Annotated in this window: 51 protein-coding genes and 2 pseudogenes (1 of these 53 running past the window's edge); 41 read left to right on the forward strand and 12 right to left on the reverse strand. The window is 40.2% G+C overall.

Annotation, left to right across the window (positions count from 1 at the left end; genetic code table 11):
- Positions 1-97 precede the first annotated feature (97 nt).
- The 3 genes from ASC42_RS07300 to ASC42_RS07310 all read left to right on the forward strand — a co-directional run bounded on the left by ASC42_RS07300 (position 98) and on the right by ASC42_RS07310 (position 4,333).
- Positions 98-1,471 (forward strand): IS1380 family transposase, encoded by a 1,374-nt coding sequence (locus ASC42_RS07300; RefSeq protein WP_055441199.1) that lies wholly within the window; start codon positions 98-100, stop codon positions 1,469-1,471.
- A gap of 173 nt (positions 1,472-1,644) precedes the next feature.
- Positions 1,645-3,102 (forward strand): SUMF1/EgtB/PvdO family nonheme iron enzyme, encoded by a 1,458-nt coding sequence (locus ASC42_RS07305; protein WP_055441200.1) that lies wholly within the window; start codon positions 1,645-1,647, stop codon positions 3,100-3,102.
- Positions 3,103-3,109: 7 nt separating this feature from the next.
- The gene (locus ASC42_RS07310; RefSeq protein WP_244374876.1) at positions 3,110-4,333 is read left to right on the forward strand and encodes an MFS transporter; all 1,224 of its coding nucleotides are present in this window, start codon (positions 3,110-3,112) and stop codon (positions 4,331-4,333) included.
- Between the two features lie 173 nt (positions 4,334-4,506).
- On the opposite strand, the pseudogene ASC42_RS13685 reads toward ASC42_RS07310, so the two are convergent.
- Positions 4,507-4,782: pseudogene (locus ASC42_RS13685) on the reverse strand (IS4 family transposase); the annotation flags it as partial.
- A 538-nt stretch (positions 4,783-5,320) separates the two neighbouring features.
- Between ASC42_RS13685 and ASC42_RS07315 the strand changes: the two are divergent.
- Positions 5,321-5,518: a hypothetical protein gene (locus tag ASC42_RS07315; RefSeq protein ID WP_055441201.1), complete on the forward strand. Its 198-nt coding sequence runs from the start codon at positions 5,321-5,323 to the stop codon at positions 5,516-5,518.
- 101 nt (positions 5,519-5,619) lie between these two features.
- Positions 5,620-6,453 (forward strand): 5'-3' exonuclease, encoded by an 834-nt coding sequence (locus ASC42_RS07320; protein WP_055441202.1) that lies wholly within the window; start codon positions 5,620-5,622, stop codon positions 6,451-6,453.
- 36 nt (positions 6,454-6,489) lie between these two features.
- On the opposite strand, the gene ASC42_RS07325 is transcribed toward ASC42_RS07320, so the two are convergent.
- The 3 genes from ASC42_RS07325 to ASC42_RS07335 form a co-directional block, all read right to left on the reverse strand.
- On the reverse strand, positions 6,490-7,731 hold the full coding sequence (locus ASC42_RS07325; protein ID WP_055441203.1) for a glutamate-5-semialdehyde dehydrogenase: 1,242 nt from the start codon (positions 7,729-7,731) through the stop codon (positions 6,490-6,492).
- A gap of 20 nt (positions 7,732-7,751) precedes the next feature.
- Positions 7,752-8,873: a glutamate 5-kinase gene (gene proB, locus ASC42_RS07330; protein WP_055441323.1), complete on the reverse strand. Its 1,122-nt coding sequence runs from the start codon at positions 8,871-8,873 to the stop codon at positions 7,752-7,754.
- Positions 8,874-9,184: 311 nt separating this feature from the next.
- Complete coding sequence (locus ASC42_RS07335) at positions 9,185-9,784, reverse strand: hypothetical protein (protein WP_055441204.1); 600 nt, start codon at positions 9,782-9,784, stop codon at positions 9,185-9,187.
- A 156-nt stretch (positions 9,785-9,940) separates the two neighbouring features.
- Between ASC42_RS07335 and ASC42_RS07340 the strand changes: the two genes are divergently transcribed.
- Together ASC42_RS07340 and ASC42_RS07345 are read left to right on the forward strand one after the other, a co-directional pair.
- Positions 9,941-10,843: an ABC transporter ATP-binding protein gene (locus tag ASC42_RS07340; protein WP_055441205.1), complete on the forward strand. Its 903-nt coding sequence runs from the start codon at positions 9,941-9,943 to the stop codon at positions 10,841-10,843.
- A complete protein-coding gene (locus ASC42_RS07345; RefSeq protein ID WP_055441206.1) occupies positions 10,833-12,062 on the forward strand; it encodes an ABC transporter permease in 1,230 nt (409 codons plus the stop codon). The genes ASC42_RS07340 and ASC42_RS07345 overlap by 11 nt, the downstream gene beginning before the upstream one ends.
- A 25-nt stretch (positions 12,063-12,087) precedes the next feature.
- On the opposite strand, the gene ASC42_RS07350 is transcribed toward ASC42_RS07345, so the two are convergent.
- Positions 12,088-12,558 (reverse strand): PCYCGC motif-containing (lipo)protein, encoded by a 471-nt coding sequence (locus ASC42_RS07350; RefSeq protein ID WP_055441207.1) that lies wholly within the window; start codon positions 12,556-12,558, stop codon positions 12,088-12,090.
- 117 nt (positions 12,559-12,675) lie between these two features.
- Between ASC42_RS07350 and ASC42_RS07355 the strand changes: the two genes are divergently transcribed.
- The 5 genes from ASC42_RS07355 (at position 12,676) to ASC42_RS07375 (ending at position 20,367) form a co-directional block, all read left to right on the forward strand.
- Complete coding sequence (locus tag ASC42_RS07355; RefSeq protein WP_055441208.1) at positions 12,676-14,598, forward strand: FapA family protein; 1,923 nt, start codon at positions 12,676-12,678, stop codon at positions 14,596-14,598.
- A 115-nt stretch (positions 14,599-14,713) separates the two neighbouring features.
- On the forward strand, positions 14,714-16,690 hold the full coding sequence (locus ASC42_RS07360) for an acetoacetate--CoA ligase (RefSeq protein WP_055441209.1): 1,977 nt from the start codon (positions 14,714-14,716) through the stop codon (positions 16,688-16,690).
- A 116-nt stretch (positions 16,691-16,806) separates the two neighbouring features.
- Entirely contained in the window at positions 16,807-17,193 is a 387-nt protein-coding gene (locus tag ASC42_RS07365; protein WP_055441210.1) for a MerR family transcriptional regulator, read from the forward strand.
- A complete protein-coding gene (locus ASC42_RS07370; protein ID WP_055441211.1) occupies positions 17,190-18,719 on the forward strand; it encodes a class I adenylate-forming enzyme family protein in 1,530 nt (509 codons plus the stop codon). Before ASC42_RS07365 ends, ASC42_RS07370 begins: the two co-directional genes overlap by 4 nt.
- Positions 18,697-20,367: an acyl-CoA dehydrogenase family protein gene (locus ASC42_RS07375; protein ID WP_055441212.1), complete on the forward strand. Its 1,671-nt coding sequence runs from the start codon at positions 18,697-18,699 to the stop codon at positions 20,365-20,367. The genes ASC42_RS07370 and ASC42_RS07375 overlap by 23 nt, the downstream gene beginning before the upstream one ends.
- Before the next feature lie 32 nt (positions 20,368-20,399).
- Here ASC42_RS07375 and trhA read toward each other — a convergent pair whose 3' ends face one another.
- Positions 20,400-21,035 carry a PAQR family membrane homeostasis protein TrhA gene (gene trhA, locus ASC42_RS07380; RefSeq protein WP_055441324.1) on the reverse strand — a complete coding sequence of 212 codons (636 nt, stop codon included), beginning with the start codon at positions 21,033-21,035 and terminating at the stop codon, positions 20,400-20,402.
- A 122-nt stretch (positions 21,036-21,157) separates the two neighbouring features.
- Between trhA and ASC42_RS07385 the strand changes: the two genes are divergently transcribed.
- Positions 21,158-22,084 (forward strand): alpha/beta hydrolase, encoded by a 927-nt coding sequence (locus ASC42_RS07385; RefSeq protein WP_055441213.1) that lies wholly within the window; start codon positions 21,158-21,160, stop codon positions 22,082-22,084.
- 79 nt (positions 22,085-22,163) lie between these two features.
- A complete protein-coding gene (gene trpB, locus ASC42_RS07390; protein ID WP_055441214.1) occupies positions 22,164-23,327 on the forward strand; it encodes a tryptophan synthase subunit beta in 1,164 nt (387 codons plus the stop codon).
- A gap of 45 nt (positions 23,328-23,372) precedes the next feature.
- On the opposite strand, the pseudogene ASC42_RS07395 reads toward trpB, so the two are convergent.
- The 3 genes and pseudogenes from ASC42_RS07395 to ASC42_RS07405 form a co-directional block, all read right to left on the reverse strand.
- Positions 23,373-23,735, reverse strand: a pseudogene (locus ASC42_RS07395) (hypothetical protein).
- A gap of 135 nt (positions 23,736-23,870) precedes the next feature.
- Positions 23,871-24,467 carry a nucleotidyl cyclase domain-containing protein gene (locus ASC42_RS07400; protein WP_055441215.1) on the reverse strand — a complete coding sequence of 199 codons (597 nt, stop codon included), beginning with the start codon at positions 24,465-24,467 and terminating at the stop codon, positions 23,871-23,873.
- A 96-nt stretch (positions 24,468-24,563) separates the two neighbouring features.
- The gene (locus ASC42_RS07405) at positions 24,564-25,928 is read right to left on the reverse strand and encodes a YjiH family protein (RefSeq protein ID WP_055441216.1); all 1,365 of its coding nucleotides are present in this window, start codon (positions 25,926-25,928) and stop codon (positions 24,564-24,566) included.
- A gap of 360 nt (positions 25,929-26,288) precedes the next feature.
- Between ASC42_RS07405 and ASC42_RS07410 the strand changes: the two genes are divergently transcribed.
- Positions 26,289-27,257: a YbgA family protein gene (locus ASC42_RS07410; RefSeq protein ID WP_055441217.1), complete on the forward strand. Its 969-nt coding sequence runs from the start codon at positions 26,289-26,291 to the stop codon at positions 27,255-27,257.
- Between the two features lie 15 nt (positions 27,258-27,272).
- Here ASC42_RS07410 and ASC42_RS07415 read toward each other — a convergent pair whose 3' ends face one another.
- Positions 27,273-28,583 (reverse strand): APC family permease, encoded by a 1,311-nt coding sequence (locus ASC42_RS07415; protein WP_055441218.1) that lies wholly within the window; start codon positions 28,581-28,583, stop codon positions 27,273-27,275.
- Positions 28,584-28,885: 302 nt separating this feature from the next.
- Between ASC42_RS07415 and ASC42_RS07420 the strand changes: the two genes are divergently transcribed.
- The 4 genes from ASC42_RS07420 to ASC42_RS07435 are packed head-to-tail and all read left to right on the forward strand — an operon-like array spanning position 28,886 to position 32,307.
- Entirely contained in the window at positions 28,886-29,791 is a 906-nt protein-coding gene (locus ASC42_RS07420; protein WP_055441219.1) for a metal ABC transporter solute-binding protein, Zn/Mn family, read from the forward strand.
- 2 nt (positions 29,792-29,793) lie between these two features.
- A complete protein-coding gene (locus ASC42_RS07425; RefSeq protein ID WP_055441220.1) occupies positions 29,794-30,534 on the forward strand; it encodes a metal ABC transporter ATP-binding protein in 741 nt (246 codons plus the stop codon).
- A 7-nt stretch (positions 30,535-30,541) separates the two neighbouring features.
- Entirely contained in the window at positions 30,542-31,441 is a 900-nt protein-coding gene (locus tag ASC42_RS07430; RefSeq protein ID WP_055441221.1) for a metal ABC transporter permease, read from the forward strand.
- Entirely contained in the window at positions 31,438-32,307 is an 870-nt protein-coding gene (locus ASC42_RS07435) for a metal ABC transporter permease (RefSeq protein WP_055441222.1), read from the forward strand. The genes ASC42_RS07430 and ASC42_RS07435 overlap by 4 nt, the downstream gene beginning before the upstream one ends.
- 9 nt (positions 32,308-32,316) lie before the next feature.
- Here the strand turns inward: ASC42_RS07435 and ASC42_RS14345 are convergent, their stop codons facing one another.
- The gene (locus tag ASC42_RS14345; RefSeq protein ID WP_006323191.1) at positions 32,317-32,445 is read right to left on the reverse strand and encodes a hypothetical protein; all 129 of its coding nucleotides are present in this window, start codon (positions 32,443-32,445) and stop codon (positions 32,317-32,319) included.
- 126 nt (positions 32,446-32,571) lie between these two features.
- Between ASC42_RS14345 and ASC42_RS07440 the strand changes: the two genes are divergently transcribed.
- The 9 genes from ASC42_RS07440 to ASC42_RS07480 all read left to right on the forward strand — a co-directional run bounded on the left by ASC42_RS07440 (position 32,572) and on the right by ASC42_RS07480 (position 40,758).
- Positions 32,572-33,813, forward strand: coding sequence for an MDR family MFS transporter (locus ASC42_RS07440; RefSeq protein WP_055441223.1), 1,242 nt, complete (start codon positions 32,572-32,574; stop codon positions 33,811-33,813).
- Positions 33,810-34,370, forward strand: a complete 561-nt coding sequence (locus tag ASC42_RS07445; protein WP_055441224.1) for a histidine phosphatase family protein — start codon at positions 33,810-33,812, stop codon at positions 34,368-34,370. Before ASC42_RS07440 ends, ASC42_RS07445 begins: the two co-directional genes overlap by 4 nt.
- A 100-nt stretch (positions 34,371-34,470) precedes the next feature.
- A complete protein-coding gene (locus ASC42_RS07450; RefSeq protein WP_055441225.1) occupies positions 34,471-35,100 on the forward strand; it encodes a PEGA domain-containing protein in 630 nt (209 codons plus the stop codon).
- A 136-nt stretch (positions 35,101-35,236) separates the two neighbouring features.
- Positions 35,237-35,890 (forward strand): 5-bromo-4-chloroindolyl phosphate hydrolysis family protein, encoded by a 654-nt coding sequence (locus ASC42_RS07455; RefSeq protein WP_055441226.1) that lies wholly within the window; start codon positions 35,237-35,239, stop codon positions 35,888-35,890.
- Positions 35,874-37,022, forward strand: a complete 1,149-nt coding sequence (locus tag ASC42_RS07460) for a toxic anion resistance protein (RefSeq protein WP_055441227.1) — start codon at positions 35,874-35,876, stop codon at positions 37,020-37,022. The genes ASC42_RS07455 and ASC42_RS07460 overlap by 17 nt, the downstream gene beginning before the upstream one ends.
- 70 nt (positions 37,023-37,092) lie before the next feature.
- Positions 37,093-37,446, forward strand: a complete 354-nt coding sequence (locus ASC42_RS07465; protein ID WP_055441228.1) for a rhodanese-like domain-containing protein — start codon at positions 37,093-37,095, stop codon at positions 37,444-37,446.
- 72 nt (positions 37,447-37,518) lie between these two features.
- Positions 37,519-39,159 carry a CoA-disulfide reductase gene (gene cdr, locus ASC42_RS07470; protein WP_055441229.1) on the forward strand — a complete coding sequence of 547 codons (1,641 nt, stop codon included), beginning with the start codon at positions 37,519-37,521 and terminating at the stop codon, positions 39,157-39,159.
- Between the two features lie 11 nt (positions 39,160-39,170).
- Positions 39,171-39,467 carry a rhodanese-like domain-containing protein gene (locus ASC42_RS07475; RefSeq protein ID WP_032101849.1) on the forward strand — a complete coding sequence of 99 codons (297 nt, stop codon included), beginning with the start codon at positions 39,171-39,173 and terminating at the stop codon, positions 39,465-39,467.
- A gap of 97 nt (positions 39,468-39,564) precedes the next feature.
- Entirely contained in the window at positions 39,565-40,758 is a 1,194-nt protein-coding gene (locus ASC42_RS07480) for an MFS transporter (protein ID WP_055441230.1), read from the forward strand.
- An 11-nt stretch (positions 40,759-40,769) separates the two neighbouring features.
- Here ASC42_RS07480 and ASC42_RS07485 read toward each other — a convergent pair whose 3' ends face one another.
- Complete coding sequence (locus ASC42_RS07485; RefSeq protein ID WP_055441231.1) at positions 40,770-42,113, reverse strand: TrkH family potassium uptake protein; 1,344 nt, start codon at positions 42,111-42,113, stop codon at positions 40,770-40,772.
- Between the two features lie 160 nt (positions 42,114-42,273).
- Between ASC42_RS07485 and ASC42_RS07490 the strand changes: the two genes are divergently transcribed.
- The 13 genes from ASC42_RS07490 to ASC42_RS07550 all read left to right on the forward strand — a co-directional run.
- On the forward strand, positions 42,274-43,173 hold the full coding sequence (locus tag ASC42_RS07490) for a DMT family transporter (RefSeq protein ID WP_055441232.1): 900 nt from the start codon (positions 42,274-42,276) through the stop codon (positions 43,171-43,173).
- A 72-nt stretch (positions 43,174-43,245) separates the two neighbouring features.
- Positions 43,246-44,931 carry a methyl-accepting chemotaxis protein gene (locus tag ASC42_RS07495; RefSeq protein ID WP_245191157.1) on the forward strand — a complete coding sequence of 562 codons (1,686 nt, stop codon included), beginning with the start codon at positions 43,246-43,248 and terminating at the stop codon, positions 44,929-44,931.
- 78 nt (positions 44,932-45,009) lie between these two features.
- Positions 45,010-45,996 carry a sugar-binding protein gene (locus tag ASC42_RS07500; protein ID WP_055441234.1) on the forward strand — a complete coding sequence of 329 codons (987 nt, stop codon included), beginning with the start codon at positions 45,010-45,012 and terminating at the stop codon, positions 45,994-45,996.
- Positions 45,993-47,435, forward strand: coding sequence for a sensor histidine kinase (locus ASC42_RS07505; RefSeq protein ID WP_055441235.1), 1,443 nt, complete (start codon positions 45,993-45,995; stop codon positions 47,433-47,435). The genes ASC42_RS07500 and ASC42_RS07505 overlap by 4 nt, the downstream gene beginning before the upstream one ends.
- On the forward strand, positions 47,410-48,642 hold the full coding sequence (locus ASC42_RS07510) for a helix-turn-helix domain-containing protein (RefSeq protein WP_055441236.1): 1,233 nt from the start codon (positions 47,410-47,412) through the stop codon (positions 48,640-48,642). Before ASC42_RS07505 ends, ASC42_RS07510 begins: the two co-directional genes overlap by 26 nt.
- Before the next feature lie 179 nt (positions 48,643-48,821).
- Positions 48,822-49,904: a D-xylose ABC transporter substrate-binding protein gene (gene xylF / locus ASC42_RS07515; protein WP_035046949.1), complete on the forward strand. Its 1,083-nt coding sequence runs from the start codon at positions 48,822-48,824 to the stop codon at positions 49,902-49,904.
- Between the two features lie 60 nt (positions 49,905-49,964).
- Positions 49,965-51,473: a xylose ABC transporter ATP-binding protein gene (locus tag ASC42_RS07520; protein WP_055441325.1), complete on the forward strand. Its 1,509-nt coding sequence runs from the start codon at positions 49,965-49,967 to the stop codon at positions 51,471-51,473.
- Positions 51,474-51,476: 3 nt separating this feature from the next.
- Positions 51,477-52,646 (forward strand): sugar ABC transporter permease, encoded by a 1,170-nt coding sequence (locus ASC42_RS07525; RefSeq protein ID WP_003395963.1) that lies wholly within the window; start codon positions 51,477-51,479, stop codon positions 52,644-52,646.
- Between the two features lie 311 nt (positions 52,647-52,957).
- Positions 52,958-54,163 (forward strand): branched-chain amino acid ABC transporter substrate-binding protein, encoded by a 1,206-nt coding sequence (locus tag ASC42_RS07530; protein ID WP_055441237.1) that lies wholly within the window; start codon positions 52,958-52,960, stop codon positions 54,161-54,163.
- Between the two features lie 127 nt (positions 54,164-54,290).
- Complete coding sequence (locus tag ASC42_RS07535) at positions 54,291-55,277, forward strand: branched-chain amino acid ABC transporter permease (RefSeq protein WP_055441238.1); 987 nt, start codon at positions 54,291-54,293, stop codon at positions 55,275-55,277.
- 9 nt (positions 55,278-55,286) lie between these two features.
- Positions 55,287-56,573 carry a branched-chain amino acid ABC transporter permease gene (locus ASC42_RS07540; protein ID WP_055441239.1) on the forward strand — a complete coding sequence of 429 codons (1,287 nt, stop codon included), beginning with the start codon at positions 55,287-55,289 and terminating at the stop codon, positions 56,571-56,573.
- Positions 56,554-57,330, forward strand: coding sequence for an ABC transporter ATP-binding protein (locus tag ASC42_RS07545; protein ID WP_055441240.1), 777 nt, complete (start codon positions 56,554-56,556; stop codon positions 57,328-57,330). Before ASC42_RS07540 ends, ASC42_RS07545 begins: the two co-directional genes overlap by 20 nt.
- A 13-nt stretch (positions 57,331-57,343) precedes the next feature.
- Positions 57,344-57,671, forward strand: partial view of an ABC transporter ATP-binding protein gene (locus ASC42_RS07550; protein WP_055441241.1) — the 5' portion only. The gene runs 380 nt beyond the window's last position; only the first 328 of its 708 coding nucleotides appear in the window; the start codon lies at positions 57,344-57,346; its stop codon lies beyond the right edge, outside the window.

Below are 57,671 nucleotides of genomic sequence, written 5' to 3' on the forward strand. Positions count from 1 at the left end.
CCTGAATCCGTGACAAAACATCTTTACAATGATCACAAACCGTTGGTACGATAAGGGAAAACGAGGTTAACGACTTTTCATCAAATGGGTGAATGTCATGAAAGATTTTCCGATTCGGTTTGTGTTGACAGATGAAGCGATGACTCCAAGTGCTGGTCTTGCTCTCGTGGGCTACTTACTACACCAAACGAAACTGGATAAACGACTAAACGCGCTTCGGCTTCCAACCGTTCGTCGAGAAGTGCACATTTCCCATAGCGACGTCATTCGCTCGATGATCGGCTTGCTTGCCACAGGAAAAACGGATTTTGATCATATCGAAGCGTATCGTCAGGACGATATCTTTTCGACATCGATGGGGATTCAGCACGTGCCTTCCTCCCCAACCTTGCGACAGCGACTCGATCAGCTCGCTTGTCTTCCGATGACCGAAACGATTCTTTGGGAGGAGTCCATGCGTCTGTTGATTCAACGGCATGCCACCTTGTCCCCTTGTTGGACCAAAGGAAAGACGACATGGCTTCCCCTTGATATAGATGGCTCCCCATTTGACAACTCCGATACGAAAAAAGAAGGAGTGAGTCGAACGTATAAAGGATTTGACGGTTTTACGCCGTTGTTTGCGTATGCAGGGAAGGAAGGCTATATCGTTCATGCCGAGCTACGTCCAGGGAAACAACATGTACAAGACAACATGCCTTCGTTTTTAACTACCGCCATCCGTCGAGCTCGTCCACTGACCTCGTCTCGTCTGCTCATTCGCATGGATGCAGGAAACGATGCGGAAGCGAATGTGCATGTATGTCTAAAGGAAGACGTAGACTTTGTCATCAAGCGAAACTTACGCCGAGAATCGAAAGCGCTTTGGTTCCAGATCGCTTCGCAAAAGGGCAGACGCATCGATGATGGACAAACCGAAGGAGTACAAACGTATGAGCTATGTCTTCCGCAGAAGGCAGCGATCGATGGAAACACGTATACGTACGTTCAAGTCACCCAAGTGACGGAACGTACGATGGAACACAACGGACAGCTGATGCTCGTTCCTGATTACGAAGTCGAAAGCTACTGGGTGCGCCTCGAAGGATACGAGCATGTTCGAATGAGCGATGTGCTCGCGTTGTATCACGATCATGCGACATGCGAACAGTTTCATAGCGAACTAAAGAGCGACTTAGATTTAGAGCGACTTCCATCTGGGAAAATGAAAACAAATGCGCTCGTGTTGGTCATGGGAGCCTTCGTGTACAACCTTCTTCGCCTGATTGGACAAGATCTATTAAGCGATCCGAGACATCCGTTGCACCACAAAGTGAAACGCCGTCGCATCAAGACGATTATTCAGACGGTGATCACGATGGCAGGGCGACTCGTTCGTCGATCGCGGCAACTATGGATGAAGTTGACGCGAAGGAGTGGCTATAGCGAGCCCCTTCTGAACATGTACCTAAGATGGAGAGAAGGAGTATAACGAACGATTGTTCGTGATTCTGTACTCATCCTACCCCTCTGTCCTTTTTTGTTTTTTTCTTTGGTTTACATAACCAAAAAATATATTTGTTTCATTTCTGAGAGTGAAGATGACATCTGTTTTAAACATAAAAAGGGGAGTCTGGATCACAAATCCATAAAGCCAGCAACCAAATCAAAATCGATGTCAACCCATCACGGATTCAGGATAAAGACATAGATATATTAAGTGAAGTAGAACAACTAATGGAGCAGACTTCGCCTAAGTGTGCGGAGGAATTTAGAGATTTGATTGGTCATAAAATTTTACCTTTACTACATAAAGTTGAACATCCAGTAGCGGCCGAAAACATTTTTGGAATGTGTATGTCCCACCCGATAGCATATGTTAGATATAAACTTATTGAAGTAGTTGAAAATTGGATCCCTTACTTTTCTGCGGTAGAAACCATAGTTAATCTTACTCTTGATCCAGATGACTTAGTTTCATTTAGGGCAATGGAGGTCTGTGGAAAATACAGAATTGAAGAAGCTATACCAAACCTTTCAAAAATAATTGGTGATGTAACAGAGAAGTTGCATTTTCCAAACAAACCGGTGGGGTTAGGTGCTCAAAAGGTTTTAGAAACATTTCTGGATATTTTTGGAACGAAAAATGAAGAGGAACTTCGAATGTTAAAACATTATTTTCAAACATATGGTGTGTTACCGGGAAACTATGACTTTGAAGAAAAAATTCCGACTGAATTGTTAGAAGAGTTCGAGAGAATTGAAGAGGAAGGAATGGTTTTTATTCCTGGTGGTTTTTTTGAATACGGATTAAATGAAAATGAAGTTCCTTACAAAACATTTAATTGGAATGATAGTGTTCCAAAAATGAAAGTTTGGCTTCCTCCATTTTTTATCGATAAGTATCCCGTTACTAATAAAGAATATGATGAGTTTACCGATTTCATTGAAGAAAATGGACATATTTTTTGTCATCCTAATGAACCAGAGGGTAAAGAGCATAGACGTAATACTTACTGGGATCCGCGTTACAAACCTGACCATCCTGTGACTGGTATTGATTTTTATGATGCATTTGCTTTTGCGCGTTGGAAAGGGAAGGAGCTTCCTACTGAATTTCAATGGGAAAAAGCTGCTCGAGGACCCGAGGGATTAATATGGCCATGGGGTAATTCGTTTGATCCTACAAAGGTTAGATATTCGGGAAGTTTGTATGGTACAAACATTGATTCCTTGGACGAGTGGCGAAAAACGATATTAAAAGCTCATCAAGACACCTCACTTGATAGCTATACAATCTCATTAAAAAATCCAACGAACATAAGTTTTTATGGTGTTGTAGATATGGTTGGGAACACTTGGGAGTGGACCAGAAGTGATTTTAAAACTCGTAGAATGTTTCATCCTGTATGGGAAAGTACTCAAACGAAAGCCAACGCATTCGCAGTGCTCAAAGGGGGATCGTTTTACTCTCATCCAGGTTTAATGTTTCCATCGTATAGAGCCAAAGATATCCCATTTTGCCGACACAATGAAATGGGAATAAGATGTGTGAAAAATATTCCTGTTTATTTGATACAGAGAGCATTAAAAAAACCTATAACTAATAAAGCAATATATTAAGGTGTTGGTGATACTATTGACTTTGAATTTTTATAAGTTGGCATTTGGAAATGTTATTACAAATATTTCTGGTATTCTATATACAATTGTAGCAACATCTTTTATTTACGAATATACAAAATCTGCAACTCTTGCAGCAATTGTCGCATTGGTTAGAACTATAGCTAAAATTATTAGTGGGTTGCAACTTCCTTTTTATACAGAAAGATTTGACATTACTAGACTAATTTCTTCTTTTTATTTATTTCAAGTGCTATTACTAAGTTTTTTTATAGTCTATTTTAAACTAATAGAATTAAACACATTCACAACAACATTTATATATTTATTTGTATTTTTTATTAGTTATATTGAAGGTATCATCTTGCCATGCCGTAATTCATTAGTTCCTAAGGTTGTGACACATACGCAATTATTTAGGGCAAATAATATTATTTCCTTCTTAGAACAAACAGTTAGCTTGTTATCTTGGGGGATGGGCGGGTTACTGGTAGTATACTTTGATAAACTTTGGATCTTAGTTGGTATAACTTTTTCCTATCTGTTTCCAGCCCTCCTCTTTAAATCAATGAATATAAAAATTGATAAGATGAAACATAAAAAGAAGAAAATATTTAGATTAGATGGTTGGAGAGTTGTAAAAAGCAATCCTTTTCTTCTGAAAATGCTGATAGTCGATATTATTGAAGGTATTGCTAGTGGTATATGGATTGGTGGTATTACTCTTGCTTTTGTTAGAGAGGTCTTGCATAAAGGAGAAAATTGGTGGGGATATATTAATACAAGCTATTACCTTGGTACTATTTTGAGTTCCAGTGTTTTAATTATAATTTCTTCTATTATAAGAAGAAAATTGGTTATTAGTATGTCCTTAGGCTCATTAGGAGTTAGCGTATTTGTTTTTATATTTGGACTTAACAAAATTCCATTAATGTCTCTGATTTTGGTTTTTGTGTTAGGGTTGTTTTATCAATTAAGAGATTCGGCTCAAAGAACTTTACTACAGCTTCACGTAAAAGATGATGACTTAACCGCATTTTATGGTTTTTATAGTTCAATAAATAGCGTGGTCTTTGGCTTTTCTATTTTCTTGATGGGAACAATATCGGATTTACTGGGTCCTCAAAATATTTATTTACTTGCGTCACTTATGACCTTAGTTAGCTCAATATTAATCTTTGTTGCATTAAAGAATCTAAAAATAGAGTTTAATGTAAACAAAACTATTTAGTTTCCTACACCTCTCTGTTTTTAGAGTTCCTTTATTGATGGTATCCGATATAGAGTGAATCAAAATCCTCATATCATTAATGGTTATATGCAAATATTTGTATTAATTATACAGTTACTTGGGCTAATCCACTTCCATTTTACTTAAATACGATGAAAAACCACGGCTGTTGATTATCCAAAATTAGGCATACTCTTCCCGTATATTCGGGCATACTCAAATAAGACAGCTGCCATCTCGGATTTCCATTCGAGAGGAAGTTGTCCAGAGAAAAAACGACGAACAAACGAAAGAAAGGTAAGGGACGAGGTTGTCCGTTTTTCCGTGCGATGATATAGCCATCTCAGTAGCACATAAGCGATAAATGCCGCAAAAAGCTGGTTGTATACCGCATGCTCGTTGGTGCCAAATAAGGTCGGAACGTTTAGGTATTGCTTGATCCATCGGAAAGATGTCGTTGTGCCTGTCACCTGTCGAACGATGAGACATGAATCCCCTTGTGAGTAGTTGAGGCACATCTATTCTAACCAAGGAATCGGGTTCATGTCTTCTTTTTTGTTTGTAAATTTATGTTAGAAAATTTGCTCATCTACCGTTATTTAGTGTAAATAGTTGCACTGAACTTGACGGTGAGCGTAATCCTTTAGGGATAAAAAGTTTTTACTCCACTTGACAAATACTGTATCATTCATTGTGTTATTTCACATGTTGAAAAAACTGATAGATTTGTTGAAATGATATGGTATCATCCACATGGAGAAGCAGTTTTTAGGATTAAGATAGAACTTGACCGAAAAAAAACGATACAAAAAGTATTTTCAATTGTGGATTTTTCTTTTTTTCTTCATTTGGATAAACCAGATGGTATTTGGAAAATTCGTATCATGCCCTTCAATCTAGAGTACGATTTAGAAATAAAAACATTTGGTTTTCGAGTTAACGATGTTTTATCTACTTATGACTTCAGAGTGTGAAAGAGGAAATAACATGAAAAAAAGTTACATTGCTTTCTTTGCATTTCTTATGTGTCTTTTGTATATGAGTTGGTCTAAAGAAGGTTGGAAAGGCATTTTACTTCTTTTATTAAGAGGTATTGTTATTTTTGTCGTTGTTTACGGTGTCGTATTTATTATTGTATGGTTGATTATGAAGTTAGTTCGTTTTTTAAAAAGACGTTTGCAATAAATGATACGTTGCACAAAATATTTTTCGAACGATTCCACCATCCCATATGGGGTGGTTTTTTGTTATACTTGTTGCATCGATACATAGAAAGGACAACGAAGATGGAACGAGGACATTTGTTATTAATTGATGGAATGGCGTTATTGTTTCGGTCGTTTTATGCGACAGCACCACGTTGGATGATGAATAGCCGTGGGGTGCCGACGAATGCGGTATATGGGGTAGTGAAACAAATCGAAGCGGCGACAAATGCGCTCCAACCGACGCATGTCGTTTGTTGTTGGGATATGGGAAGTACGACGTTTCGCACGGAATGGTTTCCAGACTATAAAGCGAATCGTGGGGAGCCGCCGTGTGAATTAGTTCCGCAATTTGATTTAGCGAAAGAAGCGGTTGCGATACTAGGTATTCCGAATATCGGCGTACTTGGTGCCGAAGCGGACGATTGCATCGGCTCGCTTGTAAAGCAATATCGTGATGGGATGAGCATTTCGATTGTAACCGGGGATCGTGATTTATTTCAACTTCTTTCAAAACATGTCACAGTCTACTTACTGGCGAAAGGCATCGGCAACTACGAGGCGTATACGCTTGAACGCTTTATTGAAGAAAAACGGATTCAACCACAGCAGCTCGTCGATGTGAAAGCGCTCATGGGCGATGCAAGCGACAATTACCCAGGCGTGCGCGGCATCGGCGAAAAACAAGCGTTTAAACTCATTCAACAATACGGCTCGATTGAAGGAATCTTGGAAAACTTAGCGAACTTAACAAACGCACAGCAACAAAAAATAACTGAACATCTCGACTTGCTTCATTTGTCGCGAAAACTTGCGACTATCCATTGCGATATTCCGATTTCCTTACGATTGGAAGAAGCGAAATGGGATGGAGAGCCTAGGCGATTTAGGGAAGTGTTAGAAGCGATTCGGTAAGGGATGAGAAAACCAGCCCCACATAGAGGCTGGTGTTTATGTTCGCACTTGCCCATTTCCATACACGAGCGTTTTTGTTGTCGTGATGGCGCACAAACCCATTGGACCGCGGGCGTGCAGTTTTTGCGTGCTAATGCCGATTTCCGCGCCGTATCCGAACTGTTCGCCGTCGGTGAAGCGAGTGGAGGCGTTATGGTACAATACGGCGGCATCGACGCGAGCGAAAAATTGTTTCACGTGTTCCTTGCATTCGGAAATAATCGCTTCCGAATGTTTCGTACCGTAGCGTTCAATATGCTCAATGGCTTCATCGACCGTTTCGACGAGCTTCACTGCTAAAATTGGAGCTAAAAATTCAGTCGCCCAATCTTCTTCTGTCGCTTCACGAACGAACGGATATGTAGCCGCAAGCTGGTTGTCGCCGCGCAGTTCGATCCCTTTTTCATGCAACGTTTCAAGCAATTCTTTTGTATATGGCCACTTTTCGTGAATCAATACTGTTTCGACCGCGTTGCATACGGACGGGCGTTGCAGTTTGGCGTTTATGACAATATCGATCGCCATTTCTTTTTCAGCAGAGTCATCAATAAAAATATGGCAATTGCCGACGCCTGTTTCTAATACCGGGATCGTCGCGTTTTCGACGACCGATTGAATAAGACCAGCGCCGCCGCGCGGAATGAGAACGTCCAAATATTCTTTTAAACGAAACATATGTTGTGCCGTTTCGCGACTCGTATCTTCCAATAGTTGAATCGCATCGATTGGAATGGCAGACCGATTTAACGCTGCTTGTATGACCGAAACGAGCGCTTTGTTCGAGTGAATGGCGGAAGAACTGCCGCGCAACAAGACAGCATTTCCTGTTTTTAAGCAAAGACTAGCTGCATCGACTGTCACATTTGGCCGCGCTTCGTACACCATGCCGACAACACCAAGCGGTACGCGAATTTGTTTCAATCGTAGTCCGTTTGGTCGCGTCCATTGTTCGATCGTTTCGCCGATTGGATCTGGTAGGTGAATAACTTGGCGAACGCCATCGGCGATTTGATGGATGCGTTCTTCGGTAAGTTGCAGCCGATCAAGCAAGGAAGGGGAGAGCCCGTTTTCTTTTCCGATCGCCATATCTTTTTCATTTTCGTGTAAAAGATATGGCATTTGAGCAATCAACGCTTCTGCGATCATCGCAAGCGCTTCGTTTTTTTCTTCCGTCGATAAAATCGCTAAACGTTTCGCGGCTTGTTTCAACTTTTTTGCTTTTGTTAGTAATTCACTCATCCGTTTTCGCTCCTTTCGTTTTAACGGACAGGCGTCCGTTTTTTTAAACATACTAAGTTGTCGCGATGAATGACTTCTGGGCGGTGATGGAAAGAATATTGTTTTGCGTGTTCACTTGCCATTCCTTTTACTTTTTGTAAGTCATCCGCCGCATAATATACTTGCCCTCTAGCAATCACGTCGCCTTTTTGATTGACGACGTTGACGACATCGAGCGCTTGAAACGAACCGAACACATTGGTCACCCCGGCAGGTAACAAACTTTTCCCTTTATGCAAAAGGGCGCTTTCTGCTCCTTCATCAATTTCAATTGCTCCTGTGACTTCGGAATGGTACGCGATCCATTGTTTTCGCATTTGCATATGTTCTTGAAAAGGGGAGCCGATATACGTTCCGTCGCCTTTTCCTTCTAAAATATGTTTGAGCTTTTCTTTTCCTTTCCCGGTGCCGATAAAGACGCTGACGCCGAAAGAAAGTGCCTTTTGGGCGGCAAGCAGCTTCGATTTCATGCCTCCTGTTCCAACCGTTGACCCGCTTCCGCCTGCTTGTTCCATCAGTTCGTCAGTAATTTCGGAGAGAAAATGATATTTTTTTGCTTCTGGGTGGCTCGGGTGTTGGTCATATAGCCCGTTAATGTCCGTTAAAATGATTAAGGCATCGGCATGTAAAAAACCGCTCACCAAGGCGGATAATAAATCATTATCCCCAAATGTTAACTCATCGACAGAGACAGAGTCGTTTTCATTAATAATCGGAAGCACTCCGCGGTCAAGCAGCGTAGAAATTGTTGTAAACAAATTGCGAAATCGCTCGCGGTCGTAAAAATCTGCGCGTGTTAACAACAATTGTCCGGTAACGATATCAAACGAACGAAAGGCGGAAATGTAGCTTTGCATCAGCATTCCTTGCCCGACAGCTGCGGCTGCTTGCTTTCCAGCGATTGTTTTTGGTCGCGAACGATACCCGAGCAACCCAAACCCAGCGGCGACCGCCCCAGAAGAAATGAGAATGATATCGTGGCCAAGTTGTTTCATATACGCAAGTGCTTCAACATGTTCACGTAGTTTTTGTTCCGAAAGCGTTCCGTTTTTTTCAGTTAACGAGCTGCTGCCAATTTTGATGACGATTCGCTTTTTTTTCACCATTTCACTCCTTTCTCCAAAATAAAAAACGCTTTTTCGCCCTTATGGAAAAGGACGGAAAAGCGTTGTTTCCGCGGTACCACCTTTTTTGGCGCAATGCACCCACCCCTTACCCTGTAACGTAGGGGAGACGGCTTATGTTTGCATAAGCGGCCGTAATAGGGTAGGTTCAACCGACTTTCCGTGAGGAACCTTCCAGCCTATGGGTTCCATTCTCTGGCACATTCCATCGGTTTACTCGTCCCGTACCTCGTTTCATATACACCTTTTTTCAGAATTATGAAACAAAAAAACGAAGATGTCAACAGATTTTACGACTGTTTGGACAAAAGGCGGAGTTTACGCTCATGTTGAAGTGTTTTAGAAGAAAGCAAATCGACAGTTTCTTGCGTGTCGGTTAGTTCATCGCGTAGTTGATCAACTTTTTCGTTTAGCTGCTCGAGCTGTTCTCTCATTTCTTGTTTAAGGGTATCGATTTTCGCTTCTAATTTGCTTTCTACACCACGGATTTCTGTTCGAAGCTGTTGCCCCATTTCTTGCATTTCTGTTCGAAGCTGTTGTCCCATTTCTTGCATTTCCGTTCGAAGCTGTTGCCCCATTTCTTGCATTTCTGTTCGAAGCTGTTGTCCCATTTCTTGCATTTCTGTTCGAAGCTGTTGCCCCATTTCTTGCATTTCTGTTCGAAGCTGTTGTCCCATTTCTTGCATTTCCGAGCGAAGCTGTTGCCCCATTTCCTGCATTTCCGAGCGAAGCTGTTGCCCCATTTCCTGCATTTCAGTACGGAGTTGATTGCCCATTTCCTGCATTTCAGTACGGAGTTGATTGCTCATTTCCTGCATTCCGTGATGAATGTTGTCCGAGAATAGCTCGAGCGCTTTCACAATTTCTTTTACAATTGTTTCTTTCTCCACTTCGATTCACCTCCCCTCTACTTGCCATTATAAATGAATGATGTACAAGAAAGAAATATGTTTCTCATCATTTTTTGAACATAAAAAAGTAAATGTATGAAACTTTTACCTGTATTTATACGTTATAATGGAATAAAAGAGAAAGGAGTGGAAAACATGGGGTTAGTGTTACAGCATGTAACAAAACAGTTTGGTTCGTTTACAGCAGTAGATGATGTGACATTATGTATTCCAGAACAGCACATGTTCGGATTTCTCGGGGCGAATGGAGCGGGAAAGACGACGACGTTTCGAATGATTTTAGGGTTGCTTGAACCAACGAAAGGTGAGATTACGTGGAACGGTGAGCGCATCACATATAAGCATAGTCATCTTATTGGGTATTTGCCGGAAGAAAGGGGATTGTATCCAAAACTAAAAGTAAAAGAACAGCTCATTTATTTAGGGAGATTGCGAGGATTACATAAAGAAGAGATTGTAAAAGAAATGCGCTATTGGCTCGAGCGTTTTAAAATACCACAATATGAAAATCAAAAAGTAGAGCAATTATCAAAGGGAAACCAACAAAAAATTCAATTTATCGCCGCGGTGTTACATCATCCGCAATTGCTTATTTTAGACGAACCGTTTAGCGGATTAGATCCGGTAAATGTCGAAATGTTGAAAGAGGCAGTCATTGATTTGCAACGAAAAGGAACGACGATTGTTTTTTCAAGTCATCGAATGGAACATGTCGAGCAACTATGTGAACATATATGTATTATGCATAAAGGGAAACCAATTGTTCATGGATCGATAAAAGAACTCAAGCGATCTTTTGGCAAGAAAAATGTTATTATTCACGGGGAACTTCCGTTTGAAACGTTAACAGACATTCCCGGCGTATTAAAAGTCGAGAAGATGGTTGAAGGGGTTCGCTTACAAGTAGCAGATGAAAGTGTATCGCAACGCATCCTTGAACATATTTATGCAAAAGGATTTATTCGTACGTTTTCATTAGAAGAACCATCGCTGAATGACATTTTCATTGAGAAAGTAGGTGCAACGTATGAACAATAAATTTTGGATCGTTTTTCTTCATACGTATGTAACGAAATTAAAATCAAAGTCCTTTTTCATTTCAACGATCATTACCGCTTTTATTGTATTTGGTATTAGTCAGTTAGATCGCATTATAGAAGCATTTAGTGATGGCGGTGAAAAGACAATTGGTGTTATTGATGAAACGAACGGATGGTATGAATCATTGCAAGCGCAATTACAATCGAATAAAGAAATAAAACTTGTTCGTCATGATAAAAGTGAAGAACAGGCGAAAAAACTTGTCCAAACAGAACAGTGGTATGCGTATATCGTGCTCCATATACAACACGGGAAACCGAAAGTGACATATTATGCGAAAAATATTGCAGATACCGATGTCACCCATGAGATTGAGCAAGCATTGCAACACGTTAAAATCGCAATGATGGCAAAACAAATTGGATTAACGTATGATCAAATTAATGCGTTATATGCGCCAATCGCTATGGAGAAAGTAGCGCTTGAGGAACATGCAAAAACAGAAGAACAATTAAATCAGGCAAGAGCGATCGTATATGTGCTATTGTTTGCGATGTATATGTTCGTTTTAATGTATGGAAGTATGATTATGATGGAAGTGGCAATAGAAAAATCATCACGCATTATGGAAATTTTAATTTCAAGTATCTCACCTATTCAACAATTGTTCGGAAAAATTTTAGGAATTGCTTTGTTAAGTTTAACGCAGTTTGTCATTATTTTTTCAGTTGGTTATGCATCGATGAAAAATAGTGATATGTTACGTCAGTTGCTAGGCATGAACGAACTACCACTTTCTTTGATGATATATGGCATTATCTTTTTCTTGCTCGGTTATTTGTTGTATGCGATGTTATTTGCAGTGCTTGGTTCGATCGTTAGCCGGGTGGAGGAAGTGCAACAAATGGCAGGACCTGTCACGATGCTTGTTGTTGCGGCGTTTATTATGTCAATGTTTGGTTTGAATGCACCAGAATCTCCGTTTATTACAGCCATGTCGTTTATTCCGTTTTTTGCTCCAATGATTATGTTTTTAAGAATTGGAATGTTGCACGTTCCGGCTTGGGAAATTGCCTTTAGTATTGTTTTACTCGTCGGGACAATTGCCTTTTTATTTGTGTTTGGTTCAAAGATATATCGCGGTGGCGTGCTTATGTATAATCAAGCATCTTCATGGAAAGATCTCAAGCGGGCATGGCAATTAACGAAAAAATAAAAAGCCGAGCGGAATGCTCGGTTTTTTACATCGGTTTTGTCGGTGTCGGTTTGGCATAGCCTTCTTTATATGTTTCATCGATAAGTCGGCGAATATCTTTTACAGGCATACCTTTTTCATATTGCTCAATCGAAATAGCTGCAATTTCTAAACAAACTCCACATTTTGTCGCATGATCGTCCCAAACGACTGCCCCATCGTTTTTATTTTCATATACAAAACAATCATAATTGTTTTCGTGACCGACTGACTCTCCACATCCACAATAACAAGGAATGTTTTCTAGCAATTTTTGATGTGTCGCAGCCTGTTCGTATAAATGAGCCATAGATTCGTTATGTTTAGTTAAAAAAGAAGGCAAACGATGAATGGAACCTGTTTCTTCACGTATATCGTTTATTTGATGTTCCTGAGCATGATCATTTTCTTTTTGTGCACATCCACTAAACAATAAACTGACAGAGAGCATCGTGCTAAACATCAATCGTTTTTTCATCTCAACCATCCTTTTTCTAAAATGATAAAGGGTTCCGACTTTTTTCACTATTTCTTTTATCCTTTTACTATTATAATAAAAACAACAGTAAATGATAAGGAAAAAGGCGGGAAAAGGATGGAGTACATTGAAGTAAAAGGACAAACGGTAGAAGAGGCCATTGAAGATGGGCTAAAACAGCTTCAAGCAACGCGCGAAGAAGTAGTTATTGAAATCATACAACAAGAACGTAAAAAGTTGTTCGGTATCGTTTCACAACCGGCCGTTGTCCGACTAACGAAAAAGCAGCAAATAAAACAAGTTGTTCAACAGAAAGAGGGAAAAGTATGGATCGAAAATGGCGTGTTGTATTACGAATGTTTGGACGTTAGCCCAACGATTGTGATTGGTGAAGGTGTCATTTGTTTACATAATGGAGAAGTAATCGAAGGGACAATCACGTTACAAGAAGGAGACGATGTTCGCATTTATCCAAAAGAAGAAAGTATTGCACAATCAGTCTGGAAAATTGACATAGATGCTAGAAAGTTAGAGGCCACATTGACGTTTGCCCCCGGTATACGACGCCGATATGTACTCGAAGATCAGCAACCATCTAATAAATTGCATATACAAGCGAAAATGGAGAATGAGCTCATTTATGATGTGTCATATGACCAAGTGATGGCGAAACTGCAAGAGTTAGAAATTGTTTATGGAATAAATGAAGAAGCAATTCGTCAAGCACTGCAGTCAGAGAAAAAAATAACGGCTGTGATCGCAAAAGGAATTGAACCGATCGAGGGAACAGACGGTTGGGTAGAAGTAAAAGTAGGAGAAGGAAGAAAAAAACCAAAAGTTCGTGAGGATGGAACGGTTGATTATCGTGAAATGGAAACGATCGCAACGGTCGGTGAGGGAGACTTAATCGCGATTGTTCATCCTCCGCAACCTGGAAAGCCGGGATTAACGGTGACGAATGAAGTGATTCCTGTTCGTGAAGTGCACCCAGTCATGATTAAGCTTGGTAAAGGGGTAACGATGGATGACAATCGCATTTTAGCAATGACAGGCGGACGACCACAAATTGCGAAAAAAGGAAAGACAGTCGTTGTTTCCATTATTCCGAAGCTCGTCCATCAAGGTGATGTCGATTTATCGGTAGGAAACATTCATTTTAAAGGCGATGTTGAAATTACAGGCAATGTTCAAGACGAGATGGTCGTTGAGGCACTCGGTAGTATTATGATTTTACAAAATGTCAATCGAGCAAAAATTCGTGCGCAACAATCTATTTTTATTCAACAAAACGTCATTAGCGGTACAGTCACATCAGGGGAAAATAAAATGCTCGTTACACAACTTATCGGTTTATTACAACAAATTCGCCAATCGCTTGAACGAATGATTGTTGCCATTCAACAATTGATGGTCATGTCTAAAATTCGTGAACAAGATATTTATCCGCTGACAAAGAGATTACTTGAAAGCAAGTTTCAAACGATGATGGAAGCGATGAAACAGTATAAAACGATGTGCGAACAAAAGCGTGAACAAATTGGTGAACAGTGGTTCGACATTGGTTCGCAGTTAGACGGCTGTTTGCTTGCAGATGGTCCAAATCATTTTCACTGTTTAGAAGGCATGGCAAATTTGCTTCGTGAACTTAATACATTTATCGGACAATACGATCGCGAAGAAAACGATGCGATTGAACTTTCGTATGCTTTAAATAGCGTCATTCATGGAAGTGGCGATGTAATTATAACAGGGAAAGGTTGTTATAATTGTAATATTTACGCCGGAGGAACATTGACTGTTCACGGAGTATTACGTGGTGGTGAAGCGTATGCGCAAAAAGGAATGAAAATTAAAGAGGTCGGATCTTCCCTCGGCATTAAGACGGTGTTAGCTGTGCCAAAAGGGGAGATAATTTATATTGAACACGCGTGGGAAGGAACAGTTGTTCAATTTGGTAAAAAAATGTATACGTTTTATGAAGAAAAAAAATATGTTGAAATGAAATGGGACGACGAACGCCAAGAGATTGTATTTGGATAAAAAAGACGCATGGCCAACAAAGCCGATGCGTCTTTTTTATATATTTTTCGGATGATCATATAGTGTATAATGTAAATGTTCTTAATTTTCTTTCTTTTCAAAAGGAGGTCAGAAGATGAAAGCGATTGCAGAAGGAGATATTTTATGGGCTCCAACGAAAGAGCAAATCGAACAATCAAGCGTGAAAAAGTATATGGATTGGCTACAGAAGAGAAAAGGACTTTCATTTGATTCGCATGCGGCGCTATGGAAATGGTCGGTCGAGAACCTTGAGCAATTTTGGGAAACGGTGTGGGAGTATTGTGACGTTCAGTCGTCTGCATCGTATACGTGTGTGTTAGAAGAGCGAAAAATGCCGCGGGCAAACTGGTTTCCGGGGGCACGGTTAAATTATGCGGAACATATTTTTCGTAACATACAGGAAAAACCAGCAATTTTATTTCGTTCCGAGCGCGTTTCGCTTCGTGAAGTGACGTGGGAAGAACTAAAACAACAAACAGCATCGGTCGCTTCGGCACTGAAAAAACTTGGCGTCAAACAAGGAGACCGCGTCGTTGCTTATATGCCGAATATTCCAGAAACCGTCGTAGCATTTTTGGCGTGCGCGAGCATTGGCGCCATTTGGTCAAGTTGTTCACCAGATTTTGGTGCCAATAGCGTCATTGATCGCTTCCAACAAATTGAGCCGACCGTTTTATTTGCGGTGGACGGTTGCCAATATAACGGGAAAACGTTTGATAAAGTGCCTGTTGTGAAAGAGTTGCAAGAAAAACTTCCATCGTTAAAAAAGACGATCGTTGTTCCGTATTTGCGTGACGATATAAGCGCATGGGACGTTTCTGTTTTATTATGGATGGACATATTGCAAGAAGAAGGCGAGCTTGTGTATGAGCAGGTACCGTTTGCTCACCCGCTTTGGATTTTATATTCTTCCGGGACGACCGGACTGCCAAAGCCAATCGTGCAAGGGCATGGGGGCATTTTACTAGAACATTTAAAAATTTTATCGATTGAATATCATATTGGACGGGATAGCACATTTTTTTGGTTTACAACGACCGGTTGGATGATGTGGAACTTTTTAATTGGCGGGCTATTAGTCGGGGCAACGGTTGTGTTATATGACGGGAGCCCAACGTTTCCAGATGTAAACGTTTTATGGGAGCTTGCCGAAAAGGCAAAAATTACGCATTTTGGCACAAGCGCAGCGTTTATTAACGTTTGCATGAAGCAAGGTATTCAACCGAAAGAAACTTACGATTTTTCGCCATTGCAAGCGGTTTTGTCGACAGGATCGCCGCTGACGACCGAAGGGTTTCTTTGGGTGTATGAACATGTGAAAGATGTTTGGCTTGTCTCATGTAGTGGTGGAACAGATATATGCACCGCGTTTGTCGGTGGGTCGCCAATTTTGCCGGTTCGTGCAGGCATGCTGCAATGCCGTTCGCTTGGGGCGAATGTGCAAGCGTTTGATGAACATGGACGTTCGCTGATCAACGAAGTTGGGGAACTAGTCATCACGGAGCCAATGCCGTCGATGCCACTCTTTTTCTGGAACGACGAAAACGACCGCCGCTATCTCGAAAGCTATTTTGATACGTACCCAGGCGTATGGAAACATGGGGATTGGATTAAAATTGACGACGAAGGAAGCTGCGTCATTTACGGCCGTTCCGATTCGACGATTAACCGTGCGGGTGTGCGAATGGGCACGAGCGAAATTTATCGTGCGGTTGAAACGGTTGATGGCATTCTCGACAGCTTAGTTATCGACTTAGAAGTGATGGGGCGGAAATCGTTTATGCCGTTGTTTGTCGTCCTTCAGCCAGGAGCAGAGCTAGATGATACATTAAAACAACGAGTGAAAGAAGCCATTAAAGCACATGTATCGCCGCGCTTTATTCCGGATGCGATTTACCAAGTCGATCAAATCCCAAAAACGTTAAACGGAAAGAAAATGGAAATCCCGATTCGCAAAATTTTATTAGGTTTCCCGCTCGAAAAAGCGGTGAACGTTGGCTCAATGGCAAACCCTGAATCACTTTCTTTCTTTATCGAACTCGCGAAACAATGGGAACATTCGAACGTATAAGCAAGGCTGTTGCCGTTTGGTAACAGCCTTAAAGGCGTGCGCCTCTTTTTTGATTGACTTTTACGTAAACGTAAATTAAAATAAAATTCATAAAATTGAAAACAAAGGTGAAAAAGATGAACTATTATACGATCTCCCAACTGGCCGAGCAGTTTGATATTAGCACGCGAACAATCCGATATTATGAGGAACGTGGGCTCATTTCACCCATTCGCACCGAGTCGGGCCAGCGATTGTATACGAAAAAAGACCGAGCGGTTCTAAAGCTCATTTTACGCGGGAAACGGTTCGGCTTTTCGTTAGAAGAAATTCATGAGATGATTAGTTTATTCGACAACGATCGCACCGGTCGAAAACAACTGAAAAAAACAATTGTATACGGTGAGCAAAAGTTAAAGGAGGTGACGGAGCGGATTGAGGACTTAATGCAGTTAAAACAAGAAATGGAGTCAATTTTGGAAGATTTTCGTGAACGATTACAAAAATTGGAGGGGATCGAATGAACATTTCTGAGTTGTTAGCGCGTAATGCGCGAAAGTTTCCGAACAAAGTAGCACTAATTGATGGTGACGTGTCGCTTTCTTATCAAGAAGTAGACGATACAGTCAATCGGCTCGCTTCTTCGCTTGCTTCACTTGGCATCAAACGAGGCGATAAAGTCGTATTATATATGCCAAATACGAAAGAATTTGTATATGCGTATTTTGCCGTCTTGCGCCTTGGTGCCATCATCGTACCAATTAATGCGCGGCTAACTGCCCAAGAAGTGCAATATATTATTGATCATAGCGAAGCAAAAGCAGTCATCGCCCACGATTGGATTTATCAAGAACTTGCCTCGATTGTCCATACGGCTAACGTCATTTGGGTGAAAACAGGGGAAGCGGCAGACGGTTGGCGTTCGCTCACGCAACTCATTGCAAACGGTGATGCCTCCCCAATCGTTTGTCCGCTGAACGAAGATGATGAAGCGACAATTTTATACACATCCGGAACGACCGGTAAACCAAAAGGAGTATTGTTCACAGCGCGCAATATTTTCGCTGTCGCAACAATGATGGCGCTAGAAACGAAAATGGATAAGCATAGCCGACTGTTGCATATGATGCCACTTAGCCATTCCGCGCCGCTTCATTTATTTTTTGTCGGCGGTATGTACGTCGGGGCCACCCATGTGTTATCACCAACGTTTTCCCCAGAAGCATTGTTACAGCTAGTCACGAAACATAAAATTACCCACTTTTTCGGAGCACCAGTCGCCTATTTACTCACCGCAAAACATCCACGACTTCACGAATACGATTTATCGTCTGTCCAATATTGGACGTATGGCGGGGCACCATTATCAGCAAATGAAGTCAAATTTGTCGCCGAACAGTTTCGCACGAATCGACTCATGTGTTTGTACGGACTAACGGAAGCCGGTCCGAACGGAACGTATTTATCGCCGGAAGAACATGCGACAAAGGCAGGGAGCATAGGCAAAGATGCCGCCCTTCATTGTGAAGTGAAAATTGTCGATGAACACGGCAAAGAAGTTCCACTTGGCGAAATCGGTGAAGTCATCTTAGCTGGAGAAGGAACAATGAAAGGCTATTATAAAGATGAAGAAAAAACAGCGGAAACGGTAAAGAACGGCTGGCTATACACTAGCGATTTAGCGCGCCGTGACGAAGATGGGTACATTTGGATCGTCGATCGAAAAAAAGATATGATCATTTCTGGAGGGGTGAATGTTTACCCGAAAGAAGTGGAAGATGCGTTAAAGCTACATCCGGCCATTGTGGATGTGGCAGTGGTTGGTGTGCCGCATCGAGAATGGGGCGAAACGGTAAAAGCGTTTGTCGTCACAAAAGAGCCGATCGAGCAGCTTGCAGAAGAATGTAAACGTTTTCTTTCTGATAAACTTGCAGACTATAAAATTCCAAAGCTATACGAAGCCATTCCTGAACTGCCGCACAATGCGACAGGAAAAATATTGAAACAAGTATTGAGAGGGATGCATAATGAAACAGCTACGAGAAGTTGATCCGAACTTACTTGCCAACTTAAAAAAATATTTAGACGAAGAATTTTTTGTGTACGCAGAAGAAGAGTTAGAGAAGTTTTGGCAACGCTGCATGACCGATATCGACCGGCGCGCGGTACATACGGACCGCGAAGGACAGCCGCGGCTCATCAAATATGACCGTTTTGGTAACGACATTTCCGAAATATGGGTGAACGAAGGATATAAACAAACAGTGAAGGAAACGTATGAAACAGGCATTGTCGGCTATGTCCATAAATCGATTCCTGCGCTTGGTCGTGTTGGCAATTACATTTATTCGTATGCTCAAGGCTATTTGCTATCGCAAGTCGAACCAGGATTTTATTGCCCGGTGACGTTAACAATGGCGACTGCATACGTATTAGAGCATTTTGCGGATGAACGAATCAAAGCAAAATATTTGCCGCACGTCATTTCTACTGGCGAAGTCGAGCTGTATGAAGGCGCGACGTTTTTAACCGAGCGGCAAGGCGGTTCGGACGTCGGTGCCAATGAAGTGCGCGCTGTTTTATGCGGGGATCATTATGAAATTTACGGAGAAAAATATTTTGCGAGCAACGCTGGCATGTGCGGAGTTGCGTTAGTGCTTGCGCGCATCGACGGAAGCGAGCCGGGGACGAAAGGGCTGAGTTTATTTTTAGTACCGTGGCGCAACGACGATGGCGCGTTAAACGGCATTCACATTCGGCGTTTAAAAGATAAACTTGGTGTTCGCGCTGTGCCGTCAGCGGAAGTCGTATTTGAAGGGGCAAAAGCTTATTTAATTGGCGATGAGAAAAAAGGGTTTTACTATATGATGGAAGCGCTCAATTTATCGCGCGTCTGCAACGCTGTCGCTTCGATTGGCATTATGAAACGAGCGCTAGAAGAGGCAAAGCAATACGCAGTCAATCGTCAAGCGTTTGGACATACACTTACATCATATCCGATGGTGAAAGAAACATTGGCGAACTTAACGGCGCGTCAAGAAGTGCAAACGAGCGCTTGTTTTGAGCTCATTTCCTTTTTTGACCGTGTGATGCGCACGCCAGAGCAAGCATCTGAACAAGAGAAAGCATGGAACCGCTTGTTAATTGCGCTTTTAAAAATGCGAACAGCAGAAGAAGCGATTGCATTTGCCCATGAAGCGATTGAAATGCACGGCGGAAACGGCTACATTGAAGACTTTGTCACCCCGCGCCTGCTTCGCGATGCACAAGTATTGACGGTGTGGGAAGGAACAGCAAACATTTTAGGGCTTGAAGTGCTACGCCTCATTCGTAAATATCGTGTCCATGAAACGTTTATTCAAACAATAAGCGAGCAACTCGCTGCACTCCCTCACGAAATACGCGCATTTGCTACATCGGTCGAAAGCGGGCTGCACGAACTCATACAGTCGCTAAAACAATTGCACGGACAACGAGAAGACGTGCAAACGTATCACGCCAAAAAAATTGCCAATCGCCTTTGCGACTTGTATTTGAGCGTCATCGCGTTAAAAGAAGCGGGAGAAAGCGAACGAAAACAAATCATCGCCCGCCTCTTTTTACAACATATTTGGGGAAGTAGTTTATTCGATCAAGAAATGCTGGCTGTCCAGTATTTTGATGTAGTCATGAACGAAACGAAAGAAGTGGGAGTATAGAAAAGGGCAAGGGACCAAGTCGGTTCCTTGCCTTATATTAATACAAACACCGCTAAAAAATGAGCAACAGATCCCCCTAATACAAACAAGTGCCAAACCGCATGGTGAAATTTAAACCCGCGCCAAACGTAAAAAACCGCGCCGATCGTGTATAAAATACCGCCAATGACTAAGTAGACAACTCCTTCTAACGAAAGACTAGAAACGAGCGGTTTCCATGCAAATACAATCAGCCAACCCATTACCACATAAATGATTGTCGATGTATATAAAAAGCGATTGACGAAAAAGCATTTAAATACGGTACCCACAAGCGCAAGTCCCCAGACGATGCCAAATAGCGTCCAACCGATTGCGCCCTTCACCGCTAAAAATAAAAACGGCGTATATGTGCCTGCGATAAAAAAGTAAATCGCGGAGTGGTCGAAAATTTCAAACAACCGTTTCCAGCGTCCTTCCGGCAACGCGTGCACAATTGTCGACGATAAATACAAGAGAAGCATCGTGCTCCCAAATAATGAGACGCTTACGACGTGCCATGCATTTCCGTACATCGCAGCCGTGACCGTCAAAATAACAAGCGCTGCGATGCTAAACAACGCACCAACGCCATGCGTAATCGCATGAACGATTTCTTCTTCTTTTGTAAATGTATGTGTAAAAGCCAATGGTTTCATTCCTTTCGTGAAAGACATTTTGTTTATTCTACCACATATACATACATATCGTACATTTTTATTCATTATTGTTTTTGCTCGCGATATAATGGGAAAAAAGAGAGGTGAGGACGATGCAAATACAGGTAGAAAGGCAACGTAAGACAAAAAAGTGGCTTGTACCGTCGTTTATTGGTGTGTTGTTACTTGCGGCGATTGCGTGTGTTGCCATTTCGATTTACGTCGGCTGGAATTTGACGCATAAAGAGCGAAAAGCGGTCGTAGGAACGCCAGCAGCTTACGGTATGACTTATGACAATGTTACGTTTATAAGCAAAGATGGCGGATTGAAACTGAAAGGTTGGGTGATTGAGCCGACAAAACAAGCGAAAATGACCGTTATTTTTTCGCACGGTTATGGCGGCAATCGCTACGAGCCGAACGTGCCGTTTTTGCCAATTGCTAAAGCACTAACAGACGAAGGATATCGCGTCATTATGTTTGATTTTCGCGCCAGCGGCGAATCGGAAGGAGACATGACAACGATTGGTGCAAAAGAAAAGTATGATTTGCTTGGCGTCATTGATTATGCAAAACAACACTATTCCGAACCGATTGTTCTGTATGGAGTGTCCATGGGAGCAGCAACGTCGATTTTAGCCGCGGGAATGGATAAAGATGTGAAGGCGGTTATTGCGGACAGTCCGTTTAGCGATTTAGAAGGATATTTGCGGACATATATGCCTGTATGGACAAACTTGCCGAACGTGCCGTTTACGTATTTAATCATTACCCTTATTCCGATGATTACCGATTTAGACCCAGCGGAGTCGGTGCCGATCAAAGCGGTCGATGCAATTGCTCCACGCCCGATTTTATTTATTCATAGTAAAGCCGATCCGTCCATTCCATACAAAGAAAGTGTAAACATGTACAACAAACATCCGGACGTATTTGAACTTTGGCTCACCGAAAAAGCGAAACATGTGAAAAGTTTTGACATGTATAAAGAGGAATATATTCACAAAATGTTAGCATTTTTAGAAAAGGTACGAAAATAAAATTCTGAATATTCATTGACTTTCAACAAAAAGATGAGTATGCTTGTAGTAAATTTGAAAAATAGAGAGGGGAAAGAAGATGAGTGTAGTTGAGCAGAGAAGAGGGTATTTTGGAGAGTTTGGCGGAAGTTTCGTACCGCCGGCGTTGCAGGAAGCGTTAGACTATTTAGAGGCACAGTTTTTAAGATACAAGGATGATCCTACATTCCATGAGGAATTTGCGTTTTATTTAAAAGAGTACGTCGGACGAGAAAATCCGCTCACCTTTGCCTCAAGGTTAACTGAAAAACTTGGCGGAGCGAAAATTTATTTAAAACGAGAAGATTTAAACCATACCGGTTCTCATAAAATTAACAACGTCATCGGGCAAATTTTATTAGCGAAACGCATGGGAGCGAAACGCATCATTGCTGAAACAGGCGCCGGACAGCATGGTGTGGCGACAGCGACAGCTTGTGCGATGTTTGGGATGGATTGTGTCATTTATATGGGGGAAGAAGATACGAGAAGGCAAGCGCTAAATGTTTTTCGAATGGAGTTATTAGGAGCGAAAGTTGTTCCTGTAGCAAAAGGGCAAGGGAGATTGAAAGATGCAGTCGATGAGGCGTTAAACGACTATGTCCAAAATTATGAACATACATTTTATTTGCTTGGTTCAGCCGTTGGACCACATCCGTACCCGACGATCGTGAAACATTTCCAATCTGTCATTAGTGAAGAAAGTAAGCGACAAATCATTGAAAAAGAAGGACGTTTGCCTGATGTTGTGATCGCTTGTGCGGGTGGTGGTAGCAATGCGATTGGTGCTTTTGCACATTATATCGACGAACCGAGTGTACGTTTAATCGGAGTCGAACCAGAGCAAGCGGCAACGTTGACAAAAGGTGTCCCAGCGATTATTCACGGCTTTAAATGCCTCGTTTTGCTTGATGAAGAAGGAACTCCACAACCAACATATTCAATTGCTGCGGGGCTTGATTATCCAGGAATTGGACCGGAACATAGCTTTTTAAAAACGTCTGGTCGGGCAGAATATTATACAGTCACAAACGATGAAGTATTAGAAGCATTTCAAACACTTTCAAAAACGGAAGGGATCATTCCTGCGCTAGAAAGTGCTCACGCAGTTGCGTACGCCATGAAACTAGCTCCGACGCTCGATCGCGATCAAATCATGATCGTAAACTTATCAGGTCGTGGAGATAAAGATGTCGAGCAAGTATTTCATATGTTAAAAGGTTAGTCATAAAAAGCGTCGTTCCCACAACGTGAAACGACGCTTTTATCGTTATAACATATGCAGCTCTTCCTCTGTACGTGCGATGTGTCCAAGCCGGTAGTCAGGTCGTTCATGGATGTAGGCGATATCTTGTTTTGTGGCCGTTTCTCCGCGGATGTGAGCAATTTCGTGTCGCACTGCATCGTGAATACGCCGTTGTTGTAGCTGATTGTTCCGAACAGCTTTGATCATTGCGGTATTTTCTTTCATTTGTTCTTTCAATCAACGAATATCTTCATCTTGCTTATTCACTTTTGTTTTTAATTCAATAATTTCCTGTTTCATTGTTTGAAACTTTTGCTCGATCCATTGCACGTTTTCGGATACGTTTTGAACGAGGTTAACGAGTTGGAGGAGAAGCTGTTCTGGCATGCTTGTTCACAGCTCTTTTATATGAAAATGTATGACATGTCCAAAAGAAAAGTGACAAAGAGGACCGCGTGGAAATGCCTTTAACCTTTAACGTCAACGATTCGACAAAGTCGACAAAACATTTTCAGCATTAGCTTATTTTGTCGTACGTGTAGCATACATACGCTCTTTTGCCACTTGTAAAAGCTGTTGCAATTGTTCTCCTTCGACTGGATATGTGGCATAGCCAGCGAGAAAAGATATGGGACTATTTTTTTTAATCCGCTCAATCATTGTAGATGGTTTCGCACCGTTTTCGACAGCGATAATTAAGTATTGATCGTTTGACCATTTAGCTACGATATCGCTTTTTCGAGTTTCTTCAACTAATAGCTGTTCAAATGCGGTTTGTTGTTGAGGATGACTATCTGTTTTTGTTTGAAGTAAGTAAATCGTTAAGCGACTATCTGGATCGCGATCAACGAGCGCAGCGATTTTTTCAAATGTACTTGTAGCAAAATCTTTGCTTTTTAACTGATATATTAAATCTTTGACGCAAGTTTTTCGATCATAACGATTACCAAAATAAATACCTACAATGGTTTGGAACACATAAAAACCGACGACAACATATAATTCCGTTCCACGTAATTGTGTGACATCAATCGTATCACTCATAGCGATCGCTTCTGAAAATAATACAAGTTGACTAATGAATAAACCGATTGTTTTTCCTATATGTTTTTTAAACATATATTGTCACCTCTCTCCATATTATGAAACAATCGTGCTATTGGGTTGGACAAATGGAGGAAAAATAAAAAAGGGCGAGATGACCGCCCTTTTGCGTTAAAAAATGAGATGCGCAATAAAAACGATAATTGGCAACGTAATGAGTGTGCGGAGAAGAAAAATGACGACGAGATCCTTAAATGTAATAGGTAGTTTTGATGCAAGTAGCAATCCGCCGACTTCCGACATGTAAATAAGTTGTGTGACAGAAACACAAGCGATAACGAAGCGAGTAAATTCGCTTTCAATGCCACTACCGATAATAGCTGGTAAAAACATATCTGCGAAGCCGACGACCATCGTTTGTGCAGCCGCTGATGCTTCTGGCACTTGCAGGAGAGTCAAGATTGGTACAAACGGTTTACCAAGCCATTCAAACACCGGTGTTGTTTCAGCAATGATTAATGCGACCGTTCCAATGGCCATAACGACAGGTAAGACACCTAACCACATATCGATAACCGTTTGTACACCGTTTTTCAATAGCTTTCCCATATTGCTATTGCTTTGTGCGACTTCCACCGCTTGTTTTAATCCCCATTGAAAAGGTGTGTACCCAGCTGGTATTGTTTCATCAACTGGTACGTGATGTTCATGGTAATATGTGTCTGGCTTTTTTGATAATGGAGGGATGCGTGGCATAATGATCGCTGCTACAAGACCAGCAACAACGATCGTAAAATAGTACGCACCAAACATATGTTCAAGTTTCATATACGTGATAACAACGATACTAAATGTAATTGATACAACAGAAAAGGTTGTTCCGATTACTGCCGCTTCCCGCTTTGTGTAAAAGCCATCTTCATACTGCTTATTCGTTAACAATACGCCGATTGTTCCATCCCCTAACCAAGAAGCAATACAGTCAATGGACGAGCGGCCAGGCAGTTTAAATACCGGGCGCATAATTTTCGTCAAAAGTGCACCGCATAATTCGAGTAAGCCGAAATCTAAAAGTAAAGGCAAAAACAAGCCAGCAAACAAAAAGACAGAAAACAAAATAGGAATTAAGCTGTACAATAGCAACGCACCTGTATTTTCTGACCATACCCATTCTGGACCGATTTTCCATAACGTCATCGCTCCTAAAATCGTTCCAACTATGCGAGCGGTAACAAATAGACCATTGACATCAAATAAACGACGAAGAAATGGGCTGTTCATTATGAAAGAAGGATAAGCGATTTTGGCAATGATCGTGCCCATGGTAGCGATAAACATAAATAAAACGGAAATCGTTGGAATGGCTGAGCTAAAGTTTCCTTCTACCCATTTTGCTAAAATGGCTACAGGAATCGTCATTTCACCTTCATAAGGAACAGGAATCATAAACAAAAATACACCAATAAGCGATGGGACGAGAAACTTAAGTACGTCAGATAAGCGACGTCGTTGAGTATGTTTTTGTGCAACATTCATCTTCTGAAACCACCTTCCATTTTATGTTTTGAAAACGGATACATAACATTACTACTATCGTAATATAAAAATAAAAATAGTCAATATAACAAAATGATTCAGAAATCTAAACAAATATTCATATGTGCATAAATATAAAACTAGATCTTTATACAAATACAAAAATATGCATCAATAACGATCATTTTATTGTAGAATAAGCAACATAAAGCATAATAAAACAAAATTGATATATAATCAATCATTTTTTTGTATAAACGTTCAAATTCGAAATTTTTTGTTTTTCTCAGCGCATTGAAACGTGTATTTTTTGTGCTTGTGCGATATGATAAGCGAAAATGTGTAGAGGAGGAATAAACGATGTGGCATTATGCGAAACCAATTGTCGTTGTAAGTGAATGTCTTGGTTTTTCTCCTTGTCGATATAATGGTGATCAACTGAATGATGAAGTCGTCCACAAACTATGGCCATTTGTTCAATTTGTTCCTGTATGTCCAGAGGTGCGAATCGGACTTGGTACGCCACGGGAGACAATCCGACTCGTTAAAGATGGAGAAAATGTTCGGCTCGTTCAGCCGTCAACTGGAATGGATATTACCGAGCAAATGAATGAGTTTTCTTTTTTGTTTTTAAACCAATTGTTAGATGTAGATGGCTTTATTTTAAAAAGTCGGTCACCGTCATGCGGGATAAAAGACGTCAAGATATACAGTAGCAAGCAAAAAGGACCTGCCGCAGGAAAAGGGAGCGGTATGTTTGCTGAACATGTATTACGAATGTTTGGCTATAAAGCTGTGGAAGAAGAGGGACGATTAACGAATTTCGTTATTCGAGAGCATTTTTTGACGAAGTTATTTACACTTGCTTTGTTTCGAGAGGTGAAACAGACAAAATCACACCATCGTCTCGTTGAATTTCACGCTGAGCATAAATATTTGTTTATGGCTTATCATCAACAAAAATTGAAACAATTAGGAAATATTGTTGCTAACCAAGCACGTTTACCGATAGAAGAGGTATTTTTGCAATATGAACAAACATTATATGAGTTGTTTGCGCGGCGCTCACGCCGAAATTCGAACATTAATGTTTGTCAACATATGATCGGTTACTTTAAACATGAATTAAGCAGTGAGGAAAAACAGTATGTTCATGAGTTGTTAGAAAAATATCGAGTAGGCAAGCTGCCGTTAAGCAGTATAACAACAGTTATTCGCTCATGGGCGATTCGCTATCAAAACGAATATTTATTGAAACAACGATATTTTCAACCTTATCCGGAGCCATTACTTGATGTGACGGACTCAGGAAAAGGAAGAGATTATTGAAAAAGCGACGAAGGATTATCCTTGTCGCTTTTTTGTAATGATATAATATATCGGGATACCAGATAACGTAACAACAATCGATAAAAACGTATCTAGCGGTGCGTGGAGTACCGTACTCATAATAATATATGCTGTGCCGGCAAGAGCAACGATTGGAGTAAATGGATAAAGTGGCACTCGATATAATTGTTCGTTAGATGGTGATGATTTTCGTAATAAAAATACTGCATAAAAAGCAAAGCCGTAAAATAAAAAGACACTAAAAATAGCAATGTCCGTTAAGCGATCGGCATTACCAAGTAACATCATGACAATCGCAATAGCAATTTGCATTAACGTTGCAAATACAGGCGTGCGCCACTTTGGATGAATACGAGAAAAATAACGGGAAAACGGAAATAACCTATCTGTTGCCATCGCCAATGGCATGCGAGGAAATGTAAGAACTTTTCCATTTAAGCAGCCGAAAATAGAAATTAAAATACCAATAGCAATTAATTTTCCGCCGAATGCCCCAAATAAAATGGTTGCTGCTTCGCTTGCTGCGTTTGGACCGAGCGCAACAATTTCATCGGCACGAAGGACATGAAGCAATGCAACATTCACAGCCACATAGGCAAACATGACAATAAGAATACCGGTGATAATAGCTTTTGGTAACGTTTTTGCCGGATTTTTCATTTCACCAGCAACAAATCCAACGTTCATCCATCCGTCATAGGCCCACAATGTTGCTAAAACTGCTGCACCCATGCTGATCGCTTGGCTACTGCCACTATCCATACCGAAGATCGGCACGTTTCCTTTTACGACTCCGAAGATAATAATAAGAAAAATAGGTAATAGCTTTGCCGCAGTTAACACGCTTTGGACGATTCCACCAAATTGTGAGCCGAGCATATTAATGACAGATAAAAATAAAACAGCGATGATTCCGATCCAAAGTTCACTTTCCTTTGGCAGTGCAAAAATTCCTGCAAATAACGCACCAAAATACAACCCTAATGCACCGATGACGGCAGGACCGTAAATGATCGTTTGCACCCATCCACATAAAAAGCCCCAAAACCGTCCGTACACTTTTTCGATATATACATACAACCCGCCTGTTTCAGGAATTTTTGCACTTACTTCTGCAATCGTTAATCCGCTTGCTAAGGTAATAATCCCTCCAATGACCCAAGCGAGAAGAGCAAGTGTTGAGTTGCCCGTTGCTCCGATAACAATCGCAGGTTTCATAAAAATCCCAGAACCGATGACAGTGCCAATGACGATCGCTGTTGCGGTAATGAATCCAATGCTTCGTTTCAATTGTGTGTTTGTCATTCTGTTCACTCCTAAAGGACAAATGTTTTTTTATATCGAACAATCGCTATTATAGCATGAGATGGAGAAAAACTTCTTTTTTTGAAAATTAAAATATTGACATCGTGAAAAGAAAAGAATAAGATAAAACTAAATTTGGTTTAAAGAAACTTTTTTAACTCGAATCATCATTGTTTGCTTATCCCACACATCACGTCGTTTTATGCTCATGCATATGATGAGCGAGTAAACAAATTTTTTTTCGCTAATTTTTGCATTGAGGAAACTTTTATATCCTGATGCAAATTTGGAGGAGGACGCATATGAAAAAGTGGATGGTCATATGGACCGCTTTGTTATTGTTATTTGGATGCGAAACAAAGGAGAATAAAAAAGATGTCATCTATGTTGTTGCAACGACAGGGCAAATAGCTGATCTCGTTAAACATGTCGGGGGAGAATATGTTCACGTGGCAGCGTTAATGGGGCCAGGGGTAGATCCTCATTTGTATAAAGCAACGCAAGGAGATATTCAAAAATTAAGTCAAGCAGACATCATTTTTTACAATGGACTTCATTTAGAAGGAAAACTGGGAGAAATATTTACGAAAATGTCAAAAACGAAAAAAGTCGTCGCGGTAAGTGAAGAGATTCCGAAAGAGAAGTTAATTGAAATAGATGGAGTATATGATCCACACATATGGTTTGACCTTGATTTATGGAGTTACGCTGTACAGATGGTAGGAGACGAATTAAGTGCAATGGATCCGAAACATAAACAAATATACGAAGAACGAGCGGCAGCATATGAATCTCAACTGATGCAATTAAAAGAAGAAGCGAAAAAAGAGATGAACACCATTCCGAGAAAACAGCGCGTTTTAATTACAGCTCATGATGCTTTTCATTACTTCGGCCGTGCATATGATATCGAAGTGGTTGGTTTGCAAGGATTAAGTACAGATGCAGAATATGGATTAAAAGACATTCAAGAACTCATCGATATGATTGTTGATCGAAATGTTCAAGCTGTATTTGTGGAAAGTAGTGTATCGAAAAAGGCAATTGAAGCGGTTGTCGAGGGAGCGAAACAGCGTGGTCATCACGTTTCGATCGGCGGGGAACTATTTTCAGATGCCCTTGGACGAGAAGGAACAGAAGAAGGAACGTTTATTGGCATGTATCGTTATAACGTCAAAACGATTGCACAAGCATTGAAGGGGGAATGACGATGAATCCGCTAGTTGTTGAACAGGTAACCGTTGCATATGATCGAAAACTTGTATTAGAAGACGTATCATTTTCTGTTCCAGAAGGGAAGTTAGTCGGAATTATCGGTCCAAACGGCGCAGGAAAATCAACGTTAATGAAAGCGATGTTAAATTTTATTCCGCGTATGCATGGAAATGTTTTCGTATATGGTAAGCCGTATGAAAAGCAACGTCATCTTGTCGGATATGTTCCACAACGAAATTCTGTCGATTGGGACTTTCCGACGAATGCCCTTGATGTTGTATTAATGGGGAGATACGGTCATATTGGATTGTGGAAACGACCACGAAAAGAAGATGTAGATATCGCTATGCAATGTTTAGACAAAGTCGGCATGTTACCATATGCGAAAAGACAAATTAGCCAACTATCTGGCGGACAGCAACAGCGTGTATTTTTGGCGCGTGCGCTTGCACAAGATGCATCCGTTTATTTTATGGATGAACCGTTTGTTGGAGTCGATGCCGCAACAGAAAAAGCGATTGTCCAACTGTTAAATGAATTAAAAATGCGTGGAAAAACAGTATTAGTCGTTCATCATGATTTGCAAACGGTGCGAGATTACTTTGATTACGTTTTATTGTTAAATAAACGCGTCATTGCATTTGGCGAGACGGAAAGTGTATTTACGTACGATCATATTCAAAAAACGTATGGTGGAAAGGTCACTTTCCTCTCTGCGGCACATATCGTGAGGTGAATCGCGTATGGACATCAATGTTCAATGGGTATTTACAAGCATGGCTTTGCTTGGATTGGCGAGCGGAATGATTGGTACGTTTGCATTGCTGAAGAAACAAAGTTTAATAGGAGATGCGATGGCACATGCTGCGCTTCCAGGTATTTGTATCGCTTTTCTTCTCTACGGACAAAAATCGCTTCTCGTCTTTCTAATAGGTGCTGCTTGCTCAGGGTATATCGCTACAGTATGTATTCAATTTATTGTAAAACATACGCGCATTAAAGAAGATGCCGCCATCGGCATTGTATTATCTGTATTTTTTGGTTTAGGTATTGTGTTATTAACGTGGATTAATCAACATGAAGGTGGAAATCAAAGTGGAATTAACGACTTTTTGTTTGGAAAAGCGGCGTCGTTGACTGGAAGCGATGTGAATGTGTTAACGGTAACGGCTATAACTATGATTATCACGATCCTCATTTTTTTTAAAGAGTTTAAAATTATTACATTTGATCGGACGTTTGCGCAAGGGATCGGTGTGCCCGTGTCACTGTTGAACGGTGTGCTTATGTTTTTAATCGTTTCGGTTGTTGTAATTGGTTTACAAGCGGTTGGGGTTGTGTTAATGTCTGCACTATTTATTACGCCAGCGTTAGCTGCAAGATATTGGACAGAAAAGCTCGAGTGGATGACATTGTTAGCTGGAGTATTTGGTGCTTTGTCAGGAGTTGCTGGGGCATATACGAGTCTAGTTGCTTATGTGCCAACCGGTCCACTTGTTATTATTTTCGCGACCATGCTATTTCTTTTCTCGTTTTTATTCGCCCCGAAACGCGGCTTATGCAGCAAAATGATTCGTCGTTATATTCAAAGACGAACGTTGCGATCTAAACAACTCGTATATAAGCGAGGGGAACAAGCATGAGCTATACGATTTGGATTTTATTCACCGCAGCTCTTGTCGGAATTAATTGTGGATTAGTTGGTACATTTCTCGTCTTACGAAAAATGTCGATGCTGTCTGATGCGATCAGCCATAGTGTGTTGCTAGGGATTGTAGGCGCATATATGGTGAGCCATCAGCTGCAAGGAGTGTCTATGCTCATCGGTGCCTTGCTTGTTGGATTGCTAACGACATTTCTCGTTCAATTGTTGCATCAAAAAGGGGTACAAAGCGATGCTGCTATCGGTGTTGTGTTTACATGTTTGTTTGCTATTGGGGTTGTTCTTATTTCCTTATTTGCGGATCGCGTCCATTTAGACGTTGAACACGCTTTAATGGGGGAGATTGCATTTGTGCCGTGGGATGTGCTTGAAGTTGGCGGAAAAAGCATTGGTCCGAAAGCCGTTTGGTTGCTTGGATTTGTTTTAGCAATCAATATATTTGTCATTGTTTTTGCTTATAAAGAGTTAAAAATTAGCTCATTTGATAGCGAAATGGCTGTAACGCTTGGGATTCCAGTCGTGTTTATTCATTACGTATTAATGGGGATGTTGTCGCTGACGACCGTTGCTTCATTTGATAGTGTTGGAGCAATTTTAGTTGTAGCCATGCTTATTGTACCAAGTGCAACGGCATACTTATGGACAGATCGGCTAAACGTAATGCTGATATGTAGTGCAATGATTGGTGTGTTGGCATCAATGATCGGTTACATGGGGGCAACAGCGTTTAATGTCTCTATTTCTGGAGCGATTGCAGTGGCGACAGGTGTCATCTTTTTTGTTTCTTTATGGATTGCACCAAAACATGGATTGTTGCGGAAATGGCTAAAAAAATCTCCTGCCTAGGCAGGAGATTTAGTCTTTTATTGCTGAAAGAAATGAATCGATAATACTTACATCATTTGTAACTAAAAAAGCAGGAAGTAACGCTATAATGGTCACGACCGTCGCGTATGAAACGATAACATTTTTCACTATTTTCATAGTGCTCACTTCCTTTTGAATTTATTTTCTTATTTTTCTGTCATTTTGTCAATCTTTTTTATTAGCGAAATTTTTGTACGAAAATGGTATAATAACAAAATGGTTGTCTTAAAAGGGGGGAATACAATGCGAATACGAGATTGGGATCGAAACTTACGCATTCGTTTAATAGGGGAATCATTCGTTGGGGTTACATTTTGGATGATATTCCCTTTTATCGCTATTTATTTTTCTAGCATGTTCGGTAGAGAAAAAACAGGTGTACTGCTTGTTATTTCGCAATTATTTTCGGTGATTGCTAATTTGCTTGGTGGATATTTTGCTGACCGATTCGGGAGAAAAAAAATGATGGTGGTTGCAGCATGTGGACAATCACTTGCTTTTTTCTTATTTGCACTATTCAATTCACCGTTATTCTCATCACCGTTGATGAGTTTTATTTGTTTTGCCCTCGTAGGCGTATGTGGCTCGCTTTATTGGCCTGCTAGTCAAGCGATGGTCGCTGACGTCGTTTCGGAAAAAGATCAAAGCCGAGTGTTTGCTGTATTTTACACGATGAATAACGTCATGGTCGTCATCGGACCACTACTTGGTGGAATATTTTATCCACAATATCGTTTCTTCTTATTCTTGATTGCAGGAACGTTTTGTGCGATCGTTGCGATTGTTCTTTTTATTTATTTAGATGAAACTGCACCAATATGGAGAAAACCAACAGGAACATGGTATACGTTTTTTATTGAGCAGTTAAACAATTATCGTCTCATTGCAAAAGACCGTACGTTTCTTTTATTCATTGTTGCTGGTATTCTCGTTGCACAAACATTTATGCAATTAGATATTTTACTTCCTGTTTACATTAAAGATGTTGTGTCCAAACAAACGTTATTTTCCCTTGGGCATTGGTCGCTTTCGTTAAGTGGAGAAAAAGCGTTTAGTGTTCTTATTGCGGAAAACGGATTGCTTGTTGCTTTATTTACGGTAGCTGTGACGAAGTGGATGGAAAACTATAGAGAAAAGTGGGTATTTGTCTTTTCTTCTCTTTTGTACGGACTTGCTATTTTTCTTTTTGGTCAAACCACATCGTTATGGATTATGGTTATTTTAATTGCTGTATTTACACTTGCCGAGCTAATGACAGTCGGCTTACAACAAACATTTGTCGCTAAATTGGCACCTGAGCATATGCGTGGACAATATTTTGCTGCAGCGAGCTTACGTTTTACGCTTGGGCGCATGATGGCACCGCTCGTTTTGACGTTGCCATTTGCGTATCATTGGACGTTTTTTATTTTAATGTTACTTGCGGTATGCAGTGCGTGGTTGTATGCTGTCATGTTTCAAATGATGGAGGAAAAACAAGCATGATTATTCTTATTCGGCACGGAAAGCCTGTTTGTAAAAGAGGCGGATGGATGACGAGAGAACAATTAATCAATTGGTTAAAAGCATACGATGAGGCGATCGTTTATGACGAGCCTCTATCGTATGCGGAAGCAAAAGAAAAAATAAAATGCGTATCTGTCGTCCTTGTTAGTTCGCCTGCTCGCGCTCGCCATTCAGCGTCTTTATTGCAACCAGCAAGTCCAATTGAGGAGCACAAATGGCTAAATGAAGCCCCACTCCCTCAACCGCCAAAGTGGGTGAAAGGTGTATATCCGCTATGGATGTGGCTTATTTTGTTGCGCTTGTTATGGTTTTTTGGATATGGAGAGGAGCCTTATACCAAAACAAAACAGCGAGCGATGAAAGCGGCACAACAGCTCGTCCACTATGCTCGAACGGGAACCGTTGTCGTCATTGGACATGGTTGGTTTCATTTGCTTGTTAGTCGGCAACTCAGACGATATGGTTGGCTTGCAAAAAAGAAAAAATGGGCGTATTGGGAAGCTGTGACGTTGTCGTTGACAAGGCACATACCGTGATGTACATATATGTTGTGTAGCCCCTTCTTTTTCTCATATTTTCCCTTTTCTTCTCATACATATAATCATGTAAATATTGAGAAAAAGAGGGGAAATACGTGTGAATGAACAAGGGGGAATGCAAAAAGAGGCGATGACGCGAGGCGAACGACGAAAGCAAAAACGACTATTTGTTTTTGTATGTTTATTGTTCGTTGTCAGCACATGTGTCGTCGGTGCATGGGTAGTGGCAAAACAAAAGACGAGTGAACAAAAAGCAATCGAGCAATTCATCGTAGCGTTGCGCCAAGAAGATATGCATATGTTGCAACAGTTCATCGATGTTCCATTAGAAAATAAGGCGTCGCTTTTACCGCTTTTTGCGTATTTGCGTAAACATCAAGAAGGCTATGACCAAATAAGAAAAGAGTTAGACCGACAAAAAGATGATCGAGTTTACATAAAAGGATTAACGTCAACTCCACCGATTTTTTTAATGAAATTGTCACAAGGAACATACAAATTTGAACCTGCGTTATACCATGTATATGTGCAAACGAACGAGCAAGGAGCCCGTATTTTGATTAACAACACATACGTCGGTGAAACGAATGCATCGTTAATGAAAGTAGGAGAGTATGTTCCTGGATTATATGAAGTAAAAATGGTGACAGATGAACGAGAACAAACGAAGAAAATATCGCTCTTTGGAGGAGAGCGGATTCGGATCGTTCATTTCGATTCGAACTAAAAGATGCAACGACATGTTGCGTCTTTTTTTATGAAAGTCGAAACATATTCTTTCGCTCGTACGTAGTATAGTCATCGTTTCCATTTCGCATGAAATCGTAGTAAAATAAAGGATCATAGACGATGGGAGGACGACGATGAAACGGGTCATTCGAACGATATGGCGATGGTTTGTGTCATGGAATGTCGGTTTATTTAGTGCACTGATTTCATTGTTTGCATTTCGCTTGCCATTTCTTATTTCATTTTTGATCGGGGGAAGTATAGGAATAATGTATTCATTTTACATGAAGAAAAAAGAGGAGAAACATTATCCTTCAAAAGATGATCGGTTGAAAGAGGCGAAAAAAAAGGTGCGGACAATTGGACAAAGTTTGTGGAGAGTTCGTTCGGTTGCGATGTTTTCCAAACTTTCGCGCCTGTACTCCATTTGTCAAAAAATGATTGAAATAGTTGAAAAACAACCGGATCGTTTAGCTGTCGCGCAGCCATTTTTTAATACGACATTAGATTCGATTGTTACAATTATTAATAAGTATATTTATTTAATGAGGCAGCCGGTGAAAAATGATGAAATTCGGCAAGCGATTGGTGAAGCGGAACAAGCGCTTGATCTTGCACTTACGAAAGCAGAAAATCAGCTGTTGGACATGCTTGAAGAAGATTTATTTGATTTACAAACGGAAGTAAAACTTATGAAACATACGATTACAGCAGATAAGCCTCTTTCGTTATCCACTAAGCATACAGTAACAATGATGGAGGAGAAAAAGCATGAACAAAAACGATGAAGTACTTTGGACAAGCTCGATCGATTCGTTGCTTGCCAATCCATTTGGCGAAGTGACAGAAGTAAGCGAAAAGCCATCATCTCCACGATTAATCGATCAATTAAAGGAGGAACATCGGCAAAAAGCGTTAGCTCTTGCTGAGCAAATTGATCCACGCAACCATCAAGCCATTTTGCAATACGGTGTGGCAGCCCAAGCCGAACTATCGCGCTTTTCTCATTCGATTTTAAATCATGTACAAAAAAAAGATGCTGGGCCTGTTGGAGAAGTGATTCATGAACTCATGACAAAAATGAAAGAAGTTAACGTAGAAGATTTTGCGATGAATAAAAAGAGTTTTTTGGCACGTATGTTTCAATCTGTCACCCAGTCTGTCCAACATATTTTGTCGAAATATCAAAAATTAGGTGTCGAAATTGACCGTATCGCTGATCAACTTGAAAAACATCGTCAAATATTATTTCGCGATATTATGATGTTAGAAACGTTATATGAAAAAAATAAAGAATACTTTGATGCCTTAAACATTTACATTGCTGCTGCTGAAGTGAAACTAGAACAACTGCGAACAAAAACGATTCCGGAGTTAGAAAAAAAAGCATTACAGTCACAAAATCAAATGGACGTGCAAGAAGTCAATGATATGATTCAATTTGCTGATCGGCTTGAAAAGCGCATTCATGATTTAAAATTAAGCCGCCAAATTACGATTCAAACAGCACCGCAAATTCGACTGATCCAACACGTCAATCAAACGTTAGTTGAACGCATTCAATCGTCGATTTTGACTGCCATTCCACTTTGGAAAAATCAACTTGTTATCGCACTAACGTTGCTTCGCCAAAAGAAAGCAGTTGAAGCGCAAAAAGCGGTAACAAAAACGACGAACGAATTGTTGTTACGCAACTCAGAAATGTTAAAAATCAATACAATTGAAGCAGCAAAAGAAAATGAAGAGGGGCTCGTCAGCATCGAAACGTTAAAGAAAACGCAAGAAAATTTGTTAGCAACACTTGAAGAAACATTAAAAATTCAACAAGAAGGACGAATGAAGCGCCAGCAAGTGGAACGAGAGCTTGTTGAAATGGAGGAACAATTAAAACAACGGTTACTTATATTAAAAAAGGGCTGAATAAAATCAGCTCTTTTTATTGATTTTTTTATACCTATTAGGGTATGATTTGTGAGGGAGGTAAAATAACATGATTTATGCAATTCTCGGGATGTTTGTGTTATATGCACTATATTATCGTTACGTACCTGTTCGGGGAGTAAAAAAGCTTCAATCTTTACGTATAGACGGACAAGTTACATTGCTCGATGTGCGTGACTACAATGAAAAGGATGAAATCAAAGGAGCGGTCCGTATTCCAATTGCTTACTTCAGACGTCACTATAGAGCCATTCCACACCGTGAAGTTGTTGTCGTTGCTCATAATGAACTAGAGAAAAATGTCGCAATTCGGTTACTTAGACGTTATCATTTTTCAGTACAAGGATATTATATAAAGGAACACGAACATGTACATGAGTTAAATATGGTAAAATGTCACTAACTGTTCAAACTTTATGAAGCAATTGTTTGTTATAATACGGTTACATGTACTTGTATATGGAGGGGATATATGATGAGAAAAATCGTCATTGTTGGTGGTGTAGCCGGTGGAGCTTCCGCCGCAGCGCGATTACGTCGGTTAAGCGAAAAAGATGAAATTATTATGTTTGAGCGTGGCGAATATATTTCATTTGCAAACTGTGGACTTCCTTATTACATTGGGGATGTCATTCAAGAACGCAGTAAGTTGCTTGTTCAAACCGTTGATGGTATGTCAAAACGGTTTCGTATTGATGTACGTAATTTAAGTGAAGTGATAAGCATTAACCGTGATCGAAAAACGGTAACAGTAAAAAATTTACGAACAAATGAACAATATGAACAACCTTATGACGTTCTTATTTTGTCTCCTGGGGCAAAACCAATTGTACCACCAATTCCAGGTATTGATGAAGCAAAAGCGCTTTTTACGTTGCGTAATGTGCCAGATACGGATCGTATTCGTTCATTCGTCGATAGCGAAAAGCCAAAACGTGCTGTCGTTATTGGTGGTGGCTTCATCGGTGTAGAAATGGCTGAGAACTTAACCGAGCGCGGTGTGCATGTGACGCTTGTAGAAATGGCGAATCAAGTCATGGCACCGATCGATTACGAGATGGCAGCGATTGTGCATACACACATGAAAGAGCATGGTGTCGATTTAATTTTAGAAGATGGCGTTCAAGCGTTTGAAGACGAAGGACGGCGCGTCGTGTTAAAAAGTGGTCGCACAATCGATACAGATATGATTATTTTAGCCATTGGTGTTCAGCCAGAAAGTCAGTTGGCGAAAGAAGCAGGATTGGAACTTGGTTTTCGTGGTGCGATTAAAGTAAATGAACATTTACAAACGTCTGATCCAAATATTTTTGCAATCGGTGATGCCATTGAAGTAAAAAGTTTTATTCATGGATTTGAAACATTTGTTCCGCTCGCATGGCCAGCAAACCGTCAAGGTCGCCTTGTTGCTGACTACATTAACGGTCGTGACGTGAAGTATAATGGAACGCTTGGTACGTCAATCGCGAAAATCTTTCATATGACCGTAGCAGCCACAGGATTGAACGAAAAAATATTAAAGCACCACGGCATCGACTATGAAGTTGTTCATGTTCATCCAATGAGCCATGCAAGCTATTATCCAGGTGCAACGCAAATGACATTAAAGTTAATTTTCGATCGTCAAGGTCGCATTTATGGGGCGCAAGCGGTTGGACAAGATGGAGTGGACAAACGTATTGACGTTATTGCAACAGCGATAAAAGGCGGACTAACCGTATATGATTTACCAGACTTAGAATTAGCTTATGCTCCGCCGTTTTCATCAGCGAAAGATCCAGTCAATATGGCCGGATATGTAGCATCAAACGTGTTAGATGGTATGGTAGAAACGGTGCAATGGCATGAAATTAATGACATCGTTGCTAACGGCGGGTTGCTCATTGATGTTCGTACGCCAAAAGAATTAGAAACAAGAGGGGCAATTCCAGGAAGCATCAACATTCCACTTGATGACTTGCGCGATCGCCTTCATGAATTGCCGAAAGATCAAACGATTTATGTTACATGTCAAGTCGGTTTGCGTGGATATTTAGCCACTCGCATTTTGAAAGAACATGGCTTTGAAGCAAAAAATTTAGACGGTGGGTATAAATTGTATTCGAGTGTAAAGTAGGAGGAATAAATATGTTTGAAAATATTTTACCGACACAAGCAGATGCCTTGCGTCATGAAGCAAATGTCGAAGTGCTAGACGTTCGGGAAGCGCATGAAGTGGCGGCAGGAAAAATTCCAAACGCACGCCATATTCCGCTCGGGCAACTATTTGCTCGTCTAAACGAACTAGATCCAAACAAAACGTACATTGTTGTTTGTCACTCTGGTGGTCGAAGTGCATTAGCGTGCGAATGGCTATCGGAACGAGGCTTCCGTGTAAAAAACATGGTAGGTGGCATGATGAGTTGGGAAGGAGAAGTAGAATAAGACTGGCGATGTGCCAGTCTTATTTTTTTATGCACTTGGCAACGTTTTATTGTACAATAAAATACATGTATTGGAAGTGAGAGAAGGGGAACGATATATGTGGAAAAATAAAAATGTGATACTCATTTTTATTGGAGAATTTATTGTTGGGGTTGGTTTATGGCTTGGAATTATCGGAAATTTAGAGTTTATGCAAAAGCATGTTCCATCTGACTTTGTGAAGTCGCTTATTTTATTTTCTGGTTTGTTTGCTAGTGTTATAGTTAGTCCGATAGCGGGAAAATGGATTGATACATATATGAAAAAACATATTCTCCTATACGCTGGAATCGGACGTATATGTAGCGTCATTTTTATGTTGTTCGCTTTAAAATACGAATCTATTTTTCTTATGGTTTGTTTTATGGTTTTGATTCAAGTGGCCGCATCTTTTTATTTTCCAACGCTACAAGCGATCATCCCGCTTGTTGTAGCAAATGAGAAACAATTGATGACTGTCAATGGTATACATATGAACATTTCAGCCTTATCACGTATTTTTGGTACCGCCTTTGGTGGTGCACTTCTGATGATTACGAGTTTGCAAATGTTATATGTTGGATCAATGATTGCATATATTTTACTATTTTTGCTTACGTTTTTTATTGATATAAAGGAAGAGAAGCGCGAAACAACAAACTATGTAAAAGAAAAACAACGATTTACAGATATATTTCCAATTATTAAGAGTCTACCTATTGTTTATATGGCGGTTATTTTAACGATTGTGCCACAGTTGTTTATTGGGGGATTTAATTTAATGGTTATAAACATTAGCGAATTGCAACATGATTCGTCAATTAAAGGATGGCTGTATACCATTGAAGGAATCGGATTTTTATTTGGAGCTTTTTTCATTAAGTATGCCGCTCGTGAACAAACGTATGTGAAATGGATGTATGCATTAACTTGTTTCATTGCTTTTGCGCAACTATCTTTGCATTTTGCTCATATTAAATGGGTTTCACTTGTCTCGTTTGGTTTGTTTGGTATATGTGTCGGTTGCTTTTTCCCGATGATTGCGACGATTTTTCAAACGACTGTCCCAAAGTTATATCACGGCCGATTTTTTTCATTTAAAAATATGTTTGATCGCGTGACGTTCCAAACCGTATTGTTAGCTTCGGGATTGTTGCTCGATACAGTCGGTTTAGAATATATGGTTGTCTTGTTTGGCATGCTATCGCTTTTATTAATTATGTACACGTTGTTTAGAAAAAAAGGAAATGTATTAAAAGGCGAAGGGGCTTAAGCCCTTTCGCCTTAACCAATAATAATACGTTCTTTTGGATAATGATACGATTCTTTTTGATTGTTTCCACGAATAAGGAATAAAAACGATAAAATACCAATTCGTCCGATAAACATTAAAACTGTAATAACTAACTTCCCAAATGTGCTTAGTTGTGACGTGATGCCCATGGATAAGCCTGTTGTTCCAAAGGCGGAGCATACTTCAAAGACAATTTCAATCATTGTGAAAGACTCTGAAAAAGAAAGGAGCACAATAGCTAAAAAACAAAGTATGAAAGCTGTTCCGAACACGATAAATGATTTTAATATATCTTCATGATGAATTTCTCGTTGAAACACTTTAATCGAGTTTTTCCCTTTGGCATAAAAGAAAATAGATAGCATCATAATGGCAAACGTTGTTGTTCGAATCCCTCCCCCTACGCTACTTGGAGAAGCACCGATGAACATGAGTGCACTTAAAACAAGTAACGTCGGTTCAGAAAAGTCGGCAACATCCATCGTTGCTAGCCCACCGTTGCGAGAAGAAATGGATTGAAATAGTGCATAAAAAAGTGATTCGTGCCATGTTTTGTTAGAAAAAAATCGATTCCATTCGATCAGTAAAATCGCCCATGTTCCAAATAAAACAAGTAGAAAAAATGTGACGGTCGTCAATTTTGTGAAAAGCGAAAAACGATATTGCCGTTTTTGACGATGAAATAAAAATTCTTTTACTTCAATGAGCACAGGAAATCCAATCGCCCCTAGGACGAGCAAAATCATATGTACTGTTTGAACAAAATAATCATTAGCGAATGGAATAAGCGATTGTCCTGTAATGTCAAATCCAGCGTTTGTCGTTGCGCTCACCGATGCAAAAAAGCCTTGAAAAAACGCTTCCTTCCACGTCGGAAAGTAACGAAGAAAATATATACCTAAAATGATGGCACCAATCATTTCAATGGCAATAATGAGCGTTAAAATCTCCTTCATTAACTTTACTAATCCAGCAAAGGTCGAACGATTTTGATCCGTCATAATGAGTTGGCGTTCACGAAATCCAATTTTTTTTCCGAACATAAGCCAAATAAATGTTCCAAGTGCCATAATACCGATGCCACCAAATTGAAGAATAAAAGCAAGCACAAATACACCAGGTGTATTAAACGTATCCACCGTTGATACAACGGTAAGTCCTGTGACACTAATAGCGCTTACAGCAGTAAATAATGCATCAACAAAGCTCAGCTTCACACCGGGTTGATGGAAAAAAGGCAACCATAGTAACAATGTGGATATGCAAACAGCTACAAAGTAAAACAAAACAATAAGCTGAACGGTAGATAGACGCGACAATTTTTGAGATTTCACAGTTTTACTCCCTCGCATGTTTTCGTTTTAAACATATTTTGATTTTGGCAAATGGTGAAAAGGAATGCAAGTATGTTTTTTGAATAAGAAATATTTGTATTTACAAAATTTTTTGTTTTTTTATAATGATAACTAGCCAATGATAGAAAGGTTGGGGGATATGTCAACACGCACAAAAGGATTATGGATGGTTGTTATTGCTGCAACGATGTGGGGACTTTCCGGCACAGCTGCACAATGGGTGTTTCAGCAAAAACATATAACCACAGAGTGGCTTGTTTTTGTACGAATGATCGCTTCCGGTTTTTGTTTATTAGCTTTCGCATCGTTTCGTGGTATTCCTTTATTTCATATTTGGCGTGAGAGAAATAGTCGACTGTTACTCATTTCTTTCAGCTTAGTAGGTATGCTTGGAGTGCAATATACGTATTTTTTGTCCATTGCATATGGAAACGCTGCGGCTGCAACGTTATTACAATATTTAGCACCGATTTACATTGTCTTATATTTTTTGATACGTGAGCGGAAACATCCATCTGTTTCGATCTGGGGTGCGCTCATTTTAGCTACTTGTGGGATATTTTTGTTGTTAACAAATGGAAAATTAAGTGCATTAAGTATCTCCTTTCCCGCATTTTTATGGGGAATTGTATCAGGTGTGCTTCTTGCATTTTATACGATTTGTTCAGCAAAACTATTAAAAAAATGGGACTCACTTATTATTGTCGGTTGGGCGATGGTAGTTGGAGGAGTTGTTATGATTCCGATCGTACGTTCGTTTTTGGGGCCATTTTTCACGCTAGATTTTCCAACGATTGTTTCGATTTTATTTATTGTCATATGTGGAACGTTACTTGCTTTCTTACTGTTTATTGAAAGCATTAGATATTTATCTCCGACAGAATCAAGTATTTTATCTAGTGTAGAGCCTTTGTCGGCTATTATTGCTTCTGTTTTATTTTTACACGTATCGTTCGGCTTTTTTCAAACGCTTGGCAGTCTATTAATTATTACAACAGTTATTCTTTTAGGAAAACAAAAAATCGTGTCCTCTTCGTAAAAAATAAATGTTTGTTTTTTTCTTATTTGATAAAATAGTGTTGCTCATGAATTCACAAAAATGGAGGAGAGAATGGTGAAAACGCGTGGAAAAATTGTAGCTGTATACATTCTTACCGTTTTTTTGTTAGTTGGACTAATTAACGGTATCATTTATGTTCAATTTCAATCATTGATTGCGAACAAAATAATGACGACGAACGCTCAACTTGCTCTGCAACTAATTGATGCAAAATTTCCTGGAGCATGGCAAATAAAAGAGGGGGCACTATATAAAGGGGAAATAAAAATGAACGAAAACGAGGAAGTTGTCGACTACATAAAGGAAGTTGTTGGTGCAGATAGTACTATTTTTCTGAACGACGAACGTGTGGCAACAACAGTCATGAAAGATGGCCAAAGACAAATAGGGACAAAGGCTGATCCGAAAGTTGTACAAGAAGTCATAAAAAAACAAAATCGCTATATCGGTGAAGCGAACGTGCTTGGAAAATCGTATGTAACGAGTTATTTGCCAATGAAGAGCGAGCGTGGTGAAGTCATTGGTATGTTTTTTGTCGGCATGCCAAAGCAAATCGTCAATCAAGAGATTAATAGCGTTATTGTCAAAGTCATTGCTATTTCTACATTGTTTGTCATTGTTGGAGTAATGGCATATCACTTATTTATTTCCATTCGAATTATGAAACCGTTACATATTGCAAAACAACATCTTGAACAAATAGCTAGCGGTGACTTTAGTAAGCCGTTGCCTGAAAAACTTCTCGGTGCAACAGATGAATTTGGTGAAATGGCACGTTCCCTTGCAGAAACGAAACAAGCGCTCCGAAAGATAGCTGTTCATATCCAAGAACAAGCAGATGCGATTGACCAACAATCAGGTGCCCTATCTGCTACTTCACAACAAATGTCTGCCTCTACGGAAGAAGTGGCGGCAACGATGGAACAAGTATCGCAAGGGGCAGCGTCACAAGCGAACGATTTAGCTGACATGACTCATTCACTTTCTTACTTAACTGAAAAAGTTGAACGTGTGTATGTAGAGCTGGCGAATGTAAAGCAAGAAGCACTTCATACGTCTGAACGGGCAGATATCGGTAAAAAAGAAATGGATGTATTAATAGAAACCATCGATCAAATTAAACGAGCGTTTGAAACGGTAACAAACCACGTTCAAACATTAACGGCATCCGTACAAAAAATAAGTGGAATTACAGAAATGATTTCGACGATTTCGGATCAAACCAACTTATTAGCTCTAAATGCTGCCATTGAGGCAGCACGTGCTGGAGAAGCAGGGAAAGGATTTGCGGTTGTTGCGGATGAAGTGCGTAAATTAGCTGAACAGTCGAAATCATTTACGGAAGACATTGTTCAGCTCATTACCTCAATTAGCAAAAATACAGATGATGTCATTTATACATCAAGTGAAGTGCATCTCTTTATTAAGGACCAAGCGAATGCCGTTGAAAAAACGGTACGTTCATTTGCTGACATTTTAACATCCATTAGCCGTATCGCTCCTCTTATTGTTTCAACTGAACAAGCAATGGATGAAATCGTTAAAGAAAAAGACAAAGTTATTGTCCGCATTGAGCAAATTAGCGCAGTAGCTGAAGAAAATTCAGCAGCAACAGAAGAAGTCACCGCCTCGTCAGAAGAGTTAACTGCATCAGCCGAAGAAGTAGCCGCAACAGCTCAACGGTTGTATGATATTGCAGAAAAGATGAAAGAAACGACTAATCGATTTATTGTATAAAAGCGGCAGGCAACCTGTCGCTTCAAAAACAATTGTAAACGTTATCAAAAAGAACTATAGTAAAATTAGGTGAAGACAATGGCACAAAAAAAATGGACAATCAGCCTTATTATATTGCTCGTTTTGTTTTTATATGTTTTTTTTCACTTTATCACCGTAACAAAACAGCTTGAAAAAACTGTAGCAAAACTACAACATGAACAAAAAATGATGTCACACTTCCCACATGTGATTTTAATATCCCAAGAGTTTGATAATCCATATTGGCGAAAAATTGAACAAGGAGCGAAGGAAGCAGGAAAACAGTATGATGTAAATATTGAATACATCGGCCCTCTCCGAACAAGCATCGAGGAGCAAGTGAAATTACTCGAAAAAGCGATTGCTTCTCGTGTCGATGGCATTATTGTTCAAAATTTAAAAGATGAAGCGTTTACACCACTTATTGACAAAGCTATTTCACGAAATATACCTGTAATTACAATTGATGCAGATGCTCCAAAGAGCCGCCGTATCGCTTATGTTGGAACAAATAATTTTGAAGCTGGTCGATTGCTTGGACAGGAAGTTGCTTCCAGGGTAGAAGGAAAACAAGAGATTGGGATTATGATTGGGACGGATACATCAGAAAACCAACGTCTGCGCTTACAAGGGTTTTTATCTGTTATTACCGAATATCCACGTTTAAAAGTCGTTTCCGTTGCCTCATCAAATATTTCGCGCATTCAAGCGTCTATTCAAGCAGAACAAATGTTAAGAAAACATCCGAATATTTCTGTTATGGTTGGCACAAGTGCGCTAGATGCGATTGGTATTCGGATGGCGATAAAAAACTTGCACCGTGAAGACATTCAAATTTTCGGTTTTGACGATGTAGAAGAAACGATGGAAGCGATTAAAGAAGGAGATATTGTCGCAACGGTCGTTCAAAAACCTTATGATATGGGATATTCGGCAGTGAAGCTCATGGCTGATCACCTTTCTGGCAAACAAATTGACAAAGAGCATTTTACAGCCACGGGAGTGATTGACTACCAAAACATTCAGCAGGGGAGAAACAAATGAAAATTCGGACGAAATTGTTTGTTTTTATTCCGCTTCTCGTTCTTCTATTGAATTGTATCGCGTTTTTTATTTTTCAAAGCGGAAAAAAAGTACAAGAAAGCTATGATGTCATGATGCAACGCATCTTTTTATATAAACAAATTTCGCTTGAGACACAAGAAAATGTACGTTTTTTAAGTAGATACTTAATTCACCAAGATGAATACAATTATAAGCAGCTTATCGAACATAAAAAACGACTCGAAAAGTTGCACCGTGAGTTAACCGAAAGACAATTGGAAGGAAATGATGCGTTCACGCTCGAAAACTACAAAAATATGGTTTATGTCTTTCTCGATTTAGAACGAGCGATTATTCATCAACTAACAAAACAACAATTCACAGGCTATGCCGATCAGTACAATGAAATTGAAAAGATTGCTTCGTTTATTCGCGAAGATAGCCAAGCGCTCGTTGATGTTGAGCTGAACTTATATCAACCAGTATACAAACAAATATTACAGCATACGTCACAAATGAATGCACTAGGTAGAATGCTTTTTACTTTAACAACGATTTTAAGCATTGTATTTGCCATATGGTTATCACGGACAATTGTCATTCCAATCCATCATCTCGTTCATGCGGCGAAAAAAATATCAGCCGGTCAACTAGACGCGCGTATTCCTCGCTTCCATGGGCATGATGAAATCGGCTTGCTCGGTAAAACATTTCAACATATGATTGAAAACTTGCGCATATTAATATCAAAAAATATGGAAATATTAGAAAAAGAAAAACTTGTACGTGAATTCGAGTTAAAAGCGCTTCAAAGTCAAATTAATCCTCATTTTTTATTTAATACGCTAAATGTCATTTCAAAGCTAGCCTATATTGAAGGAGCAGAGCAAACAAGCGAGCTGACTATTTCGACATCTAATTTGTTGAGATATAACTTAAGAAAGTTAGATCAACCTGTTACGTTGCGTGAAGAAGTAGAGCATGCGAAAGAATATTTTGCGATTCAAAAAGCTCGATTTCGTGATCGTGTTTCTTTTCAGCTTGAAGTAGATGAAGCGTGTTTGGATCAACCGATTCCTTGCTTAACGTTGCAACCGCTCATCGAAAATGCTTTTATTCATGGGATTGAAGGAATGGAAAAAGGGGCGAAAATTCAATTAATCATCGAGCAAAAAAGAAACTGTATTCAAGTGACGATAGCAGACAACGGTGTAGGAATGCCGTATGATGTGCAAAAAGCGATTATGAATGCATCGTATTCATTAACGAAAACGGGCCATTCGACAGGACTTGGATTAGAAAATGTGCTGAGACGTCTCCAACTTTTTTATGGGGTAGAAAAAATACTTGATATACAAAGTGCACCAAACGAAGGAACTGCCATTATTTTGCGACTGCCAAGGAGGGAAAGCGATGTACAAGCTACTTATTGCCGATGATGAACCGCTAGAGCGGGAAGGATTGCAATTGATGATCGAGCGGGCATTTCCACATATGTTTACGATTTTTCATGCCGAACATGGTCGAAGTGCGATTCAGCAAGTAGAAAAACATCGTCCACACATTATTTTCATGGATATAAAAATGCCGGGCATTCAAGGACTTGAAGCTATTGCTGAAATTCGAAAGATAGATGCGCAAGCAAAAGTTGCAATTTTAACAGCATATGATTACTTTACATACGCGAAAGAAGCTATTTCTTTAGGTGTAAGCGAATACGTGTTAAAACCAGCTAAAAAGCAGCAAATCACTGATCTGTTACAAAAATTGTTACATCAAATTATGGAAGAACAAGCGATGCGCGAACAACAATTAATTGCTCGTGAAAAGCTTGTTCAGTTGCAAATGTTAAGTGAAACAGCTTGGACATGGTTATTGATGGGGAAGATGGACGAATGCTCTGCACATACGTTTAGTGGTATAGAATTTGAATGCGCGTACGCCATCGTTATTGAATTGGAAAAAAACGATGCATATGAGCGTGAAAAGTGGGAAGAAACAGTGAAACAATGTGTAAAACGCTATCGACGTTGTTTATGCAGTCCGCTTAGTCAAAAGCAAATAGCCATTTTTATTGAAAGTCAACCACATGAGCATGTTATTTCGTCCGTTCAATCGTTGCTAAAGCACCTTGAGAAAGAACTGAAGCAGCGAGTAAAAATCGGAATTGGAACGGTACAGTCAAGCATTGACGGATTGAAACGTTCATACAAAGAAGCGCAGACAGCTGTATGCTATTTATCGTCATTTAGCCGAGTGATGCATATTGACGATGTTCCGATAACGGATGAAGTGGAACAAATCAATTTGAAAACAAACGGCAGCGTCATTGAGCAAGTCGAACTGTTTTTGCATGAAAACTATTGCTATGATGTGACGCTTGAAGAAGTCGCAAAATACGTTCATTTGACACCGTACTATTTTAGTAAACTATTTAAAAAGGAAACGGGACAGACGTTTATTGACTATTTAACAAACTTACGTATTGAAAAAGCGAAGCAGTTTATGCGTGACGAAGGATTAACCGTGAAAGAAGCATGTTATCGCGTAGGATATAAAGACCCAAACTATTTTAGCCGTGTGTTTAAAAAAGTGACAAATATGACACCAACCGAATATCGGCAACAAGTATGCGGGCGTTCGTAAAGCGCTCGCATTTTTTTGTTTTATCACAAAAAAATGCTAGTTTGTTTGTTTTTGTTGCGATGGAAGCGCTTAAATTGTGCGAATATATCGCAAATAAGTGAAGAAAAGAAAGAAAACGCTTTCTTTTTCCTGTGTTACGCTTAACATGTAAATCATATGAAAAACAAGGGGGAATACGTGTGAAGTGGTGGAAACATGTCGCAAAGGGAGCGGCAACATTTGTGTTAGCGTCTGCACTAACAGCATGCGGTGTTGTATCTTCAGGAAACGAAGGGGGAAGCGAATCGACGAAAAAAGACGATGATAAAATTGTCATCGGTTTTTCGATGGATACGTTGAAAGAAGAGCGTTGGCAGAGGGATAAAGAATTGTTTGAAGCAAAAGTGAAAGAACTCGGTGCGGAAGTGAAAACGCTAGCAGCAAACGGAGACGATGCTGCGCAGTTGAGCCAGGCAGAACAACTCATTTCAGAGGGCGTTGATGTTCTCGTTGTTGTACCTCATAACGCCGAGGCGTCCGCAGCGATCGTAGAAAAGGCACATAAAGAAGGAATTCCGGTTATTTCTTATGACCGTTTAATTAAAAATGCGGAAGTAGACTATTACGTTTCATTTGACAACGTGCGTGTCGGTGAAATGCAAGCACAAGCCATTGTAGAAAAAGCGCCAAAAGGAAACTATGTTTATATCGGTGGAGCAGATACAGATAACAACGCTCATTTATTCCGCCAAGGAGCGATGAACGTATTAAAGCCACTTGAAGAAAAAGGCGACATTAAAATTGTTTACGACCAATTCTCAAAAGATTGGAAACCAGAAGAAGCATTAAAAAACATGGAAAACGCATTAACAGCAAATAACAACAACATTCAAGCAGTTGTCGCAGCGAATGATGGCACAGCGGGTGGTGTTATTCAAGCTTTAGCGGCACAAGGATTAGCAGGAAAAGTGCCGGTCTCAGGACAAGACGCAGAATTGGCCGCATTGCAACGTATCGTTGAAGGAACGCAAACGATGACAGTATATAAACCAATTAAAGCTATTGCGACGAAAGCGGCAGAAATGGCCGTTGCATTAGCGAAAGGTGAAAAAATCGAAACGAATCAAACTGTATCAAACGGCAAAATCGATGTTCCATCTGTATTGCTTGATCCAATTGCAGTAACAAAAGAGAACGTGTTGGATACAGTCATTAAAGATGGCTATCACAAACTAGAGGACGTGTTTAAAAACGTACCGAAAGATCAATGGCCAAAACAATGAAAATAGGGGCTGGCTTTGCCAGACCCTTCTTTTCAACATGATACAACGGGAGTGACATGGATGTATGCATTAGAGATGATAAATATTACGAAAGAGTTTCCCGGTGTGAAAGCGCTTGATCGTGTCAGCTTCAAAGTGAAAAAAGGGGAGATTCACGCGCTTTGTGGTGAAAACGGAGCAGGGAAATCAACGTTGATGAAAGTGTTAAGTGGGCTGTATCCAGCTGGCACGTATGAAGGTGAAATTCGCATTGACGGCACGCCTGTTTCTTTTCGAAATATTGTCGATGCGGAACAAGCAGGTATTGCGATCATTCATCAAGAGCTTGCGCTTGTAAAAGAAATGACAGTTGGTGAAAACATTTTTTTAGGGCGAGAGCCGCGTAAATTTGGCATCATCCAATGGGATCAATTGTATTATGAAGCAGAAAAATGGTTAAAGAAAGTCGGATTAACCATTTCTCCACAAACTAAAATTCATTCCCTTGGCATTGGTCAACAGCAATTAGTTGAAATTGCAAAAGCGCTAGCAAAACAAGCTAACATTTTAATTCTAGATGAACCTACAGCTGCGTTAACAGAGAGCGAAGTTGAAATTTTAATGGGTATTTTAGAACAACTGCGCGAACAAGGCGTTGCATGCATTTATATTTCTCATAAAATGCCGGAAGTGTTTCGACTTGCGGATTCAATTACCGTATTGCGCGATGGAAAGTCGATTGCGACGCTTTCGCGAGCGGAAACGAATGAAGACGAAGTTGTTGCACTTATGGTTGGACGCGAGTTGACAGAGCGTTATCCGTATGTCAAAAAAACACCAGGACATGTCGTATTAGAAGTAAAAAATTATTCTGTTTGGCATAAAGAAAAGCCGATGAAAGTCAACGACAATATTCGTATGACTGTTCGTGCCGGAGAAATCGTCGGAATTGCTGGTTTAATGGGGGCAGGACGAACGGAACTCGCGATGAGTTTATTCGGTGCATACGAAGGAAAAGCAGAAGGGCAAGTGTGGTTGGAAGGGAAACAAGTGCACATTCGTTCGGTACAAGATGCGATTCGATCAGGTATTGCACTCGTCACAGAAGACCGCAAAAGGTTGGGGCTTATACTTGGAATGGATGTGAAAACAAATACGACATTAGCTAGCTTAAAAAATATTAGCCGCTTACAAGTGATCAATCAAAATGAAGAATTAAAATGGAGTCAAAAATACGTCGATGAATTAAAAACGAAGACGGCTTCGTTAGAAACAACAGTCGGTACATTATCCGGAGGAAATCAACAAAAAGTCGTATTAGCGAAATGGCTAATGGCAAAGCCAAAACTTTTAATATTAGACGAACCTACGCGCGGCATTGATGTCGGGGCAAAATATGAAATTTATCATTTAATGAATAAATTAGCTGAAGAAGGCGTTGCTATCATGATGATTTCTTCTGAGCTTCCAGAAATTTTAGGGATGAGCGATCGCATTTATGTTATGCGTGAAGGACGAATCGTAAAAGAGTTGTCGCACGATGAAGCAACACAAGAAAATATTATGATGGCAGCGACAGGAGGGGAATGAGTCGTGGAAGTCAAAGCAGTTATTGAACGGCAACAAAAAAAGAAAAATATACTTGGCAAAGTAGATATTCGCGCCTATACGATGATCGGTGCCCTCGTTGCCATTTGGATTTTTTTCGGAATGTTAAATGAAACATTTTTAAGTGCACGAAACTTATCTAACTTATTTACACAAATGTCAGTTACTGCGATTTTGGCAATCGGGATGGTACTCGTTATTGTTGCGGGACACATTGACCTTTCCGTCGGTTCAATCGTCGGCTTCACAGGAGGCATTGCTGCTATTTTAAGCAATTGGATGGGAATGCCAACATCAGTTGTTATTGTATGTACATTGATTGCAGGAGCCCTTGTTGGCCTTGTGCAAGGATGGCTAGTCGCCTATCGAGCCATTCCTGCCTTTATTGTCACGCTAGGCGGAATGATGATTTTCCGTGGGGCGTTAATGGGGATTACGAAATCAACAACTATTCCGATTTTCGATGCGAAGTTCATTGCATTAGGAAGTGCGTATTTTACGAACGTGTTCGGTATTGTACTTGCGGTAATCGCTATTGTTTCTCTATTTGTTTCTACGTTTCGTAAGCGTAAATCAAGGCAACAATACGGTTTTACTGTTTCGCCATTGCCGCTTGAGATGGCCAAACTGTTTGTTATTAGTATACTGATTTTAGCTTTTGTTCTTACGATGAATAGTTATAAAGGAATTCCGTTCCCTATTATTTTTGTCATTGCACTAGCGCTTATTTTCTCATTTATAGCGACGAAAACGACATTTGGTCGACATGTATATGCAATCGGTGGCAATGCGGAAGCAGCTCGTTTATCTGGAATTAACATTCAACGTCATACGATGATGCTATTTGTCTTTACTGGATTACTTTCAGCAATTGCTGCGCTCGTTTTAACAGCTCGTTTATCTTCAGCAACGATTTCAGCCGGTCAAATGTACGAGCTAGATGCCATCGCCGCCTGCGTCATCGGTGGAACATCCTTAATGGGCGGATCTGGTACAATCATCGGTGCGATCATCGGTGCGATGGTCATGACATCGCTTGATAATGGAATGTCATTGTTAGGTATGGAAACATTTTGGCAATATATCGTAAAAGGGAGCATTTTAATTTTAGCGGTTTGGATTGATATTGCTAGTCGAAAGCGGAAAACAAATTAAAAAATAGATTAAAGAGGGGCGACCGGAAGGCCAGGCGATGCTGACTTTCCGGTTTTTTGTATGAAAATGGAAATATTTTAGAGGTATATTGTTAACGGTAATGTATTCATACATTTCATTTTGTTTCTCCTCAACTCCAGAAAACGAAAATAAATAGAAAGAGAGATGGCACGTATTGTTATAATCATCAGTTTTTGATTTATATCTTTTCTCTCATATTTTTGAAAATACATCTTGTATATTCAGAAGATTCATATTATATTATTGTTGTGAAAATATTAAATTTTTTGAAAATAAAAAGGGGGATTTGCATGAAAAGGAAAAAGGTGTTTTCTATTTTCACATCCGCTACGCTTGCGATTGGTTTGTTGACTGGTTGTTCGGCGGATAAAACGTCGCAAACATCGAAAAACAACGGGGAAGGTGGAGGGGGTACAGTCATTAAAATTGCCACTCAAAGCCCTCTGTCTGGTGGAGCAGCGACGTTAGGTGAATCGATTAAACTTGGAGCTCAGCTTGCTTTAGAAGAACAAAAAGAAAAGTTCGAAAAATTAGGGTTTAAATTGGAGCTTGTTCCATATGACGATCAAGCAGATCCGAAAAAAGGGGTAGCTAATGCTCAACTCATTGGAGCGGATCAACAAGTTTTAGGTGTCGTTGGACATTTGAATTCGGGCGTTGCGATTCCATCTTCAGAAATTTACGAGAAATATAACATTCCAATGGTTTCCCCAGCAAACACAGCAACAGATGTGACAGATCGTGGCTTAAAAACGGTGAACCGCATTTGTGCACGCGATGATTTTCAAGGTCCAGCAGGTGCAAAATTTGCTGTTGAAAAATTAGGAGCGAAGAAAATTTTTATCATTCAAGATAAAACGGCATACGGTACAGGATTAGCGGAAGCATTCAAAAAAGGAGCGGAAGAAGCAGGTGCTGAAATTGTCGGATTTGAAGGAATTACAATTGGTGAAAAAGACTTTAACGGTGTACTAAACCAAGTGCTTGCGAAAAAGCCGGATCTTGTGTATTTCGGTGGGATGTACACAGAGGGTGGAATGTTAATTAAACAGGCGCGTGATAAAGGCATTACCGTACCGTTTATGGGTGGAGATGGAATGGACTCTTCTACACTTGTTGAAATTGCAGGCGACGCGGTGAAAAATACGTTCATTACATCAGCAGCAGGTGTAGCAACGGCGACAGAAGCTGGAAAGCAATTTGCAGAAAAGTACAAGCAAAAGTTTGGTAAAAATATTGAATCGTACTCTGCTTATGGGTATGACGCAATGGCTGTCTTGTTAAAAGCGATTGAAGAGGCAATTAAAGCGAATGGAAATAAACTCCCTACTCGCGAACAAGTAGCTGGTGCTGTTCGGAAAGTGCAAGATTATGAAGGGGTTGTGACGAAAGTAAGCTTCGATGAAAAAGGGGACAACAAATACGCGAAAATTTACATTTACAAATTTGAAGAAGCAACGTATCCAGCACGATTAGAAGATGAGGTAAGCCAATAAAGATAAATACGTTTGAAAAGGGTATGACAGTTTGCCGTACCCTTTTCTTATAATTTTTTTACATGTTATTGATAGGAAAAGGGATTAGGTAATTTTATATAAAGACAAGGAAATGGAGGAACGACATATGATCGAACATGTGCTACAAACATTGCCTCAAGTCGTCATTGATGGATTAGCATTGGGAGCTGTATACGCGATTGTTGCCCTCGGATATACAATGGTGTACGGCATTTTAGAGCTTATTAACTTCGCACACGGGGAAATTTTTATGACAGGTGCATTTGTTGGCACAGCTCTTTTCTTATCGTTTTCCGCTTTTGGTTGGCTATCGTCTATGCCTATACTGCTGTCTTTACTTCTCGTCCTTGTGGCGACATCGATTGTGACAGGATTGCTTGGCATGGGAATTGAACGAGTTGCATATCGTCCGTTACGAAGCGCTCCAAAATTAATTACCCTTATTACAGCAATCGGTATTTCATTTTTATTGCAAGATTTTGTCCGTTTTATTACAGAGTTGAAAAAAGGAAACTACATTTTAACCGGTCCAAGCTTGTTTACCGGACAAGTAAGTATTTCGGCTTCCTCTATCTGGTCAGGATTTCATGATGCCTCAGTTAAGTCCTCATTTTTTATCGTTTTAGTTACAGCCGTTGTCATGATGGTGACGCTTGACTTTTTTGTGAATAAAACAAAATGGGGAATGGCAATGCGTGCTGTTGCCCAAGATCGTGAAACGGCTGCACTGATGAGTGTAAATGTCAACAAAGTCATCGCTTTAACGTTTTTTATTGGCTCTGCGCTAGGAGGAGCAACCGGTGTTCTTTTTGCGATTCAATACGGAACGATTGATCCATACATTGGTTTTATTTTAGGCTTGAAAGCTTTTACCGCGGCAGTATTAGGGGGGATCGGAAACATTCGTGGAGCCATGTTCGGTGGCATTGTTCTCGGGTTGCTTGAAATGTTTGCAGCAGCTAACTTACCAATCATTTCTAACGGTATATTAGGAGCAGAGTACAAAGACGTGTTTGCTTTTTCTATTTTAATCATGGTTCTCATCTTTAAGCCAGAAGGACTATTCGGAAAAGTGTCTATCGAGAAAGTGTAGGTGGTCAACATGAAAAAATGGCTGAACGTATTGGAGCAAAATAAACGCCTTCAGGCAATTGTGATCGCTGTATATATTGTCATAACATTTATTAGCTTATATTTAGCGCAAAAATCGGTTGTTGCTTTTTTACTTTTGCTTTCCTCGCTTTTATTTTTACATTTCACAACGTTTTCTCATCGCGTGAAATGGGTGATAGGCATTGTCGTATTAAGCGTACTACTGCCATTAGCCGCTAGTCAAGGAGAAGCATATCAATCGTATATGGAAGTGGCGACGTTAGTTGGAATTTATATCGCCATGGCGCTCGGTTTAAACATTGTCGTTGGCCTTGCCGGCCTATTAGATTTAGGATTTGTTGCCTTCTTTGCGATTGGCGCTTATACGTATGGTATTTTTGCCACAACGCAAGCAAATAACTTTATGCCATTTGGGCAATATCCGTTATCGGGAGAAAGCTTTTGGGTATTTTTAATTATCGGTTGCATTGTCGCTGCGATATTTGGAATATTACTAGGCATTCCAGTGTTGCGTGTAAAAGGTGATTATTTAGCCATTGTGACACTTGGATTTGGGGAAATCATTCGCATTATTTTTAATAACTTAGATAAACCGGTCAACATTACAAACGGGGCGATGGGACTTGCTTCTGTCCAACCGCCAAAGTTGTTTGGACTAGAGTTCATGTACCCAAGTCAATTTTATTATGTCGTATTAGTTATTTTACTGTTTACCATTTTTGTCGTTCGACGATTAGAGTATTCAAAAATTGGACGAGCGTGGAAAGCAGTGCGCGAAAATGAGATTGCTGCACAAGCGATGGGCATTCCACTCGTCCGTACGAAGTTGATGGCGTTTGCTGTGGGCGCTTCATTTTCAGGAATGATGGGCGTCGTCTTTGCCGCAAAACAGACGTTTGTTGATCCGACAAGCTTTACGTTGCTTGAATCCATTACAATTCTCGTCATGGTCATTTTAGGAGGAATGGGTAGCGTCCCAGGTGTTATACTCGGTGCGGCGCTTGTAACGATTTTAAATCTTCAAGTGCTTACAGAGCTAACAAACTGGTTGAACCAACTCAGTTTGAGCGGAGTGGTCAGTATTCCAGATGCGCTATCTCCTGCGAAAATGCAACGATTTATTTTCGGAGTCATTTTAATTTTATTCGCTTTGTACCGGCCACAAGGGTTATTGCCAGCAAAAAACCCTCGTTTTGACGAAAAAGAGTTAAAAAGCGGTGCAACGAATATGGTAGATGGAAAGGAGGGGGCGAAAGATGTCTATTTTAACGGTTAAACAATTAACGAAACAATTTGGTGGACTTACGGCAAACAGCAATATTAATATGGACGTACAAAAAGGATCAATTACAGCAGTCATTGGACCGAACGGTGCAGGAAAGACGACGTTGTTTAACATGGTGACAGGTGTATATCAGCCGACGAGTGGCGATATTTTACTAAACGGTGAGTCAATCGTTGGTTTAAAACCGCATCAAGTCGCACAAAAAGGCATTTCGCGCACGTTCCAAAACATTCGTTTGTTCGGAGCGATGACAGTTTTAGAAAACGTCATGGTTGGCATGCATACACATTTGCGGAGCGGGTTATTTCATACGATGTTTTCCACGCCACTTATGCGCAAAGAGGAAAAAGAAGCGAAGCAAGAAGCGTATCGCCTTTTGCAATACGTTGGGTTAGAGTCGCTTTATAACGAAGAGGCGAAAAATTTGCCGTATGGGGCACAACGGAAACTTGAAATTGCCCGCGCATTAGCGACAAAGCCAAAAGTGTTGCTGTTAGATGAGCCAGCTGCGGGAATGAACCCGAAAGAGACAGCAGAATTGACCAAGCTCATTCACCATATGCGCGAACAATTACAACTAACGATCATTTTAATTGAACATGATATGAAACTTGTTATGGAAATTTCTGAACATATTATTGTGTTAGATCATGGGGAAAAAATTGCTGAAGGAACACCGAATGACATTCGAAACAACGAAAAAGTGATTGAAGCTTATTTAGGCAAAGGAGCGACAACAGCATCATAGGGAGGGGTAGCGAGTGAGTTTGCTGCGGCTAGAGCGTGTTCATACGTTTTATGGCGGAGTTCATGCGTTAAAAGGAATTGATTTAGAAGTGTGCGAAGGGGAAATTGTGACGTTAATCGGCAGTAACGGTGCTGGAAAATCAACGACGTTAAAAACGATTAGCGGACAGGTGAAGGCGAAAAGCGGGAGCATTTTGTACGAAGGAAGAGACATCACAAATACGCCCCCACATATTACGTCATTATCAGGCATCGCTCATGTTCCGGAAGGACGGCGAATTTTTCCGAGACTGACGGTAAAAGAAAATTTAGAAATGGGAGCTTTTTCGGTAAAAGATAAAA

This window comes from Anoxybacillus suryakundensis (assembly GCF_001418025.1).
In the GTDB taxonomy this organism is placed as follows: domain Bacteria; phylum Bacillota; class Bacilli; order Bacillales; family Anoxybacillaceae; genus Anoxybacillus; species Anoxybacillus tengchongensis.

Coding starts and splice junctions, on each gene's coding strand:
- ASC42_RS07345 (WP_055441206.1), top strand. CDS start 10,833: ATGAACAATAAATTTTGGATCGTTTTTCTTCATACGTATGTAACGAAA.
- ASC42_RS07400 (WP_055441215.1), bottom strand. CDS start 24,467: ATGTTTAAAAAACATATAGGAAAAACAATCGGTTTATTCATTAGTCAA.
- ASC42_RS07425 (WP_055441220.1), top strand. CDS start 29,794: ATGAATCCGCTAGTTGTTGAACAGGTAACCGTTGCATATGATCGAAAA.
- ASC42_RS07520 (WP_055441325.1), top strand. CDS start 49,965: ATGTATGCATTAGAGATGATAAATATTACGAAAGAGTTTCCCGGTGTG.
- trpB (WP_055441214.1), top strand. CDS start 22,164: ATGAGTGTAGTTGAGCAGAGAAGAGGGTATTTTGGAGAGTTTGGCGGA.
- ASC42_RS07500 (WP_055441234.1), top strand. CDS start 45,010: ATGGCACAAAAAAAATGGACAATCAGCCTTATTATATTGCTCGTTTTG.
- ASC42_RS07475 (WP_032101849.1), top strand. CDS start 39,171: ATGTTTGAAAATATTTTACCGACACAAGCAGATGCCTTGCGTCATGAA.
- ASC42_RS07545 (WP_055441240.1), top strand. CDS start 56,554: ATGTCTATTTTAACGGTTAAACAATTAACGAAACAATTTGGTGGACTT.
- ASC42_RS07440 (WP_055441223.1), top strand. CDS start 32,572: ATGCGAATACGAGATTGGGATCGAAACTTACGCATTCGTTTAATAGGG.
- ASC42_RS07350 (WP_055441207.1), bottom strand. CDS start 12,558: ATGAAAAAACGATTGATGTTTAGCACGATGCTCTCTGTCAGTTTATTG.
- ASC42_RS07460 (WP_055441227.1), top strand. CDS start 35,874: ATGAACAAAAACGATGAAGTACTTTGGACAAGCTCGATCGATTCGTTG.
- cdr (WP_055441229.1), top strand. CDS start 37,519: ATGAGAAAAATCGTCATTGTTGGTGGTGTAGCCGGTGGAGCTTCCGCC.
- ASC42_RS07435 (WP_055441222.1), top strand. CDS start 31,438: ATGAGCTATACGATTTGGATTTTATTCACCGCAGCTCTTGTCGGAATT.
- ASC42_RS07365 (WP_055441210.1), top strand. CDS start 16,807: ATGAACTATTATACGATCTCCCAACTGGCCGAGCAGTTTGATATTAGC.
- ASC42_RS07300 (WP_055441199.1), top strand. CDS start 98: ATGAAAGATTTTCCGATTCGGTTTGTGTTGACAGATGAAGCGATGACT.
- ASC42_RS07385 (WP_055441213.1), top strand. CDS start 21,158: ATGCAAATACAGGTAGAAAGGCAACGTAAGACAAAAAAGTGGCTTGTA.
- ASC42_RS07375 (WP_055441212.1), top strand. CDS start 18,697: ATGAAACAGCTACGAGAAGTTGATCCGAACTTACTTGCCAACTTAAAA.
- ASC42_RS07405 (WP_055441216.1), bottom strand. CDS start 25,928: ATGAATGTTGCACAAAAACATACTCAACGACGTCGCTTATCTGACGTA.
- ASC42_RS07410 (WP_055441217.1), top strand. CDS start 26,289: ATGTGGCATTATGCGAAACCAATTGTCGTTGTAAGTGAATGTCTTGGT.
- ASC42_RS07510 (WP_055441236.1), top strand. CDS start 47,410: ATGTACAAGCTACTTATTGCCGATGATGAACCGCTAGAGCGGGAAGGA.
- ASC42_RS07420 (WP_055441219.1), top strand. CDS start 28,886: ATGAAAAAGTGGATGGTCATATGGACCGCTTTGTTATTGTTATTTGGA.
- ASC42_RS07540 (WP_055441239.1), top strand. CDS start 55,287: ATGAAAAAATGGCTGAACGTATTGGAGCAAAATAAACGCCTTCAGGCA.
- ASC42_RS07320 (WP_055441202.1), top strand. CDS start 5,620: ATGGAACGAGGACATTTGTTATTAATTGATGGAATGGCGTTATTGTTT.
- ASC42_RS07465 (WP_055441228.1), top strand. CDS start 37,093: ATGATTTATGCAATTCTCGGGATGTTTGTGTTATATGCACTATATTAT.
- ASC42_RS07480 (WP_055441230.1), top strand. CDS start 39,565: ATGTGGAAAAATAAAAATGTGATACTCATTTTTATTGGAGAATTTATT.
- ASC42_RS07490 (WP_055441232.1), top strand. CDS start 42,274: ATGTCAACACGCACAAAAGGATTATGGATGGTTGTTATTGCTGCAACG.
- ASC42_RS07495 (WP_245191157.1), top strand. CDS start 43,246: ATGGTGAAAACGCGTGGAAAAATTGTAGCTGTATACATTCTTACCGTT.
- ASC42_RS07325 (WP_055441203.1), bottom strand. CDS start 7,731: ATGAGTGAATTACTAACAAAAGCAAAAAAGTTGAAACAAGCCGCGAAA.
- ASC42_RS07445 (WP_055441224.1), top strand. CDS start 33,810: ATGATTATTCTTATTCGGCACGGAAAGCCTGTTTGTAAAAGAGGCGGA.
- ASC42_RS07455 (WP_055441226.1), top strand. CDS start 35,237: ATGAAACGGGTCATTCGAACGATATGGCGATGGTTTGTGTCATGGAAT.
- ASC42_RS07415 (WP_055441218.1), bottom strand. CDS start 28,583: ATGACAAACACACAATTGAAACGAAGCATTGGATTCATTACCGCAACA.
- ASC42_RS07505 (WP_055441235.1), top strand. CDS start 45,993: ATGAAAATTCGGACGAAATTGTTTGTTTTTATTCCGCTTCTCGTTCTT.
- ASC42_RS07530 (WP_055441237.1), top strand. CDS start 52,958: ATGAAAAGGAAAAAGGTGTTTTCTATTTTCACATCCGCTACGCTTGCG.
- ASC42_RS07430 (WP_055441221.1), top strand. CDS start 30,542: ATGGACATCAATGTTCAATGGGTATTTACAAGCATGGCTTTGCTTGGA.
- ASC42_RS07340 (WP_055441205.1), top strand. CDS start 9,941: ATGGGGTTAGTGTTACAGCATGTAACAAAACAGTTTGGTTCGTTTACA.
- ASC42_RS07370 (WP_055441211.1), top strand. CDS start 17,190: ATGAACATTTCTGAGTTGTTAGCGCGTAATGCGCGAAAGTTTCCGAAC.
- ASC42_RS07535 (WP_055441238.1), top strand. CDS start 54,291: ATGATCGAACATGTGCTACAAACATTGCCTCAAGTCGTCATTGATGGA.
- ASC42_RS14345 (WP_006323191.1), bottom strand. CDS start 32,445: ATGAAAATAGTGAAAAATGTTATCGTTTCATACGCGACGGTCGTGACC.
- ASC42_RS07355 (WP_055441208.1), top strand. CDS start 12,676: ATGGAGTACATTGAAGTAAAAGGACAAACGGTAGAAGAGGCCATTGAA.
- ASC42_RS07315 (WP_055441201.1), top strand. CDS start 5,321: ATGAAAAAAAGTTACATTGCTTTCTTTGCATTTCTTATGTGTCTTTTG.
- ASC42_RS07360 (WP_055441209.1), top strand. CDS start 14,714: ATGAAAGCGATTGCAGAAGGAGATATTTTATGGGCTCCAACGAAAGAG.